52 protein-coding genes and 2 pseudogenes (2 of these 54 cut by a window edge) are annotated in these 57,671 nt (G+C 61.1%); 14 read left to right on the plus strand and 40 right to left on the minus strand.

The genetic code is table 11. The features are described 5' to 3' along the window. Positions 1–790: the 3' portion of an ATP-binding protein gene (locus tag AC515T_RS18895; RefSeq protein ID WP_496529576.1), read on the plus strand. 2,015 nt of this gene lie to the left of the window's left edge; 790 of the gene's 2,805 nt are visible here — the last part of the coding sequence; the start codon falls outside the window, past its left edge; its stop codon occupies positions 788–790. Here AC515T_RS18895 and AC515T_RS18900 read toward each other — a convergent pair. Continuing rightward, positions 737–2,227 (minus strand): ATP-binding protein, encoded by a 1,491-nt coding sequence (locus AC515T_RS18900; protein WP_496529577.1) that lies wholly within the window; start codon positions 2,225–2,227, stop codon positions 737–739. The two genes, AC515T_RS18895 and AC515T_RS18900, sit on opposite strands and share 54 nt — an antisense overlap. A 183-nt stretch (positions 2,228–2,410) precedes the next feature. Next, on the minus strand, positions 2,411–3,361 hold the full coding sequence (locus AC515T_RS18905) for a GlxA family transcriptional regulator (protein ID WP_496529578.1): 951 nt from the start codon (positions 3,359–3,361) through the stop codon (positions 2,411–2,413). Positions 3,362–3,685: 324 nt separating this feature from the next. Between AC515T_RS18905 and AC515T_RS18910 the strand changes: the two genes are divergently transcribed. Then, positions 3,686–4,408, plus strand: coding sequence for a pirin family protein (locus tag AC515T_RS18910; RefSeq protein WP_496529579.1), 723 nt, complete (start codon positions 3,686–3,688; stop codon positions 4,406–4,408). Between the two features lie 190 nt (positions 4,409–4,598). Here the strand turns inward: AC515T_RS18910 and AC515T_RS18915 are convergent. Further along, positions 4,599–5,475 (minus strand): annotated as a pseudogene (locus AC515T_RS18915) (LysR family transcriptional regulator). Positions 5,476–5,585: 110 nt separating this feature from the next. Between AC515T_RS18915 and AC515T_RS18920 the strand changes: the two are divergent. Next, entirely contained in the window at positions 5,586–6,779 is a 1,194-nt protein-coding gene (locus AC515T_RS18920; protein ID WP_496529580.1) for a YbfB/YjiJ family MFS transporter, read from the plus strand. A 301-nt stretch (positions 6,780–7,080) separates the two neighbouring features. Continuing rightward, positions 7,081–7,494: a hypothetical protein gene (locus AC515T_RS18925; protein ID WP_496529581.1), complete on the plus strand. Its 414-nt coding sequence runs from the start codon at positions 7,081–7,083 to the stop codon at positions 7,492–7,494. An 87-nt stretch (positions 7,495–7,581) separates the two neighbouring features. Here AC515T_RS18925 and AC515T_RS18930 read toward each other — a convergent pair whose 3' ends face one another. Beyond that, positions 7,582–8,625: a GlxA family transcriptional regulator gene (locus AC515T_RS18930; RefSeq protein WP_496529582.1), complete on the minus strand. Its 1,044-nt coding sequence runs from the start codon at positions 8,623–8,625 to the stop codon at positions 7,582–7,584. A 293-nt stretch (positions 8,626–8,918) separates the two neighbouring features. Between AC515T_RS18930 and AC515T_RS18935 the strand changes: the two are divergent. Together AC515T_RS18935 and AC515T_RS18940 are read left to right on the plus strand one after the other, a co-directional pair. Further along, positions 8,919–10,001: pseudogene (locus tag AC515T_RS18935) on the plus strand (HAMP domain-containing protein); the annotation flags it as partial. Between the two features lie 93 nt (positions 10,002–10,094). Next, the gene (locus AC515T_RS18940) at positions 10,095–10,862 is read left to right on the plus strand and encodes a methyl-accepting chemotaxis protein (protein WP_496533162.1); all 768 of its coding nucleotides are present in this window, start codon (positions 10,095–10,097) and stop codon (positions 10,860–10,862) included. A 36-nt stretch (positions 10,863–10,898) separates the two neighbouring features. Here AC515T_RS18940 and AC515T_RS18945 read toward each other — a convergent pair whose 3' ends face one another. The 12 genes from AC515T_RS18945 to AC515T_RS19000 form a co-directional block, all read right to left on the minus strand. Beyond that, positions 10,899–11,681 carry a phosphate/phosphite/phosphonate ABC transporter substrate-binding protein gene (locus AC515T_RS18945; protein WP_496529583.1) on the minus strand — a complete coding sequence of 261 codons (783 nt, stop codon included), beginning with the start codon at positions 11,679–11,681 and terminating at the stop codon, positions 10,899–10,901. 42 nt (positions 11,682–11,723) lie between these two features. Continuing rightward, positions 11,724–13,052, minus strand: a complete 1,329-nt coding sequence (locus tag AC515T_RS18950; protein ID WP_496529584.1) for an LLM class flavin-dependent oxidoreductase — start codon at positions 13,050–13,052, stop codon at positions 11,724–11,726. 36 nt (positions 13,053–13,088) lie between these two features. After that, entirely contained in the window at positions 13,089–13,994 is a 906-nt protein-coding gene (locus AC515T_RS18955; protein ID WP_496529585.1) for an ABC transporter substrate-binding protein, read from the minus strand. 48 nt (positions 13,995–14,042) lie between these two features. Continuing rightward, entirely contained in the window at positions 14,043–14,726 is a 684-nt protein-coding gene (locus AC515T_RS18960) for an ABC transporter permease (protein ID WP_496529586.1), read from the minus strand. Beyond that, the gene (locus AC515T_RS18965) at positions 14,726–15,355 is read right to left on the minus strand and encodes an ABC transporter permease (RefSeq protein WP_496529587.1); all 630 of its coding nucleotides are present in this window, start codon (positions 15,353–15,355) and stop codon (positions 14,726–14,728) included. Before AC515T_RS18965 ends, AC515T_RS18960 begins: the two co-directional genes overlap by 1 nt. Beyond that, complete coding sequence (locus AC515T_RS18970; protein ID WP_496529588.1) at positions 15,352–15,807, minus strand: hypothetical protein; 456 nt, start codon at positions 15,805–15,807, stop codon at positions 15,352–15,354. Before AC515T_RS18970 ends, AC515T_RS18965 begins: the two co-directional genes overlap by 4 nt. Further along, entirely contained in the window at positions 15,797–16,330 is a 534-nt protein-coding gene (locus AC515T_RS18975) for an ATP-binding cassette domain-containing protein (protein WP_496529589.1), read from the minus strand. The genes AC515T_RS18970 and AC515T_RS18975 overlap by 11 nt, the downstream gene beginning before the upstream one ends. A gap of 29 nt (positions 16,331–16,359) precedes the next feature. After that, positions 16,360–17,304, minus strand: a complete 945-nt coding sequence (locus AC515T_RS18980; RefSeq protein WP_496529590.1) for a fatty acid desaturase — start codon at positions 17,302–17,304, stop codon at positions 16,360–16,362. A gap of 477 nt (positions 17,305–17,781) precedes the next feature. Then, positions 17,782–18,645, minus strand: a complete 864-nt coding sequence (locus tag AC515T_RS18985; RefSeq protein WP_496529591.1) for a DMT family transporter — start codon at positions 18,643–18,645, stop codon at positions 17,782–17,784. Positions 18,646–18,653: 8 nt separating this feature from the next. Beyond that, complete coding sequence (locus AC515T_RS18990) at positions 18,654–18,920, minus strand: ribbon-helix-helix protein, CopG family (RefSeq protein ID WP_496529592.1); 267 nt, start codon at positions 18,918–18,920, stop codon at positions 18,654–18,656. Next, the gene (locus AC515T_RS18995) at positions 18,911–19,579 is read right to left on the minus strand and encodes a dimethylsulfonioproprionate lyase family protein (protein WP_496529593.1); all 669 of its coding nucleotides are present in this window, start codon (positions 19,577–19,579) and stop codon (positions 18,911–18,913) included. The genes AC515T_RS18990 and AC515T_RS18995 overlap by 10 nt, the downstream gene beginning before the upstream one ends. 133 nt (positions 19,580–19,712) lie before the next feature. Beyond that, positions 19,713–20,612, minus strand: a complete 900-nt coding sequence (locus tag AC515T_RS19000) for a glycine betaine ABC transporter substrate-binding protein (RefSeq protein ID WP_496529594.1) — start codon at positions 20,610–20,612, stop codon at positions 19,713–19,715. Between the two features lie 372 nt (positions 20,613–20,984). On the opposite strand from AC515T_RS19000, the gene AC515T_RS19005 reads away from it, so the two are divergent. Further along, on the plus strand, positions 20,985–23,021 hold the full coding sequence (locus AC515T_RS19005; RefSeq protein WP_496529595.1) for an oxidoreductase: 2,037 nt from the start codon (positions 20,985–20,987) through the stop codon (positions 23,019–23,021). Positions 23,022–23,248: 227 nt separating this feature from the next. On the opposite strand, the gene AC515T_RS19010 is transcribed toward AC515T_RS19005, so the two are convergent. The 8 genes from AC515T_RS19010 to AC515T_RS19045 all read right to left on the minus strand — a co-directional run bounded on the left by AC515T_RS19010 (position 23,249) and on the right by AC515T_RS19045 (position 33,945). Beyond that, positions 23,249–23,530: a hypothetical protein gene (locus AC515T_RS19010; protein ID WP_496529596.1), complete on the minus strand. Its 282-nt coding sequence runs from the start codon at positions 23,528–23,530 to the stop codon at positions 23,249–23,251. Between the two features lie 96 nt (positions 23,531–23,626). Then, positions 23,627–25,738, minus strand: a complete 2,112-nt coding sequence (locus AC515T_RS19015) for a hybrid sensor histidine kinase/response regulator (protein ID WP_496529597.1) — start codon at positions 25,736–25,738, stop codon at positions 23,627–23,629. A gap of 229 nt (positions 25,739–25,967) precedes the next feature. After that, entirely contained in the window at positions 25,968–29,066 is a 3,099-nt protein-coding gene (locus tag AC515T_RS19020; protein WP_496529598.1) for an error-prone DNA polymerase, read from the minus strand. After that, complete coding sequence (locus tag AC515T_RS19025) at positions 29,042–30,463, minus strand: Y-family DNA polymerase (protein ID WP_496529599.1); 1,422 nt, start codon at positions 30,461–30,463, stop codon at positions 29,042–29,044. The genes AC515T_RS19020 and AC515T_RS19025 overlap by 25 nt, the downstream gene beginning before the upstream one ends. A gap of 7 nt (positions 30,464–30,470) precedes the next feature. Continuing rightward, complete coding sequence (gene imuA, locus AC515T_RS19030) at positions 30,471–31,103, minus strand: translesion DNA synthesis-associated protein ImuA (RefSeq protein ID WP_496529600.1); 633 nt, start codon at positions 31,101–31,103, stop codon at positions 30,471–30,473. Next, on the minus strand, positions 31,103–31,720 hold the full coding sequence (gene lexA / locus AC515T_RS19035; protein ID WP_013692700.1) for a transcriptional repressor LexA: 618 nt from the start codon (positions 31,718–31,720) through the stop codon (positions 31,103–31,105). The genes imuA and lexA overlap by 1 nt, the downstream gene beginning before the upstream one ends. Positions 31,721–31,845: 125 nt before the next feature. Beyond that, positions 31,846–32,817 (minus strand): Gfo/Idh/MocA family protein, encoded by a 972-nt coding sequence (locus tag AC515T_RS19040; protein WP_496529601.1) that lies wholly within the window; start codon positions 32,815–32,817, stop codon positions 31,846–31,848. A 90-nt stretch (positions 32,818–32,907) separates the two neighbouring features. Beyond that, complete coding sequence (locus AC515T_RS19045; protein ID WP_496529602.1) at positions 32,908–33,945, minus strand: AraC family transcriptional regulator; 1,038 nt, start codon at positions 33,943–33,945, stop codon at positions 32,908–32,910. A 207-nt stretch (positions 33,946–34,152) separates the two neighbouring features. Between AC515T_RS19045 and AC515T_RS19050 the strand changes: the two genes are divergently transcribed. Further along, positions 34,153–35,097 (plus strand): SphA family protein, encoded by a 945-nt coding sequence (locus AC515T_RS19050; protein WP_496529603.1) that lies wholly within the window; start codon positions 34,153–34,155, stop codon positions 35,095–35,097. 86 nt (positions 35,098–35,183) lie between these two features. Here AC515T_RS19050 and AC515T_RS19055 read toward each other — a convergent pair whose 3' ends face one another. The 3 genes from AC515T_RS19055 to AC515T_RS19065 form a co-directional block, all read right to left on the minus strand. Then, positions 35,184–36,482, minus strand: a complete 1,299-nt coding sequence (locus tag AC515T_RS19055; protein WP_496533163.1) for a D-arabinono-1,4-lactone oxidase — start codon at positions 36,480–36,482, stop codon at positions 35,184–35,186. Between the two features lie 115 nt (positions 36,483–36,597). After that, positions 36,598–36,969 (minus strand): c-type cytochrome, encoded by a 372-nt coding sequence (locus AC515T_RS19060; protein WP_496529604.1) that lies wholly within the window; start codon positions 36,967–36,969, stop codon positions 36,598–36,600. Positions 36,970–37,299: 330 nt separating this feature from the next. Next, positions 37,300–38,184 carry a LysR family transcriptional regulator gene (locus AC515T_RS19065; protein WP_053123328.1) on the minus strand — a complete coding sequence of 295 codons (885 nt, stop codon included), beginning with the start codon at positions 38,182–38,184 and terminating at the stop codon, positions 37,300–37,302. A 130-nt stretch (positions 38,185–38,314) separates the two neighbouring features. Between AC515T_RS19065 and AC515T_RS19070 the strand changes: the two genes are divergently transcribed. Together AC515T_RS19070 and AC515T_RS19075 are read left to right on the plus strand one after the other, a co-directional pair. After that, complete coding sequence (locus AC515T_RS19070) at positions 38,315–39,958, plus strand: GMC family oxidoreductase (protein ID WP_496529605.1); 1,644 nt, start codon at positions 38,315–38,317, stop codon at positions 39,956–39,958. Positions 39,959–40,163: 205 nt separating this feature from the next. Next, positions 40,164–41,786 (plus strand): MFS transporter, encoded by a 1,623-nt coding sequence (locus tag AC515T_RS19075; protein ID WP_305467655.1) that lies wholly within the window; start codon positions 40,164–40,166, stop codon positions 41,784–41,786. 42 nt (positions 41,787–41,828) lie between these two features. Here the strand turns inward: AC515T_RS19075 and AC515T_RS19080 are convergent, their stop codons facing one another. The 4 genes from AC515T_RS19080 to AC515T_RS19095 all read right to left on the minus strand — a co-directional run bounded on the left by AC515T_RS19080 (position 41,829) and on the right by AC515T_RS19095 (position 46,388). After that, entirely contained in the window at positions 41,829–44,306 is a 2,478-nt protein-coding gene (locus AC515T_RS19080; RefSeq protein WP_496529606.1) for a TonB-dependent siderophore receptor, read from the minus strand. A gap of 96 nt (positions 44,307–44,402) precedes the next feature. Beyond that, on the minus strand, positions 44,403–45,359 hold the full coding sequence (locus tag AC515T_RS19085) for a FecR domain-containing protein (RefSeq protein ID WP_496529607.1): 957 nt from the start codon (positions 45,357–45,359) through the stop codon (positions 44,403–44,405). Then, complete coding sequence (locus AC515T_RS19090; RefSeq protein ID WP_496529608.1) at positions 45,356–45,877, minus strand: sigma-70 family RNA polymerase sigma factor; 522 nt, start codon at positions 45,875–45,877, stop codon at positions 45,356–45,358. Before AC515T_RS19090 ends, AC515T_RS19085 begins: the two co-directional genes overlap by 4 nt. A gap of 103 nt (positions 45,878–45,980) precedes the next feature. Further along, positions 45,981–46,388 (minus strand): response regulator, encoded by a 408-nt coding sequence (locus tag AC515T_RS19095; RefSeq protein WP_122568470.1) that lies wholly within the window; start codon positions 46,386–46,388, stop codon positions 45,981–45,983. A 241-nt stretch (positions 46,389–46,629) separates the two neighbouring features. Between AC515T_RS19095 and AC515T_RS19100 the strand changes: the two genes are divergently transcribed. Together AC515T_RS19100 and AC515T_RS19105 are read left to right on the plus strand one after the other, a co-directional pair. Beyond that, positions 46,630–48,576 carry a DNA topoisomerase III gene (locus AC515T_RS19100; RefSeq protein ID WP_496529609.1) on the plus strand — a complete coding sequence of 649 codons (1,947 nt, stop codon included), beginning with the start codon at positions 46,630–46,632 and terminating at the stop codon, positions 48,574–48,576. A 673-nt stretch (positions 48,577–49,249) separates the two neighbouring features. Beyond that, positions 49,250–49,579, plus strand: coding sequence for a hypothetical protein (locus AC515T_RS19105; RefSeq protein WP_060741484.1), 330 nt, complete (start codon positions 49,250–49,252; stop codon positions 49,577–49,579). Positions 49,580–49,642: 63 nt separating this feature from the next. On the opposite strand, the gene glsB is transcribed toward AC515T_RS19105, so the two are convergent. Beyond that, complete coding sequence (glsB, locus tag AC515T_RS19110; protein WP_496529610.1) at positions 49,643–50,551, minus strand: glutaminase B; 909 nt, start codon at positions 50,549–50,551, stop codon at positions 49,643–49,645. Between the two features lie 324 nt (positions 50,552–50,875). Here glsB and AC515T_RS19115 point away from each other — a divergent pair, with 324 nt between their 5' ends. Continuing rightward, positions 50,876–51,070, plus strand: coding sequence for a hypothetical protein (locus AC515T_RS19115; RefSeq protein ID WP_496529611.1), 195 nt, complete (start codon positions 50,876–50,878; stop codon positions 51,068–51,070). 9 nt (positions 51,071–51,079) lie between these two features. On the opposite strand, the gene AC515T_RS19120 is transcribed toward AC515T_RS19115, so the two are convergent. The 7 genes from AC515T_RS19120 to AC515T_RS19150 all read right to left on the minus strand — a co-directional run bounded on the left by AC515T_RS19120 (position 51,080) and on the right by AC515T_RS19150 (position 56,379). Beyond that, positions 51,080–52,099: a hypothetical protein gene (locus AC515T_RS19120; RefSeq protein WP_496529612.1), complete on the minus strand. Its 1,020-nt coding sequence runs from the start codon at positions 52,097–52,099 to the stop codon at positions 51,080–51,082. Between the two features lie 127 nt (positions 52,100–52,226). Further along, positions 52,227–53,156 (minus strand): ZIP family metal transporter, encoded by a 930-nt coding sequence (locus AC515T_RS19125; protein WP_496529613.1) that lies wholly within the window; start codon positions 53,154–53,156, stop codon positions 52,227–52,229. 75 nt (positions 53,157–53,231) lie between these two features. Beyond that, positions 53,232–54,113 (minus strand): manganese catalase family protein, encoded by an 882-nt coding sequence (locus tag AC515T_RS19130; protein ID WP_496529614.1) that lies wholly within the window; start codon positions 54,111–54,113, stop codon positions 53,232–53,234. 255 nt (positions 54,114–54,368) lie between these two features. Beyond that, complete coding sequence (locus AC515T_RS19135) at positions 54,369–54,746, minus strand: con-10 family general stress protein (RefSeq protein ID WP_116831970.1); 378 nt, start codon at positions 54,744–54,746, stop codon at positions 54,369–54,371. A gap of 518 nt (positions 54,747–55,264) precedes the next feature. After that, on the minus strand, positions 55,265–55,513 hold the full coding sequence (locus AC515T_RS19140; protein ID WP_496529615.1) for a metallothionein: 249 nt from the start codon (positions 55,511–55,513) through the stop codon (positions 55,265–55,267). A 35-nt stretch (positions 55,514–55,548) separates the two neighbouring features. Continuing rightward, the gene (locus AC515T_RS19145) at positions 55,549–55,806 is read right to left on the minus strand and encodes a hypothetical protein (protein WP_496529616.1); all 258 of its coding nucleotides are present in this window, start codon (positions 55,804–55,806) and stop codon (positions 55,549–55,551) included. 63 nt (positions 55,807–55,869) lie between these two features. Then, positions 55,870–56,379 carry a ferritin-like domain-containing protein gene (locus AC515T_RS19150; RefSeq protein WP_496529617.1) on the minus strand — a complete coding sequence of 170 codons (510 nt, stop codon included), beginning with the start codon at positions 56,377–56,379 and terminating at the stop codon, positions 55,870–55,872. Between the two features lie 182 nt (positions 56,380–56,561). Between AC515T_RS19150 and AC515T_RS19155 the strand changes: the two genes are divergently transcribed. Then, positions 56,562–57,389, plus strand: coding sequence for an NAD-dependent protein deacetylase (locus tag AC515T_RS19155; RefSeq protein WP_496529618.1), 828 nt, complete (start codon positions 56,562–56,564; stop codon positions 57,387–57,389). A gap of 116 nt (positions 57,390–57,505) precedes the next feature. Here the strand turns inward: AC515T_RS19155 and AC515T_RS19160 are convergent, their stop codons facing one another. Then, positions 57,506–57,671: the final stretch of a LysR family transcriptional regulator gene (locus AC515T_RS19160; RefSeq protein ID WP_496529619.1), read on the minus strand. The gene runs 737 nt beyond the window's last position; only the last 166 of its 903 coding nucleotides appear in the window; the start codon falls outside the window, past its right edge — the gene reads right to left on this strand; the stop codon is at positions 57,506–57,508.

Genomic DNA, 57,671 nt, shown 5'->3' on the forward strand with positions numbered 1-57,671 from the left:
CGAGGCCGAACAGGTAATCCAGCGCCTGGCCCAGAGCGGCCACCTCAGCCGCTTCAGCCACGGCTTCGGCGTGCAATACGACCAGAGCGTGGCCGCGCTGACGATTCTGGCGCGCATCCTCTGGCTGCAAGGTTTTGCCGAGAAAGCCCGGCGCACCGCCAACCTGGCGTTGCAGATCGCCTTACAGATCAACCACGGCATTTCGATCTGCTACACCTTGGCGATAACCGGTTGCGTGATCGCCCACTACATCGGCGATTACCCGACCACCCGGAAAAGGCTCGACCTGTTGAAGCAGCAGGCCAAGAAACATTCGGTGATGCTGTTCCATGACTGGGCCTGCCATTACGACAGCGCACTCGATGGTCTGCCTCTGGAGACGAGCCCGACAAACGGGCTGATCCAGGACATCGCCGTCACCCTGCGCCCTGACTTTGTCAGCCCGACACAACTGGAACGGGCCCGCAGTGGCGCCGCGGGCTGGTGTTCGGCGGAGATCCTGCGGGCCGGCGCCGAAACCTGGCTGGCCCGGAACGACCCCTCCCTGGAAGACGCCGCGGAAGCGCAACTGCTGGCCGCCCTGAACGTCGCCCGTCGTCAGCATGCCCTGGCTTGGGAACTGCGCAGCGCCACGTCCCTGGCCCGCTTGTGGCAACGTCGCGGGCAAATGCAAGCCGCGCAGGAGCTGCTCGGACCGGTCTACCGACGCTTCAGCGAGGGGTTCGACACCCCCGACTTAATGGAGGCCGACGCGCTGCTCCAGAGCTTGACTCGCCGGCTGGGGCCTTGAATGGCGCGTGCCCCAGGCGCCTTGCAGCACGTAACGCCGATGGAACACGGGCCACTGACCACTGCGCCGCAATTTATCCATGGCATAGGCGCGCGTGGTGTGCAGCAGTCTAAAACGTCCTCCTTCGGCCAGCGGTTCGACCATCAGCAATGACACACTCGCCAGCCGCGACAGCAACGAGGGCAATTGCTCGACACTCAGTTCAGCGCAACTGATCACGGCCAGCGCCGCCCTGAGCGTAAACGGCCCCTCGAACACCGCCAGGCGCTGGAACACGGTTTGTTCGTCAGCGCTCAAACGCTCGACACTCGAATCCAGCACGGCCTCCAGGCTTCGATGCCGGGCCACCGCCGTACGCCGTCCATGGCTCAAGAGTGACAAGCCGTAATCCAATTGTTCGAGGACCCCGGCCAGCCCCAAGGCATCGACCTGGGCCGCCGCCAGCTCCAACGCCAGCGGCAAGCCGTCCAGGCGCTGGCAGATCTGTGCCAGGATCAGCCAGTCGCGGCCATGGGGCTGGAAACCCTGTTGCCGGGCGCCCACCCGCTCGATCAGCAACTGCACCGCCGGGCACGCGACGACCTGGTGCTCGGGCTCCAGGGGCGAGGCCACGGCCAAGCCCGGCAGCGGCACGATTTTTTCGCCCGGCAGGGCCAGGGGCTCGCGGCTGCTGCACAACAGCGACACCCCCGGCGCTGCCGTAGCCAGTGCCTGGGCCAATTCCCGACAGGCATCGAGCACATGCTCGCAACCGTCGAGCACCAGCAACAGGCGGCAGGACTCAAGGCACTGGCCCAAAGAACCGGACGCCAGGCCCAGCGTGCTGGCCACCCGCGCCGTCACCTGTGAGGGATCGCTGACGGCCGCCAGGTCAACGAACCAGGCCCCATCGTCAAAGTGCTCGAGCAGCAACTCCGCCACCCGCAACACCACGGTGGTCTTGCCAACCCCGCCGGGGCCACTCACGGTGGTCAGGGCTTGACGGGGCACTTGCGCCAACAGCCGTCCCAGGACTCTGTCGCGGCCGACCACCGGGCTCAAGCGCGTGGGCAGGTTGTGGCGCTCGGCCCTGGGCCTGAAAGGCGAATCAACGCCTCCTTGCACCACCAGGGGCATCGCCAGGCAATAGCCTTGTCGCGGATGGTTGAGGATATAACGAGCGCCGTCCCGCCCGTCGCCGAAGGCCCGCCGCAGCGCCGCGATGTGCACCCGCAGGTTGATGGCTTCCACGACGCTGTCAGGCCAGACGTGGGCGATGAGGGTTTGCTTGCTGACGTATTGACCGGCGTGCTCCACCAGTACCTGCAGAACATCCAGGGCCCGGCCACCCAGCGCGAGGGGTTGGCCGTCACGGGTGACCAGCCGCTGCTGGCGGTAGAAGGCGAACGGACCGAAGCTCACCGCCGGCTCACTATCGGGTTTGACGAAACTGTTCATGGGCGATCCAGCGCCGGATAACCGGTGCGGGCGTCAGCGTGCGGGTCACCGAACACGTTTGCCCTGGCTCCTGCGCATCCTTTCCAAAGGGTTCGCCGTTATCTTGGCAGGCGCAGGCTTCAGGACAATGCTGGCACTGGGAGCGCCACGGACATCACGGTGCCCTGGACGGACACCGACGCCTCAACTGAACTGCTGACGATATTGCACCGGGGTCAAGCCGAGCTTTTCACCGAACAAAAAGCGCATGTGCCGCACACTGCCGAAGCCGCTGCGAAACGCCACGGTCTTGAGCGGCAGGTCGGTGGTTTCCAGCAGATGACGCGCCCGGTCGATGCGCGCGCCCTGCAGGAACTCCATAGGCGTCATCTTCACTTCACGGGCAAAGACCCGGGCGAAATGCCGCGCGCTCATGGCGGCCAAGGCGGCCATGCGCTCAATGGTGAAAGGCTCTTCCAGATGCTCCATCACGTGGTTCTGCACCCGGGTAATGGCCGATTCCTGCGTCGACACCGCCGCCACCGAGGGGCTGAACTGCGCCTGGCCGCCCTGGCGCTTCATCACCACCAGCAGCACCTTGGCCACGTCCAACGCGACTTTGCGGCCATGGTCCTGGGCGACGATGGCCAGGGCCAGGTCGATCCCGGCGGTGACGCCGCCCGAGGTAATCAAACGCCGGTCTTGCAGGAAGATTTTGTCGGTTTCCACCAGGGCCTTGGGGAAACGTTGTATCAGCCGTTCGGTGTAATGCCAGTGGGTGGTGACGCGATAACCGTCGAGCAAGCCCGCCTCACCGAGCACGAAAGCGCCGGTGCAGATGGAACCGTAGCGCGTTGCCCGTTGCGCCGCGGCCCGCAGCCAGGTGTGCAGCCCCGGATGCCGGTCGTTATAGGCCCCCGGCCCGCCCGGCACCAGCAACACGTCATAGGCTGCCCAGGCCTGGTCGATATGGATATCGGCCTGCACCGCCACGCCGTTGGACGCTCGCAATGGCCCGCGCTCGGTTCCCAGGGTCAGCAGTTGATAACGCAGGTCCGCTTCGAGGTAACGGTTGGCGATGGAAAACACTTCGAGAGGCCCGGCCATGTCGAGCAGCAAAAAATCCGGGAACAGCACCATTGCAACGGTTTTCATTAAAAAGACGCCAAAAAAATCCAGAAACTGTAAATGCCCCCTGTGGGAGCGAGCTTGCTCGCGATAGCGTTGGACCAGCCAGCATCAAGGTAACTGGCATACCTCTATCGCGAGCAAGCTCGCTCCCACAGGTTTTGTGTAGCGTAAACGCCTCAACATTATGGCGAAGCAAAGCGACTGCTGGTGACATTTGAGCATTGTCCACCCAAAACGGACAGTCTTTCGTTTTTCACCTGCTTATTGAACATCTGGATAACCATTAACCTTCTTCTGAACCCGGCGAACGGCCCCAGCCGCCGCCCATAGACATCAGGAGAATTCATCATGCTGACCCTTCGCAAAGCTTCGGACCGCGGCATTGCCCGTCACGGCTGGCTGACCTCGTTCCACACCTTCTCGTTCGCCAGTTACCGTGACCTCAACGAACAGGGCTTCTCCGACCTGCTGGTCATCAACGACGACCGGGTCGCCGCGGCCAAGGGGTTCGGCCAGCATCCCCACCGGGACATGGAGATCTTTTCCTATGTGCTCGAAGGGGCGCTGGAACACAAGGACACCCTGGGCACGGGCTCGGTCATTCGCCCCGGTGACGTGCAGTTGATGAGCGCCGGCAGCGGTGTGGCCCACAGCGAGTTCAACCACAGTGCGGACGAGCCGGTGCACTTCCTGCAGATCTGGATCGTGCCCAACGTCAGCGGCGCCACGCCACGCTATCAACAGGAGCATTTCAGCCGTGAGCAGAAACAGGGTCGCCTGCAATTGATCATCTCCCCGGATGGCGCCGACGGCTCGCTCCAGGTGCGCCAGGATGCACGGGTCTACGCCGGGCTGTTCGATGGCGAGCAAAACGCCACCCTGACCCTCGCACCGGATCGTTATGCTTACGTGCACGTGGCCCGAGGCGCTGTCGAGCTCAACGGCGTGCAACTGCAGGAAGGCGATGGCGTGCGGGTGCGCGAGGAGCAGGTCCTGACCTTGAGTCACGGCCAGGATGCCGAGGTGCTGGTGTTCGATCTGCGGCCGCAGGAACTGCCACAGATGCCATGAAACACCCTTTAACCCCTAGGGGCTATGAAGACCTGTGGGAGCGAGCTTGCTCGCGATGGCGTCAGGTCAGCCGATAAGCATGTAGCTGACCCTCCGCTATCGCGAGCAAGCTCGCTCCCACAATGGGTTTTTAATAGTGGGTCTTTCACAACGGCGCCTCCACATTGAATGGGTGGCCGCCCCCGACACTTCACTCATTCTCCAGCGCAAACACCTCGACAATCTCATCAATCACCGCCCGCACCCGCGCGGTATGACGCAGGTCCGCATGGGTGACCAGCCAGACCTCGTAAGGCAGCGGCCGCGTGCGCTCCGGCCAGATCCTCAGCAACCCGTCACGCTCCCCCATGTACAGCGGGATTTCCCCGACACCGATGCCCGCGGCAATCGACCGGCGCACCAACAGGCTCGAACTCAGGCTGGCCACGATCCGCCCGCGATTGATCGGCTCCGAGACCAGGGTGAAAATCCTTGCTGCCCTGCCAGTACGGCTGATAAACCACCAGGTCATGCCCGTCGAACTCGCTGCCGGGCGACGGTACGCCACGGGCATCGACATAGGCTTGGGACGCAAACAATCCGACCGGCCAACGGGCGATTCGCCGAGCGATCAGGTCGGGGTTGTCGGGCCGGGTGTTACGCACGGCGATGTCCGTTTCGCGCTTGACCAGGCTGAGGATCTGCGTGGACGCATCCAGTTGCACGCGCACGTCGGGGTGGCGCCCATGCAGGCTGGCAATGGCCGGAATCAGGAAGTCGATGGCCAATGAGTCGGTGGTGGCGACCCGGACATTGCCGATCAGGCGATCATCCAGGCCCTGTATCCGGCGCTCCAGCTCCAGCGCCGAATGCTCCATCTTCTCCACCGCCTCGAGCGCCGCCTCGCCGACGGCCGTCAATGCGTAGCCGTCGGAGGTTCGCAGGAACAACGCGGCATCCAGGGACCTCTCCAGCGCCGTGACGCGCCGCCCCACCGTCGCCTGATCCACCCCCAGTACCCGCGCTGCACCGCGCAAGGTCGACGCTCGGCAGACGGCCAGAAACACCCGCGCATCATCCCAATTCATTCGCCCTCCACTGATGCATACATGCATCACTATGACGCTAAATCGCTGCACAAACGCAGCAACGATAGCCGATATGCTGGGCGCAATAAACCTTTCACAGGATCGCTGTCATGACCCCTTCATCCGCTGCGCTCGACTCACCTCCCACAGGCATCTGGCTGCCCATCTTCGCCGGCCTTTGCGCCAGCCTCGTCAGCATCGGCCTGGCACGTTTCGCCTATACGCCACTGATCCCGGCATTGATCGAGGCTCGTTGGTTTTCTGCCAACGACGTGGTCTACCTGGGGGCGGCGAACCTGGTCGGTTATCTGATCGGCGCCCTGCTCGGCCGTCCCATGGCCCACCGACTGGGCAACAGGAACGCGTTGCGGCTAATGATGCTCGTGGTGACCGGCGCATTTTTCGCCTGTGCCTTCCCGGTGTCGGTGACCTGGTATTTCGCCTGGCGGCTGCTGTCGGGGATCGCCGGCGGCGCGATCATGGTGCTGGTGGCGGCGACTGTATTGCCCCATGTACCGGCGGCACGCAGAGGTTTGGCCAGTGGCGCGATTTTCCTGGGCATCGGCCTTGGCATCGCCGGTTCAGGAACGATTGTGCCGCCGCTGTTGAGCCTGGGCCTGTCATCCACCTGGCTGGGGCTTGGCGCCCTGTCGCTGGCATTGACCGGGTTGAGCTGGTTTGGCTGGCCCCGGGACACGGTGCAGGTGACAACCAGCGCTGCGCCCGACGAGCCCATGCCCCCCGCGGTTCTCCAGTTGTTCGCCCAGTATGCGTTCATGGCCGCCGGGCTCGTGCCTGCGATGGTCTTTTTGGTCGACTACGTGGCGCGCGGCCTCGGTGCCGGGGCGCATGTCGGGGCCATGGTCTGGGTGATGTATGGCCTCGGAGCGATTATCGGGCCGGTGAGCTATGGTTTTCTCGCTGATCACCTCGGCGCGCGCAAGAGCATTCGACTGGTCCTGGCCGTGCAAGCGATTGCCCTCGGCTTGCTGGCGATTTCACACACCTTCATGACACTGGCCCTGCTGGCCGTGATCATCGGCTCATTTCCACCGGGCATCGTGCCCTTGGCGCTGGCCCGGGTGCATGAACTGGTGCCCAACCATCATCGCCAACAACTGGCCTGGAGCCGGGCCACTGTTTCGTTCGCCACCTTCCAGGCGGTGGCCGGGTTTGCCTACTCGGCCCTGTTCAATGCCAGTGGCGGACACCACGCGTCGCTTTTCCTGATCTCCGCCGGAGCGATTCTTTTTGCGTTGATGCTCGATTTTATTTCGTGGCGGAAAAACGCCCGAAAGTCCTGAAGTCATGATTCTCGAAGCACCTCAGACGAAAAACATCTAAAAAAAGTCAGGCGATCGGGCGATTTCAAGCTTTGATCTAATGGAGCTGCGGCGCGTCTCGAAGTGAGGCTCACAGTCATCTGAATGCGTTTGTCTGTTGCCGCGTGCAAGGGGAACCTATAAAGTTCCCGAAATGATTCATTTTATGACAAACGGTCATTGATGGCGCTCCGGCGCAAATTGACCTAACGCCTGAGCCTAGGCAAAATGATTTCACTTTGCCACCGATTCTCTCCTGACTTGCTTATTCACGGAAGAAAGCATGAAAACCGTCCTATGCCTTGCTTTACTCTCGATTGCGTGCAGTGCAACTGCGGACGTCCAGAACATTAAATATATGTATGATGATTCGGATGCCGTGTACTCCATCATCTCGTCTGTCGACAGCGGTTCAGCCATCCAGGCCACCGTACGGAGATCGGGGGCTTACTTCACCAACTACACGAAACTGGAACTCGACTGCGCCAGCCGCAATGTACGGCACATGGGGATGTACAACAGCCTCGCAGCGCTGGAAAAAGCCCAGTTCGACCAGATGCAAGAGCGAATCATCGACGGCTCGATAGCCGATGAAGTAGGTAAGGTGCTGTGCAAGAACACGACCTTGACCGCTTCGCAAGCAACTCCGCAAACCGAAGACCTGCCCACCGAAACAAAAACCGGCGATAAAAGCTGATTTGTGTCCGTGTCGCGGGAGCTTGCTCCCGCTGAGCTGCGCAGCCCTCCCGGCTCCAAAAACTCACTTCCTGATCCGGCAGCGGCTTTAGCGCAAGGCTTGTTTGCGCTCTGATTTCGAACGGTAGCTGCCAGGCGGCACACCAAAGAAATCCCGGAAACGACGCTGGAAGTGCGGCGAACTGACAAAGCCTGTCGCCACGGCGATTTCGGTCACGGACCGATTGGTTTGCTGGATGAGTTGGCGGGCCCGCGTCAGGCGCAGCTCCAGGTAATAGCGCGTGGGGGTCGCGCCGAGAAAACTGCAGAACCTTCGTTCCAACTGGCGCTTGGAAATCTTCACGCACGCCGCCAGCTCATCGATGGTCAAGGGTTCCTCTACGTTCTGCCACATCAGCTCCAACGCCAACTTGAGGCTTTCCGGCAGCGTCGGGTCGGTCTCGACGAAAACCGGCGGCAAGTCCGTCGCATCGTCGCCTGACTCATCACAACGCAGAATTTCCTCGATGGCCCCCACCAGCGCCGCTCCACCCGTCTGGCGAATCAACTGGAGCATCATGCGCAACGAACTGTTGGCGCCCGCGCAACTGACCCGCTCCCGATCAACCACATAGGCCCGACTGGACACCTTCACATGGGGAAACACCTCCGCCATCATGGCGCGGCTTTCCGGATGGACAGCGCATTCGAAGCCATCCAGCAGATTGGCATCGGCAACAAAAAAGGCACCGTTCCACAATCCGCCCAGGATCGCCCCGGACGCCGCATTGGCGCGCAGCTTGCGGCGCAGCAAGGGGTGGCCTTGCAGTTTCACGCGAAAGCCCCCGGCGACGATCAACACGTCCTGGTTTTCCGGCATCTGCGCCAGTTCGATGTCCGTCGAGATGACAATGCCCAGGTCGCTCGTCACCTGCCCGCCAGATACCCCCACCGTCAGCACCTCGTAGAGGGGCCTGTCGCTCATCAGGTTGGCGGTCACCAGCGCATCCACCGCACCGGTGAAGGACATCATCGAGAAGTTGTCCATCAATACAAACGCGACGCGGATCGGCGCCTGGCTGGCGGGCGCCGCGCCGAGCGGGCGATAAGCCATGTTCTTGTTTTTGAGTACGCTCTCGAATGCGCTTGGCATAGGGCCTCGTTAATACATTAAAGACGATGAGGATTTGCTGCACGTGGGTGCCCTGAACCCCTGGGCGAAGGCGCAGGGCAAACCACGCTATCTTCCAGACTAGTCAAGCCGGCTGCTATCGCGCCTGCGCCGTCTACCGATCGTCCCGCGCCAAAATGGCAAGCCTCAAGTGCCTACGACTTTGGTCGATACACTGGCAGTAGGCATGGGCGCTTTTCCCTTCCAGAGACTCGCAACGCCAACCACTGCTGTTTCCGCCGCTCCAACACTTAAAATATTCCGCGGGAGAAGTCATGAATATCAAACAGAAGCTGACATGGGCGTTCGCGGCCATCGCCTGCCTTCCGGTTATCCTGGTGGCGGTGCTTGTCGTGCTGAACCTGCGCGACGCCGCAAAAGCCAACTTCCTGGACAGCAGCGGCCGTGAAATCCGCCAGATCGACAACGGCATGAAGCAGTTCTTCGACGGTATCAGCCAGAACGTCGAATTCTTCGCCAAGGACCCTCGGATCGTCGCAGCCAAGGATCTGAAAAACTACTCGGGTGCCGACGCCGCACAAATTCCTCTTCCTGAGAGCAACAAACAGCTTTTGGAGATCTTCGACAGATTCGCCAAGAGCCATCCGACCACCGCCTATCTTTCCGTAGGCCTGGCCGACGGCGGCTATGCCAGTTGGCCGGACGACCCGAAAATCTCCAACTACGACCCACGGGTGCGTCCATGGTACAAGGCCGCCATCGCCGCGCCGGGCACCACCGTGCGCACAGACGCGTATTACTGGGCGCCAGATGATGTGTCACTGATCGGCATCGTGCATACGGTTTCAGACGCCGCCGGCAAACTGGTGGGTGTGGTCGGCCTGGACGTGTCGCTCAAACAACTGACCGAACTGGTCAAGAACATCAAGCTGGGCGAGAGCGGCTACCTGATGCTGGTGGAAGCCAACGGCAACGTCCTGGTGGACGCCGCCGATGCCAAGCACAACTTCAAACCGCTGGCCGACCTGGGCCCCAACTATGCCGAGCTGGCCAAAAGCAGCGATGGCGTGACCCAAATCGAGATCGACGGCGTGCCCTACATGGCCAACGTGGTCAGTTCCAAAGGGTTGGGCTGGCGCTTCATCGGCCTGATCAAGCGCGATGAAGTGATGGCCGAGGCCTCGAGTCTGACTTGGCTGATCGCCGCCATCGCCGCCGCGCTGGCCGTGGTCTTCGCCGTGGTCGGCGCCAGTTTCGCCAGCGTCATCGTGCGGCCGATCCGCGGTGTTGCCAACGGCCTGCAGGAAATCGCCGAAGGTGAAGGCGACCTCACCCGCAAACTCTCGGTGCAAGGCAAGGACGAAACGGCCACCCTGGCGGGCTGGTTCAACCAGTTCCTGGGCATGATCGCGCAACTGATGCAGCGCATCGGCAGCGCCTCTTCCGACCTGCAAACCGCCGCGGCCGATACCAGCCACGTGGCCCAGAACATGAACGATGCAGCCGGGCGCCAGCGTCAGGCCGTGGAGTTGGTGAGCACCGCGTTCAACGAAATGGTCGCCACCGCCAACGAAGTGGCCCGCTCGTGCAGCCAGGCCGCCTCCAGTGCGGACGAAGGTTATCGCGACGTACACGACGGCCAGCATCACATCGGCGAAGCCACGGGCAGCGTGCTGAAACTGAGCGAGGACCTGCAGAAGTCGACCCAGACCATGCAAGCGTTGGAGCAGGACAGCAAGAACATCAACACCATCCTCGACACCATTCGCTCGATTGCCGAACAGACCAACCTGCTGGCTCTCAACGCCGCTATCGAAGCCGCGCGCGCCGGCGATCAGGGTCGTGGGTTCGCCGTGGTAGCCGACGAAGTCCGGGCTCTGGCCCGCCGCACCGCCGATTCTACCGGTGAGATCGACAGCCTGCTGGGCAACCTCGCGCGGCGCACCCAGGAAGTCACCCAGCAGATGCAAAGCAGCCTGCAGGTGTCGCAAACCAGCGTGGAACGCATCCAACAGGCCCGCGACAGTTTCGACAAGATCCGCATCTCGGTGGACTCGATCCGCGACCAGAACACCCAGATCGCCACGGCCGCAGAGGAACAGCACCAGGTGGCCGAAGACATCAACCGGCACATCGCGCAGATCCATACCGACGCACAATTGGTCGAGGAATTCGCCCATTCGGCGCAGACCGGTTCGGGGCGCTTGACCGATATTTCCGGGCAGCTCAAAGGACTGGTGGGGCGGTTCAAGTTCTAGATGATTTGGGGTGATGAGCCAGGGACGGCTCGCCGCTCAGGACGCCACGAACGAAAAGCCGCAACGGGTCGCACTGCGCTCATATTCCAGAACACACGCATAGTCAGCCTCACTGGCCGGCAGCACTTCCCTGATAGCCAGCGTTCGAGAAACCTCAGGCAGTTGGCTCAAGGCTTCATTCATTGCGTTCCTGATTGAATCTGCATCCGCGGCCGTTCGACGCATCGAGGTTATGTAAGGCAGACAGGGACTGCGCGCACTTCGCGCCAGGATCCTCAGGCCTTCGATCTCGTCACTGTTATCTCTCGCAAGATAGTCGTAGGTGACGCTGTCGATAGAAGCCAAATCACCGTCGCGATCTTTCAGCCTTCGCATGCTCTCTCTGTGCGATCCGGTGAAGGTTAGTCTTGAGAAAAAACCACGGTCACTGATCCCGGCAAGCGTATGGCGCAATAGATTCATTCCTGAATTGGAATCCTGGGCGTTGATCAGCCCATGACTGCCCTGGAAACCCGCCAGATCCGTCACGGCCGAATCAGCTCTACAAAGCAGCAAACTGCAATGGTCACCGCCCGAGCTATGGGCAAGCTCATAACTCGGGCGCCCGATCAGCCTCACCTTTCCCCGCAGCGAAGTGACTAACGGATAGCCACAGGTCTGGGACAACAAGAGGTCTGGAGAAAGCCAATGGGACGTTGGATCAACCATTTGCTCTTGCTCGCGGTGCTCGCCCAAAATCGCCAGGACGCGTTGGAGCCAGGCTTCCTGTGCCTGTAAAACCCTGGCGGGAGCGAGGTACATGGAGAAATCGCTGGTCATATGAAATCCAATTAAAGGACTGTTATTGAGGCTTGGCGCTGATCACAGCAGGAAGCTGTTAGCCGGCTTTTTCAAGCCCAAGCGATCCCTGAGCGTCCCGGGTTCATATTCCTTGCGGAAAACCCCTTTGGCTTGCAGCAAAGGCACCACGCCACCCGTGAATGTTTCGAAGTCGGTCGGCAAGAACGGAAACATGAGGTTGTAGCCATCGACAGCGTTCGACTCGTATAACGCTGAAAGCCTATCGGCTATATGCTCCGCCGTTCCGATCAGTAGCCAGGTACTGGAACTCTTGACCAACCGGCGCCCTATTTCGCGGATAGACAAGGAAGGATCGTACTTCTTGAGCAGGGCCAGCTCAGTTCGAATGCCATCAAATTCAGACTCATCCGGCAACGCTGGCAATGGGCCGTCCGGCGATAGCCCTGTCAAGTCGAGACGGGTGTAGCTGGAGACCAGATCAATCGCCACGGCATCGATAATGAGGCTGTCCTCCAGTTGCTGACGTCGCTCCTCCTCAGTCTCATCCTTTAGAACCACCGGAAGCACACCGGTAATGATTTTCAGATCACTGGAATGCCTGCCCTTCAACTCGAGTCGGCGATTCAAATCGGCCCTATACGCCAGTCCTTCTTCGACCGTATTGATGAAACAGAAATGCACGTCCGCGTGGGCCGCGGCCAGGTTCCTGCCCGCTTCGGAAGACCCCGCCTGGGCAAGAACGGGATGCCCTTGAGGTGGACGCGGCACATTAAGCGGGCCACGCACGCTGAAATGTGCCCCTTTGTGATTGATCGGGTGAATTTTCGATGGATCGGCAAAATCGCCGGTGCCCTTGTCAAACTCAAGCGCGCCGTCCTCCCAGGAATCCCAAAGCTGTTTGACGACACGAATGAACTCATCGGCCCGCAGATAACGATCGCCGTGTTTCGTCACGCCTGACAATCCGAAATTCGAAGCCTCCTCTTCCAGCCAGGAAGTCACGATATTCCAGCTGGCTCGCCCTGCGCTGAGGTAGTCCAGCGATGCAAAATACCGCGAGAGGTTGAAGGGTTCGTTATAGGACGTTGAAGCGGTGCCCATCAGCCCGATGTGTTCGGTCACTGCAGCCAGTGCGGACAAGAGCGTAATGGGTTCAAGCCGGGCATTGGCATAGTGCCTCAACCCGCTGGCCACGGAATCCCAGACCGCCACGTGATCGGCGACAAAAACTGCGTCAAACTTCGCCGCCTCGGCCGCCTGCACCAGTTTTACGTAGTAACCCAACGTCAGTATTTCCCCGGTCGGCGACAGCCGGTGGCGCCAGGAAAAACGATGGTCCCCTTGGGGGTTAAAAAAGAACAAATTCAAAATCATACTTTTATTGGACATGACGCCTCCGCGACCTTACCGACATCGCATTCATTTTCAGTGGGTCGTCTTGACGGTATTTTCGGCGACCCATTGCGCCGCGACTTTTGCTGGATCCTTGTGATCGATATCAACAAGACGATTGAGCTGCTTGAGGTCGTCATCGGTCAGTTTTGCGGAAACTTCGTTGAGCACCTTGGTGACTTCCGGGGTGAGCAACGCCTTGCGTCCCAGTGGCGTGATGTTTTGCAGGGGTTGTTGATGCTTGTCGTCCTCGAGCACAACCCAAGGTTCTTTCGCCAGGATGCCTTGCGTGGAGACGACCGTGGCGACGTCGATAGCGCCTGAATTCAACGCCAGCCGTGACAAGGGCCCGCCCATGTCCAGGGATTTGACGCTCTTGAAATTGATGCCGTAGACCGCCTTCAACCCAGGCAGGCCCAATGCAGAAGTGACGACTTCCGGTGGCCCACCCAACGTCAAATCAGCTGAGACAGGCGCCAGGTCGGACAAGGTGTGCAAGTTGTACTTTTCCGCGGTTTTTTTAGTGACGGCCCAAGCGGTAATAGAGCCCGCGGCGGAAGGCTCAAGCAACTGCAGGTCCGCTGGTAACTTCTGTTGCAAGGCGCTGACGATCTCCTTTTGGCTGGTCAGGGCGGTCTTGTCGTCATAAAAGCTCAGCAGTGATCCTATGTATTCGGGTACAACGTCGACATCCCCATTTTCCAAGGCCTTGGCGATGATCTGGCGATTCCCCAGATTTAACCGGGTCTTGACCTCAATCCCTTCATTTTTCAGGGCTGACGCATAAATGTTTGCGAGAATGGTCTGCTCGGAAAAATTGGCGCCTCCTATGGTGATGGATTGAGCACTGGCAAACGTGCTCCCCACCAGCAGACCTAATCCCAGCAACAGTGAAACCGAGTGCGTTGACCGAGCCTTGAAACGTTGTTTATTTTTCATTTGGTTTGCACCTCTGCAGAATTAATACGCACTTTCAAATACCCCTGATCACGTCACGTTCAGCTCAACATCGCCTGCTCGCCACTTTCGAACCATGAAGGTTTCAATCATTGAACATACCCACTCGCTGACAATCGCAAGTGCCGACACCACCAATGCACCGCCAATAATTTGCGGTGTATCGTTGCGACCCAGTCCGTCGATGAGAAATCTGCCCAGCCCACCGAATCCCGCGTAGGCGGCGATAGTTGCCGTTGCAATAAGTTGCACCAAAGCCGATCTGAAACCCGAAAAAATCAGCGGAAAGGCCAAAGGCAGCTCAAGCTGAATAAATGTCTGCCCTCTACGCATCCCCATGGATGTGGCCGCACTTTTCAACGACGAATCCACCTGATCGATGCCGACATAGGTGTTGGTTAATATCGGCGGTATGCTCATGACAACCAACGCGATAATGACCGTGCTGGTTTCATAGCCAATCACCATGATTGCCAGTATCACAATGCCGAGAGAAGGCAATGCGCGGCCAAGATTGAACACCCCTATCGCCAGGTTTGCACCTTTGCGGTAGTTGGCCATGAGTACGCCGAGCGGCAGCGCTATCGCACAAGCAATAGCAATGCTTAAAGACACATAATAGATATGCTCTGCCAGCCGAGTCAGTATCCCGTTTTCACCCAACCAATTTTCAGGAAGAGAAAACCAACGGTAGACACCTGCGATCATGTTCATTAGCGCACCCAAGGGACCAACCATTGATTGATTGAATAAAACAGAAAATCAAAACACAGCGCCAACCCCACCGTCAGAACCAAGCTGACCACCACAGGCGTAGTGAAACTTTGAGCCAACCCGGTAATGAACAACTGCCCCAGCCCACCTTGACCAATTAACGCAGTAACAGTCACCAACCCGACCAAAGTAACTGATGTCGTTCGCAGCCCAGCCAATAACGAAGGTAGCGCCAGTGGAAGTTCAACACCCAGGAATCTCTGCATGCGCGTATACCCCAGCGCACGGGCTTCCTCCAGGACGTCCGGGGGATTACTGGCAAGCCCCGCCAAGGTGTTCTGTAAAATAATCAGCAAGGAATACAGACTCAGCCCAATAACCGATGTGGCCTTGGACAAACCGGTAAAAGGCATTATCAAAATAAACAGTGCCAGGGAAGGAAGGGTGAACAATATCCCGCTGACATAAATCATGGGCCGAGCCAAGACAGGCTTCCACAGTGTCAAGAGCACCATGGCGCCCGCCACCAGCGTGCCTATACAAAGGCCCAGTGTGACCAACTGAATGTGATCCAATAACAACTGAACAATCGCTTGCCAATTATCGACAATCCACGCCCCATCCATCATTGCAGGCTTCCAGGTCGGGATCCGCTCAAGGCGTTATAAAGAGACTCAATCGAGATGCGACCTTCGTAACCTCCCGCCTCATCCACCCGCACTACAACTCCGTTTGGGGCACTGAGGATTTTCACCAATGCGTGATGCAATGAGTCATTTATCGTAACGGTTGCCAGTTCTGGAGCGGGTACCGTTGATTCACTGTCCATTTCCGCCGGAAGATCGGCGACTTTCATCAGCGTCAGTCTTTTCAATAAAGGGTCTTTCCCAATAAACCCCTTCACGAATTCGCTAGCAGGATGGGCCAGGATATTGTGAGGAGTGTCGAACTGAACAAGCCTCCCTTCCCCCTCAAATATCGCAATCCGGTCGCCGACCTTGATCGCCTCCTCCATGTCATGCGTGACCAGAATGATGGTCTTGTGCAAACGCCGCTGGAGCCCCACCAGCTCATCCTGCAAATCGCTCGCGTATCACTGGATCCAGCGCGGCAAAGGGCTCATCCATCAAGACAACGGGCGGGTCGGAGGCCAGCGCCCGCGCCAGCGCGACACGGCTTTGCTGCCCGCCCGATAACTGGTTGGGGTATCGATCGAGAAATTCCGGCTGAAGTCCGACCAGGGAAATGAGCTCGCTCACGCGCTGGCGGATTTCAGGCTTGCCCCAGCCCAAGAGCCGCGGTACAGCGCCGATATTTTCTGCAACGGTTTGATGAGGAAATAAGGCAGAACTCTGCATCATGAAACCAATGCCACGGCGTAACGTAACGACGTCAAGCTCATCGGTCGCGACCCCATTTACACAGATGCGGCCACTGTCCTGGGTATCCAGCCTATTGATCATTCGCAAAATGGTGGTTTTGCCGCAACCGCTTGGCCCGACAAATACGCAGATCTCACCCTCCCGGACATGAAGCGTCAAATCGCTCACGGCCATTCGCGGGCTGCCTTTATGAGTTTTCTTGATGGCTTCAAAACGTATCATTTTCCGACGCCCAGATTAGCTTTCATTTTTTATTGCTCGGCAGGATGGCGCGGACAATCCACTGGATTGAGCAGATGCCTATGCAATAACTGGAAGTAGCCATGAATGACATAGCCATTGTTTCGAGCAATCCATTGCTCCCGCCTGGCCCTATACACCTGGGGCAAGTAAAACCAGGGCAGACCGGGAAGATCGTGATGAACCAAGTGAAGGTTGAGGTTCAGAAAGAGCCAACTCAAAGGCCCTGACGATTCATTGATCACCGTGCGGTGTTCGGGAAGCGCTGAGGGCCGATGCTCGTAAAACGACCTGATCATTGCAATGGATAACGCTGGAAGCGAAACAAAGAAGATGTACTGGATCGCACTGATCGCGCTGTATTGCTCAACCAACCCCAGCAACACAGCGACACTTAACAGGTGAGCGGCCCACATCCGCCAATGGCTTCGCCCCGTATGAAACAGGCCCTTTATCTCGGCGCCGACAAGTGAAATAACTGCCAACGGAGCGCCGATGATCAAGCGCCCGCCCAAGGTCTTATTTACCCATAGCAACACTCTCATATAACCAGGTGACTGCAGCCAAAAGGCACGTGTGACATAACGACTTTCTGGATCTTGACCAGGCACAGTCAGCACCTCGTCGTTGTGATGTGCCAAGTGCGTGTCCCGATAGATGTCGTAGGGATACCACACGGCAAACGGCAGGAACCCCAGGGCTTTATTTATGACAGGCCAACGGGTTGGGTGACCGTGAATAAGCTCATGCTGAATCGACATCCAGAGCACGACCAGTGGAACCAGCAAGGCAATGGTGAACACTTCACCCAGTGCCTCCCCATAAAAAACAACAAAAGCCCAGGCCAGATAGAAGCCGACCAACAAAAGCCAGGTTGGCCATTGCGTTTGATTGGTTAATGTCGTGCTCAGCTTAACGATTTCAGCTCGATGAGCTTCATCCAAATAGTTTGGCATTGTTGTAAATCGCGATAGATATTGCTCTGAACAGCGTCCAATCGCTCACGCTTCAAGTTGCAACCCCTGGAATCGGGTATTACCTGAAGAGGGCTGGTTGGACTAACGGTATGAAGTGCCCAACAGCGGTGATTCACATGGCGTAGAGGAGAAACGCCAAACCTTCGCTGATTGCACTGCAGGCTTCACTGTTGGCCTGACACGGGAGAGGTTTGCCGGTCACGAATGGAACGGCATTGGAGGCACGAGGACTAAGGCGGATATTGCCGGAGTAAGAAATCACTGCATGGGCCCCGTCATACGACAAAGCCTCAAGACTGATTTGGAAGATTCGGGCGCCGGACATAGTCGTACCATAAGAATAGGATTGAACATATCCGGCGGTCCGGTAGCGTCAACTTAGCATGCCAACTAATTCGATCAAGGAATATATTCTATTATGCTTATTCCTCAATCGAATAATATCGAACAGGATCCCTACCCTTTCGCCTTGATCGCATACAGGCCACCGGCAATCACCATGCAGGCCCCCACGACGGTCCATGTGTCAGGAAGCTCGCCAAACACGAACAGGCCGATCAACGTGGCAAACACCAGAAGCGTGTAGTTGAACGGCTGGAGCGTGGCCGCTGTGGCGTATCTGAGCGCCTGAAGCAGTAGAAGCTGGGCCACCATGCCCAGGGTTGAAAGTACCCCGATCAAGATCCATTGCCTCGGGCTCGGGGAAACCCATCCTGGCAGGCCTGATAACGTGATGGCCATCGCGCCGAAGAATCCCATGTAAAGCATGTTGGTGGCGAACGAATCGGCTTGGCTGATCCGACGTGTCAATACGCTGAAGACAGCGAACCCCAGGGCCGACACCAGAGGGATCAGAGCGGCAAGCTCGAAAACACCGGTGCCTGGTCGAAGGATCACCGCCGTGCCCATGAACCCTATGGCGGCGGCAATCCATCGACGAACCCCAACGTATTCACCCAGGAATGCCCCAGCCAACGCCAGAGTCATCAGCGGAAACACTGCATACAGGGCGTGCATTTCAGCCATCCCCAGGTAACGCAGCCCCAATCCAAACAAGGCGCTTTCACCTACTCCGATCAGCGCACGGACGATCTGGAGAAAAGGGTGGTGGCTTCGACAGGCCAGCCACAGGTGTCCGCGGTAAAGGCTATAACCGATAGCAAATGCAAGGAATACCCAATAGCGCAGCATGACCAGCTGTGCGACCGGAAGATCCTTGACCAGCACCTTGGTGATTCCGTCCTGGCTTGCAAAGAGCAGCATGGAAAGAAGACACAAGACGATACCTAGTTCAGGCCGCGGGACATTCTGATCACGCACAGTGCGCATTACCCTTGGCCGACATCGGGGTTGTAATCTTTAAACCGGCCGTTATCTTTGCGCCGTCGTGCAATGCTATGGCGCACAGCATCTCTTTCCAGCGCCTCGACCGCCACAAGCACTTCAACACCGGCCCCTGCTTCTACTTTTTCAATGAAATTCAAAATCGCCTTTTTCATGAACCAGTGCGAGGTGCGATCCAACTTTGCCGCCGCCGATTTCAGCCTGGCGCGCGTTTCCTCATCCAATTTAATCCCCAGTGTTGTTACCGACATAGCGCTGCCTCTGAATGAATCAAGCCCCATAACGCCAGAAGTGGAACATCCATCGACTTCATTGCATGGACACAGGACGGCGGGTTGAAAACGACACCCCCTGCCCCGGGGCTCCACCACCCCACATCCTCCCGGTACCATTCCCCCGGCGACAGAACGAGATAGAACTCGGCAGGCGGGTGTTGGTGATAGGGGTAGCAGGTCTCGGGCATCATGAGCGCCAATCCCAAGGTCAAGGTGGAACATTCAAATAGCCCTCCGGGACCTGCGACCATCCCGTGACGATGCCGCTCCACGAAAGCGCTGTCCTGGCCAGCGCTGGCTTGGCGGTTTACCCAGGTGAGATGGGGCAAGAGCGCGCTTAATGCATCCAGTATCGACACCAGATGCTGGTGAGTTCTAGGGACCGCATTGAGTGCCAGGGACAAACTGGGGCACAGGGAATCTGGTAACGCACGTGGCGCTTCCAAAGTTTGTTTCAAAGTCCACTGGGCAGTATCCAGGACACTCGCATGCCCCTGTATCGAATCCGGCGCGCCACTGCGAACCCGACTCAACAGAACCGCATGAAGTGAACGCTGAAGTGACTGCCCGCTGGCAATCACATCCTGTCTCAACGATAAGTGCTCGGTACTGTTTATCATCGGTTTCGAATCCATCCTGAGCCGGACTGCATTAGCTTAGGCAGCCCAAACCTGGGCCGTCGTTTGAGGGTAATGCTTTACGCCCATCGATACAGCCGGAACCCTTGACGCCTGGCCAAGGGCACCGGACAGCAACACAGCTGTTGGATTACTGGGACGGTGTCGCGGAAGCGGTCTGGCTGCCGAACATCGCCTCGAAACGAGGCTTGTTGGCAGCGTAGTACTCTGCAACGACCTTGTCTGCCGAGCTGTCGCGGGCGGTGGCCATCAATGTCTCAAGGTCGGCTTTAGGAATCTTGAAGTTGGCGAAGAACCGGGCGACGTCGGGATGTTCGGCGCTGAAGCCTTTGCGGGCAACCGCGTGAATTTGCTCGGCGCCGCCGAAAATCTGCTTCGGATCATCCAGGTAACGCAATGGCCACTTGGCAAACATCCAGTGTGGGCTCCAGGCGTTGATCAACGACCATTTGTCACGCTTGAGGTTGCGATCCAACTCGCTCAGCATTCCAGACTCTGAAGAAGCGACCATCTTGTAACCATCGAGTTTATATTCCTTGATGGCCTTCTCCGTGAGTTTGTATTGGCCGTTACCCACCTCCGAAGTCAGGATCTTGCCGCCGAGTTTCTCCCGCACTTCTGGCTTATTAAGATCTTCGACGCTGGCAATCTCGCTGATTGGGATAGACGTGGGCACCGCCATGCCAATCCGGCCCTCATACAGCACACCGAGGTCTTCGAGTTTGTCTTTGTATTTGTCATAGAACGACTTGTGAGTGCTCGGCAACCAGACCATCGGGATCAGGTCGATATTGCCGTTGGCCAGGGCCTGGAACTGAATGCCGATATCGGCGAGCACCAGTTTTACAGGTTGCTTCAGGTGATCGCGCAGTGCCGTGTCTGCCAGCTTTACAGCGATTTCCGTATCCGACCAATTCACCCATCCAATACGGATAGGCGGGGGTTCCTCGGCCTGGGCTATCAGGCTACCGGCGGCCATCGCCAAACCTGCAAGCCAGCCGATAAAAGCTTTACTGGATAACGTCATCATGGTGCATCTCCGCGTACTGTATTAATAGTTATTGGCAGGGCAGCAGAAGAATTAACGTCCCTCGTAAAAGCAAAACACATCGTGCTCTCAAGGGTTTTTATGTGAGGCATGGACAGCTTTTAGTCATGCGATTTATTCAGGTCGGCCGGCCCTCCTCCGCCGTTTTGGCGAAGCGCTATGTGTCCATGGATCGATGCCTTGGATGACCGACCGCACGAACCGATCACCCCTGTTTCGGCTGGATGTTAATCCTGGTTTTTCCACCACGCAAGAAAAATGTACACCTGTGTCCCAATCGTTGACACACATGAACATTAGACCTACCGTTATGTCAAAACCAAGCCTGATGTTCTGTTTCCGGAGCGCAACACCATGTCCAGCGATCCTCTTCTGCAGCCCTATAAGATCAAACACCTGACCCTCAAGAACCGGATCATGACCACCTCCCATGAGCCCGCGTATCCCGTCGACGGCATGCCGAAGGATCTGTACCGGGCTTATCACGTTGAACGGGCGAAAGCCGGTGTGGCGCTGACCATGACGGCGGGTTCCGCCGCCGTTTCCCGGGACAGCCCGCCGGTGTTCAACAACGTGCTGGCGTACAAGGACGAAGTGGTCAAATGGATGAAGGACCTGACCGACGAGTGCCACGAACACGGCACGGCGGTGATGATCCAACTGACCCACCTGGGGCGGCGCACGCGCTGGGACAAGGCCGACTGGCTGCCGGTCGTATCGCCCTCTCATCGCCGTGAAGCGTCCCACCGGGCCTTCCCGAAGAAGCTGGAAGACTGGGACATCGACCGGATCATCAAGGATTACGTGGACGCCGCCGAACGCATGAAGGCCGCCGGTCTCGATGGCTTGGAACTGCAGGCCTACGGGCACCTCATGGATCAGTTCTGGTCGCCACTGACCAACGAGCTCGACGGGCCCTACGGTGGTTCGCTGGAAAACCGGATGCGCTTCACTTTTGATGTGTTACGCGGCATCCGCCAGCGTTGTGGCGAAGACTTCCTGCTCGGGGTGCGCTACACCGGCGATGAAGACCTGCCCGGCGGTTTCGGTGCCAGCGACGGCCTCCAGATCTCCCACCTGCTCAAGGACAGTGGGCTGGTGGACTTCCTCAACGTCGTGCGCGGGCACATCGATACCGATGCAGGCCTCACCGACGTGATTCCGATCCAGGGCATGCGCAACTCGCCGCACCTGGATTTTGCCGGCGAGATCCGCTCGGCCACCGGCTTCCCGACGTTCCATGCGGCCAAGATCCCGGACGTCGCCACGGCGCGGCACGCCATCGCCTCGGGCAAGGTGGACATGATCGGCATGACCCGGGCGCACATGACCGACCCGCACATCGTGCGCAAGATCATCGAGAAGCGTGAAGAAGAGATCCGCCCCTGCGTCGGCGCCAACTATTGCCTGGACCGTATCTACCAGGGCGGCGCCGCGTATTGCATCCACAACGCCGCCACCGGCCGCGAAACCACCATGCCCCACGAAATCCCCAAGGCGTCGGTCAAGCGCAAAGTGGTGGTGATCGGCACCGGCCCGGCGGGCCTGGAAGCGGCGCGGGTGGCCGGCGAACGTGGCCACGACGTCACGGTATTCGAAGTGGCGGATCAGCCCGGTGGACAAATCCGCTTGACTGCGCAGAGCGAACGGCGGCGCGAGATGATCAGCATCATCGATTGGCGCATGGCGCAATGCGAACGGCTGGGGGTGAAGTTCCAGTTCAACACCTGGGCCGAAGCCGAGACCGTGATGGCCGAGGCGCCGGACGTGGTGATCGTCGCCACGGGCGGCTTGCCACATACCGAGGTGCTCAAGCACGGCAATGAACTGGTGGTGTCGACCTGGGACATCATTTCCGGCGACGTCAAGCCCGGCCAGAACGTGCTGATCTTCGACGACGCGGGCGACCACGCGGCGCTACAAGCGGCCGAGTTCATCGCCAACAGCGGTGCGAAACTGGAGATCGTCACGCCGGACCGGTCGTTTGCGCCGGAGGTGATGGCGATGAACCTGGTGCCGTACATGCGCAGCCTGCAAGACCTGAACGTCACCTTCACGGTCACCTATCGGGTCGATTCCGTAGAGAAGCGCGACGGTCAATTGGTGGCCAACTTCGGCAGCGACTACGGTCAGGTGCACAAGCAGCGCGTGGTCGATCAGGTGGTGGTCAACCACGGCACCCTGCCCCTGGACGATCTGTACTTCGAGCTGCGCCCGCATTCGAGCAACAACGGCGCGGTGGAGCAGCACAACCTGATCGCCGGGAAAACCCAGAATATCGTGACCAACCCGGAGGGCCGTTTCCAGTTGTTCCGGATCGGCGACGCGGTGTCGGCGCGTAATACCCACGCGGCCATCTACGATGCGCTGCGACTGGTCAAGGACATCTGAAGGCATGCCCCTGATCCTTAGGGTCAGGGCCACTTTCCACTTAACAGGTGATGCTGCTCACTTGAGGAATTCGGTAAAACCCCTGTGGCGAGGGAGCTTGCTCCCACAGGGATCTTGGAAGTTCATGAGCTTTGCATTCAGCGCAGGACCATTGTGGGAGCGAGCTTGCTCGCGATGGCGGCACAATCAACATTGATTCAAGCTACCCCACCGCTTTGGCAAACAGGCTAGCCCCCATCGGTATCGATATCAGCATCCGTGTCTTCACCGGATTTCGGCCGGTCCGGGTCAGGCTTGAAGCCGGGGCTGAAGGTGTTGTCATTGTCCTGGTGGTGCTGCTTCTGATCGACCTCAGTGGCGGCGCTGTCAGCCTGGTCCGCTCCGGCGGGACTGACCGGTTCGGCGCTCGACGGCTTGCCCGGGACCTGGGGGTCGATGGCCGGATCGTTACGCGGGGATGGCGTCTGTGCCTGGCCTTGTTGCTGAGTGTTTGCGGGATCGTCGTTCATGGGCACCTCGTTCATGGCAGGGCCGGATGGATGACCGGTCGTGAACATTCGAAGGTGCCGCAACGGCTTCGGTTCCATTTGTTTAAGACACCGCGATCAACCGCCCAACACACTCCTCACCATCCGGGCGAGTGCGTCCGGGCCGTAGGGTTTGCTCAACAAATGGGTGTCGGGGCTCAATTGATGGTTGCGGGAGATGATGTCCCGGGTGTGGCCCGAGGTGAACAACACGGGGACCGGCGGGCTCTGCACCTTGGCCCAGGCGGCCAGGTCGGAACTCTTGATCAGGCCAGGCATGACCACGTCGGTGAAGATCAGGTCGACCGGGGTGCCCTCCAGCAGCAGCTTCATCGCCTCATCGCCGTTGGCGGCGGTGAGAGTCCGATAGCCGGACTGTTCCAGCAGTTCCACCGACGCGCTGCGCACCTCGTCGTTGTCCTCCACCACCAAAATCGTCTCTTGCCGGCCGGACTGAAGCGCGTCGTGTTGCTCGGTGTCTCCCGCTTCGGGCGCAAGGCTTCGAGGGAAATACATCCGCACCCGCGTGCCTTGGCCCAGGTCACTGGAGATCTCGATATGGCCGCCACTCTGCTTGACGAACCCGAACACCATGCTCAATCCAAGCCCGGTGCCCTGGCCATCGGTCTTGGTGGTGAAAAACGGTTCGAACACCTGCTGCAGGACATCGGGCGGCATGCCGGCACCGCGATCGATCACCGACAGCCGGACATAATCGCCGGCCACGATCCCCTTGCCGGCGCAGAACGCTTCATCGAGCGCGATGTTCTCGCCAATCAGATGGATGATGCCCTCGCCCCCCACGGCATCGCGCGCATTGATCGCCAGGTTCAACAGGGCATTTTCCAGCTGATTGCGATCGACGTGGATGCGCCAAGGCTCCTGGGGCAGGCTCACTTCAATCAGCATGGTTTCGCCCAAGGCCCGTTGCAGCAGTTCACCCATGCCCTCGTAGATGCGCCGAGGGTTGTAGACCGCCGGTGACAATGGCTGGCGCCGGGCAAAAGCCAGCAACTGCGATGACAACTTGGCCCCCCGCTCCACAGCCTCGATGGAGGCACTGACCCGCCGTTGCACATTGGCGTTGTCCCGCTCGTGGCGGGCCAGCAAGTGCAGGTTGCCGGCGATCACCTGCAGCAAATTGTTGAAGTCATGGGCCACGCCACCGGTGAGGCCGCCAATGGCCTCGAGCTTCTGCGACTGACGCAACTGCTCTTCCGCTGCCAACCGCGCCTGCACCTCGTTGGCGACCCGTTGTTCCAGGTCGCGAGTGAATTTGAGCAGCGAAGCTTCAGCCGTCTTGCGCTCGTTGATATCAATCAGCACCCCCGGAAACCGCAGCGGCTTGCCCATCCCATCGAACTCGCATCGACCGCTGGCCAGCACCCACCGGTAGTCACCGCCCAGGCGGCGAACCCGATACTCGGCGCTGTAAGGCGTGCCTGTGCGCACGGTCAGTTCGACCCGCTGGTTGACCTCTTCAAGGTCGTCCGGGTGGATGCCCTGACGGGCAATCTCGATCGGCAGTGCGTCCAGCGAACAGTCGGGCGGGTAGTTGAAGGTACGGGCGAAACGCTCATCGCCCGACAGCGTATCGGTCTGGATGTCCCAGACGAACGACCCCAGCAAGGGTCCGGCCGAGAGCGCCAGTTGAATGCGCTCATTGACCGCGCGGTAACTGCGTTCGGCCTCTTGCCGGGCGCGCTCGGTCAATACGTGCTCGGTGGTTTCCACCACAATCGCCAGCACACCCGCCGGGGACTGGTCATCATCGGGCACCGGGCTGTAGTAGAGGTCCATCCACACGTCTTCAGGCTTGCCATCGCGCAGCAGGACCAGCTCTTTGCTGCGGTAGGACAAGGTGCCGCCGGCCAGGCAGACGTCCAGGACATGGCGATTGAATTCGGCGACCTCCGGCCAGCCCAACTCCACCGCGCACCCCAGCAGGTAGGGATGGCGACCGCCAGCGAACTCGGCATAGGCATCGTTGTAAATCATGAAGCCCTGGCGGCCCCACAACATCACCATCGGCAGGGGCGAAGCCAGCAATAATTGGACAGCGCTACGCAAGCTGGCGGACCAGTGCTCAATGGCGCCCAACTCGGTGCGACTCCAATCGAACGCCCGGATACGCCCGGCCATCTCACCGCCCCAGCCAGGGCAGCCGTGATTCTGGGATAGAAACTCCATGGTCGACTCTGAACCTCAAAATGCCTGCAGGGAATCGACAGACACAAATCCCTTGCGATCAGAGCTTCGAGCGCCGGGTTGGCGTTTGGTTTCATGGTGAGTTCATGACGACGACCTGTCTGGACTGGGGACATGCTTTCTGTGGCAAAAGGAATGACCTGTGGCGAGGGGATTTATCCCCTCGCCACAGGTGTTAACCATGTCCAAAATCCCGACAGGGTTTGCGGATTCAGCGGAAATCGCGGCTCTGCACCTGGATACCCGCCAGCAATTCAGTCAGGTCGCTCAAGCGCCCGGCGATCAAGTGGCGGACCTCGCCGACGCTTTCCCAGCGCCCGTCGACCTTGAGCAGTTGCGAGCCCACCAGGGTCTTGCGCTGGCGCTCGGCCAGGTCGCGCCAGACCACCACGTTGAGATTGCCGAATTCATCTTCCAGGGTGACGAAGGTCACGCCGCTGGCCGTGCCTGGGCGTTGGCGGCCGGTGACCAGCCCGGCGACGCTGACGTTGCGGCCATGCTCCACGTCCTGCAATTCCCGGGAGCTGCGGCAGCGCCGGGCGCGCAGTTCGAGACGCAGCAGGGCCAGCGGATGAGGCCCCAGTGTCGTACCCAGCGTGGCGTAATCGGCAAACAGGTTTTCTCCCAGCGTGGGTTCGGGCAGGGCTACGGGCGGTTCTTCCTGGCTGGGCAAACCGGCGAACAAGCCCAATTGCTTCTGCACCCCGGCCACTTCCCAGCGGGCCCGATGGCGATCCCCCGCCAGGCCCTGCAAGGCCCCCGCGTCGGCCAGTTGCGCCTGGGCCCGGGCATCGAGTTGCGCGCGTTCGCCCAGGTCGGCCACGTCGCTGAAGGGCCGATGCCGGCGCGCCGCTTCGATACGGCGGGCATCCTCTTCGCGAAAGCCCTTGACCAGGCGCAACCCCAGGCGGATCGCCGGTTGCCGGCCTTCCATGGGCTCGAGGCTGCAATCCCAATCGCTGGCACGCACGTCCACCGGGTGGATCGACAGTTGATGCCGGCGGGCATCCTGGAGGATCTGGTCCGGGCTGTAGAACCCCATGGGCCAACTGTTGATCAAGGCACAGGCGAACGCCGCCGGTTCGTGGCATTTGAGCCAACTGCTGGCGTAGGTCAGCAAGGCGAAACTGGCAGCGTGGGATTCGGGAAAACCGTAATTGCCGAAGCCTTTGATCTGTTCGAAGATTTGCGCGGCGAATTCAGCGGTGTAGCCGTTGTTCTCCATCCCCTGCGCCAGGCGCTCCCGATGGGGCTCCAACCCGCCGTGACGTTTCCAGGCGGCCATGGAGCGCCGCAATTGGTCGGCTTCACCCGGGGTGTAGTCGGCCGCGACGATGGCGATCTGCATGACCTGTTCCTGGAACAAGGGAACACCCAGGGTGCGGTTGAGCACCTCCTTCAATGCTTCAGAGGGATAAGTCACCGCCTCTTCATTGTTTCTGCGCCGCAGGTACGGGTGCACCATTCCACCCTGGATCGGCCCAGGCCGCACGATCGCCACTTCGATGACCAGGTCGTAGAACGTCTGGGGTCTCAGGCGAGGCAACATCGACATCTGCGCCCGGGACTCGATCTGGAAGACGCCGATGGTGTCGGCGCGGCTGATCATTTCGTAGGTCGCCCGATCGTCCTGGGGCAACGACGCCAGGGCATAGCGCTGCCCCCGGTACTGCTCGATCAAGTCGAAACACCGGCGAATCGCACTGAGCATGCCCAACGCCAGAATGTCCACCTTGAGCAAGCCCACCGCATCCAGGTCGTCCTTGTCCCACTGGATGATGGTGCGCTCGGCCATGGCGGCGTTTTCCACCGGCACCAGGGTGTCCAGGGGCTGTTCGGAAATCACGAAGCCGCCAGGGTGTTGGGACAGGTGGCGGGGAAAACCGATCAACTGCTGGGTCAGGCTCAATACTCGGCGCAACACCGGGCTGTCCGGGTCGAAGCCGCCTTCACGCAAGCGCTCCACCGGCGGCGCCTCGTCGCTCCAGCGGCCACAGCAATCGGCCAGGGCGTTGACCTGATCCGGTGGCAGGCCCAGGGCCTTGGCCACATCGCGCACCGCCCCGGCGCCGTGGTAGCTGCTGACCACTGCCGTCAAAGCCGCACGATGACGACCGTAGCGCTGGAACACATACTGCAGCACTTCCTCCCGACGGTCATGTTCAAAATCGACATCGATGTCCGGCGGCTCGTTGCGCTCCCGGGACAGAAAGCGTTCGAACAACAGGCTGGTGAGGCTGGGGTCGATTTCGGTGATGCCCAAGGCGTAGCACACCGCCGAGTTGGCCGCCGAACCGCGCCCCTGGCAAAGAATATTACGGCCACGGGCAAAGCTGACGATGTCCTGCACGGTGAGGAAGTAGCTGTCATAGCCCAACTCGGCGATCAGGCTCAGCTCCTTGTCGATCTGCACCCGCACCTTGTCCGGCACACCTTTGTCCCAGCGCCCGCGCATGCCACGCTCGGTCAGTTCCCGCAGCCAGGACGCCGGATCATGCCCCTCGGGCACCAGTTCGCGGGGGTATTGGTAGCGCAGTTGGCCGAGGTCGAAGGTGCAGCGTCGGGCGATGTCCAGAGTTTCATCGAGCAAGGCCCGCGGGTAGAGCTCGGCCAGGTCCTTGCGACTGCGCAAGTGGCGCTCGCCGTTGGGGTGCAAACGCTGGCCGGCCTCGGCCACCGTGACGTGGTGGCGGATGGCGGTCATGGTGTCCTGCAAGGCGCGCCGGCCACGCACGTGCATGTGCACATCGCCGCTGGCCACGGCCGGAAGGCCCAAGCGCTCGGCCAGCGCCAGGCAGTCCGCCAACTGGCGGCGGTCGTCCTGCCCGCAATGCAACTGGACCGTCAGCCACAGGCGTCCGGCAAAGATCGGCTGGAGCCAACGCCCATGGGCCTCGGCGTCCTTGCCCTCGGCTATCCACAACGCCAGCAGCCCCGGCAAGGGCTGGTCGAAATCCTCTCGCACGATGCGGTAGTGGCCCTTCTCGCTGCGACGCCGGGCGCGGGTGATCAACCGGCACAAGGTTTGATAACCGTCCAGGTTCTCCACCAGCAACACCAGTTTCGGACCGTTCTCGACCTGGATTTCGCTGCCGACGATCAGTTGCAGCGCCAGCTCCCTGGCCGCCTGCCAGGCCCGGACGATCCCGGCCAGGGTGCATTCGTCGGTGATCGCCAGGGCCTGATAGCCCTGCTGCTTGGCGCGACGGCACAACTCCAGGGCACTGGAGGCGCCGCGCTGGAAACTGAAGTTCGACAGGCAATGCAGCTCGGCATACTCAACGCTCATGCGAACCAACCCTGCAGCCACAACGGCCCGCCCTCGCCCACCGGTCGATAGGCCCAGCCCCGTTGCCCGCTGCGGGTTTCGATCAGGTAATAGTCGCGGCGCACATCCGCGCCGTCCCACCAACCGGTCTCGATGCGCTCGGGGCCCATGAGGATCTGTGCCTGGCCTTGCGCCAATGCCTGGGGCTCACCCAGCAACCAACCGGGACGCCGCACGCCGTCGCGCACCGGACACGTCTGGGATCGGGGTTGGGACGTCATCTGCCAGGCACACTCAGGCCGATGGTCGTCGCGAAACCCCAGGCCCTGCACGGCGTCATCCCCCAGCCGGGCCCGCAGGCGTTCGCGCAATTGCTCCCAGGGCAATGACTGTTGCGGGCGTTCATCGAACAGCTCCAGGCGCTGGGGCACGAAACTCGGCAGGTCTTCGGCACACAAGCGAAAGCCCCGCACCGGAGCCTCGACCTGCACCTGTTCCAATCGACCACGGGCCAGTTCGAAGAGCATCGCCGGGTCCCGCTCGGCGCTGAGCAGACCGACCTTGATCATGGTATCCGGCAACCCGGCGTGCTCCAGGTGCAGGTCGAAGCGCTGCACGCCGCTGTCGCGACCGCACAGGAAGGCCGCCAAGTCACCGGTCAAGCGGCGCAACGGGAACAACAGCGCCTGATGGGATTGCACGTCATAGTTGAGTTCGATGCGCACATCGAAACGGTCCGGTGGCAGGTAGAACGACAGCGCCAGGGTGCGACTGCCCGTCAACGCGTCGAGGTGCTTGAGCACCTGGGCCTCGAAGCGCCGTGCCAGGGTCTGCCGGGGCAAGGCCTGGACCTGGCTCAGGCGGCGCAGGCCCATGCGCGACAGCGCCGTGGCGACGTCGGCCTCCAGGCCGATTCGCTCCACGGGCATGTGTCCCAGGTACTGTTGCAAGGTCTCGGCATCGGGCACCACCAGGGCGTCATAGGCATTGGCCAATACCCGCGCCGCCACCGGGTTGGGAGCGGCGACGATGCGATGACGAAAGCCCAGTTCGGTCAACTCGGCCCGCAAGCGCGCCTCGAACACCGGCCAGGGTCCGAACAGGCCCAGGCTCGACTCAATCTCGAACAGTAGCGTACGTGGGTAATGCACACTGACCTGGGAGCTGAAGCGGTAGGCCCAGGCTGCCAGGAACTGTTGCCAGTGTTCTATCTGCGCCGCGTCGTATTCGGCGGTGGCAAAGCCTTTGCTCAAGGCCTGGGCGGCGGTCATGGTCTGGCCGGGACGCAAGCCCAGGGCCCGGGCCGGCGCGTTCACCGCCTGCAGCACCCGACGCTGGGCCGGGCCGGTCAGCAAGGCCAGGGGCTGGTCGGGATCGGGGCGCTGACGCAGCGCGGCGTCCAGCGCCAATTGCGGGAAGAGAATGCAGACCCAGCGCATCGCAACCTCAATGCCCGGTTTGTGGGGCGAGCGTGGCAAAGGCAATCGGCGCCGAACGGGCCAGCCCGCCCCGGCACTTGAGCACGCGCAATTGTGCAGGCCGGGTATCGATGGCGATGCGCAAGGCCGCCGGCGACGGGTTGATGGCCTCCTGGATCGGGCGCCAGGCGAAGGCCAGGGTCTGGCCGGTTTCCGCCGCCACTTGCAAGCGCCGCAAGGCCCGGTCGTCCGCCTGGCGGGGCCAACTCAGCACCGCACCACAACTGCCCGAACGCAGGCATTGTTCGGTGGCCCACAGGGCATCGCGTTCATCGGCGCGGATCACCGATAGCTGGCGCAGGTCGATGCCAGCGTTCTGCCAGGCCTGGGGATAAGGCACGAACGGCGGCGCCACCAGCACGATCCGCTCCCCCGCCGCCGACAGCCGCGCCAAGGTTGGCCACACCAATTGCAACTCACCCACGCCCGGCGCGGCGATGAGCAGTTCCGTCAATGCCGCTTCCGGCCAGCCACCACTGGGCAATGCCGCGTCCAATGCTTCATGGCCGGTGGGTTGCGGACTGGCGGCCGGCGGCGCAGGCCGGCCCTTCCAGACCTGGCCGCCGTTGAACAGCGTGTCCAGCGCAACGACAGCGCCCATCAACCTTGCCTCACCAAGCCACAGAACACCCCTTCTATCGCCAGGTCCTGGTCAGCCTCGACGATGATCGGCTGATAGGCCGGGTTACGCGGCAGCAAACGCACCCGCTCGCCGATGCGCTCGAAGCGCTTGATGGTGACTTCACCGTCCAGGCGCGCCACGACGATCTGGCCGTTGGCAGCCTGGGGTGTGCGCTGCACGCCCACCAGGTCACCGTCGAGAATGCCGTCCTCGATCATCGAATCGCCCTGGACCCGCAGCAGGTAGTCCGGCGCCTTGGTGAAAATCGCCGGGTCCAGCATCAAGCGGCTGTGGACCTCGGCGTCGGCGCCAATCGGCAGGCCAGCCGCCACTCGCCCCAGCACCGGCACGTCCAGCAGTTCAGGCCGTGGCGGCTGGTTCAGCAGCCGGATACCCCGGGCCTGGTGCGGATTGACTTCGATAAAACCGGCCTCGGTCAACGCCAGCACATGCTTGCGCGCCACGCTACGGGAAGCAAAACCGAACGCCTCGCTGATTTCAGCGAGGCTGGGAGGCTGACCCTGATCGGCGATGCGTTCGCGGATAAAAGTCAGGATGGCGGTGCGGCGGGGCGTGAGAGTCGTCATGGAGTACATTTGTACTCTTCCGGGATTTTTCTGACAAGCGCCGCCAGTCAGTTCACCGCTCGCCTGCACACGTCATCGTGGCCAGAGATTGCTCACAATAGACTGAATGCACTGACGTCATCGCGAGGCTCACGTCAGCCGCGCTGGAGAATGCGGTCCATCACCCAATCGGTCTTCAAGGCCTCTTCGGCCACGGCCGGATGCTGCGACTCACCACGGATATGGGCATTCATGCCGAGTACATGATGCCACTGGATATGCTCAGGATGATGAGGGATGTCGAGGCTGACGGAGGTGTCCGTACACAGTTGCAGTGGCGCCTCATCGAACACCGAGAAGCTGATCCGCCCTTGACTGCCGATCACTTCCACACGGTCCTCACGTCGGTCAGCGACGAAGTTCCAACAGCCCATGCCTGTGGCTCCGCAGGCAAAACGCCAATTGGCCACGACCGCATCTTCTGCCTGATACAAGCCGTTCTGGCGAGCGGCGAAGCCGGCCACCTCGACAATGTCCCCCAACAAGAACTGGAACAGGTCAAGGCCATGGCAGGCCAGGTCCGTGAAATAACCTCCGCCTGCAATCGCCGGATCGGTACGCCAATTGGTCGCGCCGTTGATATCCGCCGATGACGCGGGCTTGGTCAGCGTCCAGGTCAAATGCCGGATGTCACCGATGCATCCTTGCTCGATCCATTGCCGCACTTTGCGAAAACGCGGCAGTGAGCGCCGGTAATACGACACAAACAGATGCACCCCGGCGGCGTTGAATACGCGCTGCATTTCCCGGCTCTGCGCGACATTGAGGGACATGGGTTTCTCAACGCAGCAATGTTTGCCTGCGGCGGCCACCAGCAGGCTATAGCTGAAATGACTGTCGGGCGGCGTCGCAATGTAAACCGCATCGACTTCGGGATCATCGATCAGTGCCTGCGCGTCGGTGTAGAACCTGGCGATGCCGTGGCGTTCAGCATAATCGGACACGGCCTCCACACGTCGCCCCATCACCGCTACCAGCGCTGAGCCGGGCGCCTTGTAGAAGGCCGGCCCACTCTTGCGTTCCGTCACGCTGCCACACCCGATCATGCCCCAACGTACCGTTTTCATCGTTTGACTCATGGAATCAAGGCCACCGGCTCCGCAAGGAAGCCCCTAAAAAAGGCAGGAGTTTAATCAGACCCAGCCTGAATGTCGTGGCTACAACGCTTGCCCCTCGTTGCGAAACGCGCTCGGGCTCATGCCGGTCCAGCGCCGGAACGCCCGACGGAAACTGCGCACATCGCTGTAGCCGACTTCTTCGGTGATGCGCTCGATGGACAGTTCGGGGTTGGCCAGCAGGTTCAGGGTGCGACCGCGGCGCACTTGTTCGAGCAAGGTCTCGAAGGTCAGGCTGTGTTCGGTCAGGCGCCGACGCAGGGTGCGGCTGCTCATGTTGAGGTCGCTGGCGATTTTCTCGATGTGGCTGCCCCGGGTCAGGTCCCGGGCAATCGCCCGCTCCACGGTCTGGATCAGGTCGATCTTCTGGTGAACCTCGGTGGCCTCCTGCTCCAGCAAGGTCAATGCCTGGCGCAGGGCCAGCGGGTGGTGATTGGGCAGGCGCCTATCCAGCCAGCGCACATCGATCAGCATGCGATTGTGCCGGCAACCGAAGCGCACTTCAGGTCCCAATATCCGCTGGTATTCCTGGGCATAGGACGGCGCGGCGTGCATGAACTCCACGGCCAGGGGCTTGAAATCGGGGCCCGCCAGCGCCCGGCCGTAGACCATCAGGCTGGCGAAGAACTCTTCCACCGCAAACACCTGGATCTCGGCGAAAGGCAGGCGGCAAGTGGCCTCGACCATGATCCGGTCAGTGGCTTCTTCGACCCGGGTCACGGCGATGCCGCCGGTGGTGTGCTGGTAACGAACCCCCAGGGCGAAGGCATCGCGCAGGGTTTCGCACAACGACAAGACGTGGCCCAGCAGGCCGAGGGTGCCGAGCACGTTGCGGTCACCCACCCACAACCCCAGGCCTTGGTCGGGCAATAGCTTGAGTGCCCGTTGAATCATGATCACAGCCTGACGGTAGGAAATGCGCTGGGCAGGATCTTGCAGGTCATCGAGGCCGAACCCCAGGCCGCGACACAGGCTGGCGGCATCGAAGCCCTTGTCCGCCACCACCTCGGCCAGGGTTTGCAGCAGGAATGGCGACACCAGCGCCAATTCATAAGTGGGGTCGATGACTTTCATCTGCATGGGGCGGATTCCGGGGCACGTTAGGTGGCGCTTTTTGTAACCGGTTATTTCATAAAGTTAGCATGAGCCGCTGGATAGAGGGGCATAAAAATCTGGCCGCCCAAGTCCCCTGTCTGGCCGCCAATACCCTGCCCTGTCAGCGGCGAACGGCTTATTTGTATGACTCGGACCTCCGGTGCATTTCCAACAATAATAATGAGCTTCCCCATGAACCCGATCCGCACGACATTCGCCTTGCAATTGACCCTCGGCCTGGCCTGCGGCTATGCCCTGCCCGCCCTGGCTACCGAATCGGGGGTGGACAACATCGGCCCCGGCACCGACGGCTTTTTCGTGTTGCCGCTGGAAGTCGACAGCCTTCCGGAGCACATGGTCGCGTTCAACCTCTACTACAACCATTACAAAGCCCGGAAATTCAACATCAGTTCGTTGGGCGGCGAGCTGCCGGATGTCGAAATCGAATCCACGGCAGTGGTCCCGCGTATCGATTACCTGAGCCCGTTGCGGGTGGCCGGTGGGCGCGCGGGGATCTACATTGCCCAGCCCTGGATCAAGCAGGAAGTTTCGGTGTTCGGCTTGCATGACACCCGCGAGGGCATGGGCGACACCACCATTTCGCCCATCGTGCTCTGGGACATGGGCAAGAACCTGACCCTGGCCGCGGCGGTGGAAATCACCGTACCGACCGGCGAATACAGCACCGATCGACTGGCCAACACCAGCAACAATTTCTACACCTACAAGCCGCTGTTTTCCTTCACCTGGTTGCCCACGGAAGACACCGAAGTGTCGATGAAAAGCACCTACAGCTTCAACCGCAAGAACAAGGACACCGACTACCGTTCGGGGCAGATTTTCCACTTCGATTATTCCGCCAGCTACCGCGTGACCGACAACCTGAGACTGGGGCTCAACGGCTACTACCTCAAGCAGACCACCGACGATAAACAGTACGGTCGCACCGTGCAATTCGCCGGGCAGGACGTGGACGATGGCGTACGCGGTCAGGTCTTCGCCATAGGTCCGGCGCTGCATTTCACCTTCCTCAAGTACGCCAGCGCCGAGATCCGCTGGGCCAAGGAATTCGATGTGGAAAACCGCCCCGAAGGCGAGATGCTCTGGGCCAAGATCAGTATTCCGTTTGCGTTCTAGAGTGTTTCACAGCACCACAGGTTTTGTGTCTGACAGGAATGAATCCACTGTAGATTAACCAGCCCTCGCCCCAGAGAGCTGAAGCCTCAGCTCACCCCCAGAATCGATGAAAGGTGCCCATTGAGGAACTTGCCGCCAGGGTCCAGCGCCTGGCGCACCTGGGTGAATTCAGTCCAGCGCGGGTACAGCGCCTGGAGGGCCTTGGCGTTCAGGGAATGCAGTTTCCCCCAGTGCGGACGGCCCTGGTATTTCCAGAAGATCGGCTCGATGGCGGCGAAGAAATTGTGGTGATCCATCTGGTAATGCTGGTGCACGGAGATCGAGCAACTGTCCCGGCCTTCGAACATGCTCAAGGCAATGTCGTCGGCCTTCACGTAGCGGTATTCGATGGGAAACCAGGTGCGCAGGTCCTTGTCGCGGATCAGTGCGAGGACCTCCCGCAGGCACGCCGGGCCGTATTCGGCGGGCACCGAATACTCCATCTCGTTGAAACGCACGGTGCGGGCGTTGGCGTAGATGTCATGGGAATCACCGACCCGGTCATCGAAATCGGCCACCAGCCGCAGGCTGTTGAGCAGCGCTCGCCGGAGCGCGGGAAAATCGCTGCCGTACTTGTCGAGGTTTTCGATCAGGGACACGAATTCGTTGCCGCCCTCCTCCTCGGGGCTGATTGGCGGCGTGGTCGGATCCGAGGTCTCGTTCAGGGTAATCGACAGCGCATAGTCGGAATGGGTGACGACTTGCATTTCCCAGTGCTGGTTGTCCCGGGTGTTGGCGTCTACGTCCTCGAGCAACTCCTCGGTTTTCGCCACCCACTGGTGCTCGCGCAAGCGATAGGCGGCGCGGTTCTGCAGGCGCACGCGGGTCACCAGCCCCAGCGCGCCAAGGGACACCCGGCCGGCCTTGAACACGTCGGGATGACGCTGGGCATCGCAATCGAGCACCTCGCCACTGGCCGTCACCAGTTGCAGGCCGACCACCTGGGACGCGTACGAGCCAAACGCCTTCCCGGTGCCGTGGGTCGAGGTGGCGATGGCCCCGGCCAGGGTCTGGTAATCCACGTCGGCCATGTTCGGCAGGGCCTGACCGATGGCCTTGAGCGCCGGCCCCATGCGGGACATGGGCGTGCCGCCGCCGAACGCGGCTTGCAGGCTGGCCTCGTCGTGATCCAGCAGGCCACTGAAAAAACTCAGCGACAACAAGGTGCCATCGGTGGGCACCAGGGCGCTGAAGGAATGACCGGAACCCACCGGGCGAATCCGCCCTTCGGCGCGGCGCACCACCTGCACCAGTTCGTCGAGGTCCTTGGGGGCCAGGCGCGCCGCCGGCAGGCAACTCTGCGCACCGGACCAGTTGCGCCACGGGATCAACCGCGGCGCACGCATCAGCTCGGCCAGGGCGCCCTGGCTGCCCAGCGCCGTGAAGGCGGTGACAACGCCGGCCTGTTGCAGCAACCGACGCCGTGAGTAGTCCATCGTCATGCCGTAGTACCCGTATGCATTATTGGAAGTGTTGACCGGACATGAAGGCGATCAGGGCCAGGAACTGCTCTTCGGAACAGTGCATGCACAGGCCCATCGGCGGCATGCCGTTGTAGCCGTTGATCGCGTGGTCCAGCAGTGTCTCGGCGCCCTGGGCAACCCGCGGGGCCCAGGCGTTCGTGTCGCCGGTCAACGGTGCCCCGGCGTCGGGGTTGGCGTGGCAGAGCTTGCAGCTGCTGTCGTAGACCTGGGCCAGTGCCGCATCGCTGGGCATGGCCGTGAACACCGTGGGCATGGGCGGCTTGGCTTCTTCGCCGCAGCCGGCGAGCAAGGTGCCGAGCAGGAGGATGAAGGCTGGATTGAGCCAGGTTGAAGGTATCGTTGCCGGCATAGGGACCTCTTGGCGGCGCTTTTCTTGTTGTGGGTCAACACTAAGGCACGCCAGCACGCCGGCTTGAGGTCATTGGGGGCCAGAAAAGGGGGCTTGGGCGGCCAGGGCACCGTGGCGAGGGAGCTTGCTCCCACTGGGGTGCGAAGCAGCCCTGAGCCTGTCGCCCGGAAAACGGCGGGCCGAAATTGAGCGACCAGCACCGCCCCCTGTGGGAGCGAGCTTGCTCGCGATAGCGGTCTGTCTGTCACCTAGGTGTTGAATGTGCCGACGTCATCGCGAGCAAGCTCGCTCCCACAGTTTTTGTTTTGGGGCTGCTGCGCACCCGCAGACTCAGGGCAACAGCAACCCCTGCTCGCGCTCGCACAACTGCACCACGTAATCCCACAACACCCGCAGGCGTACGGATTTGTGCAGTTCGCGGCGGGTACTGATCCAGTAGCTGCGGCGGATGGTTTCGTCCGGCAGCAACGGCACCAGCGTCGGGTCGCCGCTGGCCATGTAGCACGGCAACACGGCGATCCCCAGGCCCGAGCGCGCGGCCTGTTGCTGGGCGATGACGCTGGTGCTGTGGAACACCACCCGGGGGTTGCGGCAAAAGCTGTTGAGGAACATCAGTTCCTGGCTGAACAGCAGGTCGTCGACATAACCGATCCAGGCGTGACGGGCCAGGTCCTCGCGGCTGCGCAAGGCTGGCGAGCGGTCCAGGTAGGCCTGGCTGGCGTACAGCGCCAGGCTGTAGTCGGTGAGTTTGCGCGTCACCAGCAGGTCGGCCGCCGGGCGTTCGAGGTGGATGCTGATTTCCGCCTCACGGTTGAGGATGCTGACGAATCGCGGCACCGCCACCAGCTCCACCTCCAGCCCCGGATAACGCTGGAACAACCCGTCCATGCGACTGGCTAGGAACATGATGCCCAGCCCTTCGGTCACCCCCAGGCGGATCTTGCCCAGGGGCGCGCTGGACTGGGTAATGTCCTCCTGGGCCAGCAACGCCACGTTCTCCATGGCTTCGGCGTGCTTGAGCAACGTCTCGCCAGCCGGGGTCAGTTCATAGCCCTGGGCATGCTGGACGAACAACGCGGTGCCCAGGCTTTTCTCGATGGCCTCGATGTGCCTGGCCACTGTGGCGTGGGTGGTGTTCAGGCGCCGTGCAGCCGTCAACAAACGCCCGCTGCGTTGCAGTTCCAGGAAATAGCGCAGGTCATTCCAGTCGAACATGAGGCGATCCTTGAACGCGCCAGAAGGCATGGCTGTTTATAAACGCACAGCGGCTGCGCAAAAACTAACATTCTTTTGACGAAAACTAACAACTAGGATGGATCCCACAACAACAAGAATGAGGTCGCGAATGCAACCTGTCGTCGATGAATACGATTACGTGATCGTGGGCGCCGGCCCTGCCGGGTGCTTGCTGGCCAATCGACTGTCGGCCAACCCGCAACACCGGGTGCTGCTGCTCGAAGCCGGCGGGCGCGACAATTATCCGTGGATTCACATCCCGGTCGGCTACCTGTTCTGCATCGGCAACCCGCGCACCGACTGGTGCTTCAAGACCGAAGCGCAACCGGGCCTGCAAGGCCGCGCCCTGAGCTACCCGCGCGGCAAGGTCCTGGGCGGTTGTTCCTCCATCAACGGCATGATCTACATGCGCGGCCAGGCTGCGGACTACGACGGCTGGGCCGCCGAGGGCAATCCCGGCTGGGCCTGGGAGGACGTGCTGCCGCTGTTTCGCCAGAGCGAAAACCACTTTGCCGGCGCATCCGAATTCCACGGCGCTGGCGGCGAATGGCGGGTCGAACGCCAGCGCCTGTCATGGCCGATTCTCGATGCCTTCCGCAGCGCCGCCGAGCAGAGCGGCATCCCCAACGTCGACGATTTCAACAGCGGCGACAATGAAGGCTGCGGCTACTTCCAGGTCAACCAGAAAGCCGGGGTGCGCTGGAACGCGGCCAAGGCGTTCCTCAAGCCGGTTCGCCAGCGCGCCAACCTCACGGTGTTGACCGACGTCGAGGTCGACCGGGTGTTGCTGCGTGACGACCGGGCCTACGCCGTCAGCGCGCGCTGGCAAGGCAAGGGCATGACCTTCAAGGCCCGCAAGGAGATCGTTCTGTGCGCCGGGGCCGTCGGCTCGCCGGGGATCCTGCAACGTTCCGGGATCGGCCCACGCAGCCTGCTGCAACGCCTGGGCATCGGCGTAACCCACGAACTGCCCGGTGTCGGCGGCAACTTGCAGGACCACCTGCAACTGCGGCTGATCTACCAATTGGAAAACGCCCGCACCCTGAACCAGATCGCCGGCACCCTGTGGGGCAAGATGGGCATGGGCCTGCGCTACCTGTACGACCGCAGCGGCCCGCTGTCCATGGCCCCCAGCCAACTCGGCGCGTTCGCCCGTTCGGGCCCGGAGCAGGCCTCGGCCAACCTCGAATACCACGTGCAGCCGTTGTCCCTGGAACGCTTCGGCGAACCGCTGCACAGCTTCCCGGCCTTCACCGCGTCGGTCTGCGACCTGCGCCCGCAAAGCCGTGGCCGGGTGGACATTCGTTCGGCCGACCCGCACGAAGCGCCGCTGATCCAACCCAATTACTTGAGCCACCCCGAAGACTTGCGGGTCGCCGCCGACGCCATCCGCCTGACCCGACGCATCGTCGCGGCCCCGGCCCTGAGCGCGTTCAAACCGGTGGAATACCTGCCGGGCCCCAGCCTGCAAACCGAAGAGGAACTGCACCAGGCCGCCGCCCGGATCGGCACGACGATTTTCCACCCGGTGGGCACGTGTCGCATGGGCCAGGATCGCGACGCGGTGGTGGACGCGCAACTGCGCGTCCACGGCATCAAGGGCCTGCGCATCGCCGATGCCTCGATCATGCCGCGCATCACCTCGGGCAACACTTGCTCGCCGACGCTGATGATTGCCGAGAAGGCGGCGCGGATGATGCTTGAGGCGGACACAAGAATCACCACGCCCCAAAAGGAGCCTGCCACGGTCTGAAAAACAACAGAGCCCCCCTGTGGGAGCGGGCTTGCTCGCGATGACGGCGGCACATTCAACACCTAGGTGACAGACAGACCGCTATCGCGAGCAAGCTCGCTCCCACAGGGGGGGTGAGTCGATTCAAGGAAAGTGTGTCAAATCAGGAGACGCCACCCGGCGTCGCAGTGGAACAACAAAAACAATCACTGTGAGGGATACCGCTATGTCTGAACATGTTCAGCCCCTGGAAGCCACGCGCAGCGCCGGCACCAGCCAGGAAACCCAGAAAGTCATCTTCGCCTCGTCCCTGGGGACGGTGTTCGAGTGGTACGACTTTTTCCTCTATGGCGCCCTGGCGGCGGTGATCAGCAAGCAGTTCTTCGCCGGGGTCAACGACACCACCGCGTTCATCTTCGCCCTGATGGCCTTCGCCGCCGGCTTCATCGTGCGGCCGTTCGGGGCACTGGTGTTCGGTCGGTTGGGGGACATGATCGGGCGCAAGTACACGTTCCTGGCCACCATCATCCTCATGGGCCTGGCGACCTTCTGCGTCGGCCTGCTGCCCAACTACGCCAGCATCGGCATCGCCGCACCGATCATCCTGGTGGTGTTGCGCATGCTCCAGGGCCTGGCCCTGGGTGGTGAATACGGGGGTGCGGCGACCTACGTCGCCGAGCACGCGCCAATGGGCAAGCGCGGTTTCCATACCAGCTGGATTCAGTCCACCGCCACCCTCGGATTGCTGCTGTCGCTGCTGGTGGTGCTGGGCTGTCGCTACTTCACCGGCGATCAGTTCGAAGTCTGGGGCTGGCGCATTCCGTTCCTGCTGTCGATCCTGCTGCTGGGCATCTCCACCTGGATTCGCCTGAGCCTGCATGAGTCGCCGGCCTTCCTGAAAATGAAAGAGGAAGGCAAGTGCTGCAAGGCGCCGATCCGCGAATCCTTCGGCAAATGGGAAAACCTCAAGGTGGTGCTGATCGCCCTGTTCAGCATCAACGCCGGGCAAGCGGTGACCTTCTACGCCGCGCAGTTCTATGTGCTGTTTTTCCTCACCCAGTTCCTGAAGATGGACCCGGCCCTGGCCAACAGCCTGCTGATCGTCAGCGTGGTGATCGGCGCGCCGTTCTTCATCTTTTTCGGCTGGCTGTCGGACAAGGTCGGGCGCAAACCGGTGCTGATGATTGGCCTGCTGCTGGCCACCGCCCTGTACTTTCCGATCTTCAAGACCCTGGCCCACTACGCCAACCCGGCCATCGACCAGGCAAGCCGCCAGGCGCCGATCACCGTGGTCGCCGACCCGGCCACCTGCACCTTCCAGTTCGACCCGGTGGGCAAGGCGCGTTTCGACAGCCCATGCGACAAGGTCAAGACTTTCCTGGTCAAGCAAGGCCTGCCCTACAGCAGCGTCGCGGCTCCGGCCGGCAGCACGGTACAGATCAGCGTCGGTGACGTGAAACTCGAAGGGTACGACGAAGCCGCCCTGCGCGGTGCGGTAACCCTGGCCGGCTACCCGCAGCAGGCCGATGCGCAGCAGATCAACCGGCCGATGATCGTGGCCTTGATCGTGGCGCTGATCATCATCTCGGCGATGTGCTACGGACCGCTGGCGGCGTTGATGGTCGAACTGTTCCCGACCCGGATCCGCTACACCTCCATGTCCCTGCCCTACCACATCGGCAACGGTTGGTTCGGCGGTTTCCTGCCCACCGTGTCGTTCGCCCTGGTGGTCTACACCGGGGATATTTTCTACGGGCTGTGGTACCCGGTGGTGATCACCGGGGTGAGCCTGGTGGTGGGCATGATCTGCCTGCGGGAAACCCGGAACGTGGACCTGGATACCAACTGAGGGCAACACCGTGGCGAGGGCCTTGGCACCCTCGCCACCGCTTCAGAAGTGCGCCTTCACGGTCATGGTGAAGTTGCGCGGCTCACCGTAATAGTTACCGAAGCTCTCGGTGCCAATGGTGGTGTAGTAGCGCTTGTCGAACAGGTTGTTGCCATTGAGGGCCAACGACCAGGTGTCATCGATGCGGTAGCCGACCCGGCCGTTCCACACGGCATAACCGGCCTGGGTGATCTTCTCGCCGGTCGCCGGCGATACCCGGAAGTTGTCGCTTTGGGCATTGACCCCGGCGCCGACGCTGAACCGCTCCAACGCCCCACCCAAGGCATAATCGCCCCACAGGCGCAGCACATGGCGCGGCACGTAGCTGTTGAACGAGCCGCCGTTGAGGCTGGTGTCAATGTCGTTGAGGGTCTTGGTCTGGGTGTAGGTGTAGCCGGCCAGCAGTTGCAGGCGCTCGATGATTTCACCGCTGATCTCGGCTTCGAAACCCTGGGCGCGCACCTTGCCGGCGTTCTCGTAGCAGTAACCGTCCGAGGACGCACAACTGGAGTTGTAGTCAGTCTGGGCCTGGTCTTTCTGCAGCGTGCGGAACAGGTTGAAGGCGCTGTTCAGGCGTCCCTCGAACCACTCGCCCTTGATCCCCAGCTCATAGCTCTCGCCCACCAGGGGCTTGAGTACCGAGCCGCTTGCGGAGCGATAGTTGCCCTGGGGCGTGAAGATATCCGAATAGCTGGCATAAGCCGTCAGGTGCTCATTGAGGTCGAACAACACGGCGGCAAACGGCGTGACTTGTCCCGTCTCCGTGCTCTTGGCGTGCTCCGTACCGCCGGTGAGGAACACCGAGTCGGTCTTGGAGCTGTACGAGCTCACCCGGCTGCCGACGACAAACGTCAACGGGTCCGCCAGTTTCAGCCGCAGGGTCGAATACATCCCTTGCTGCTCGGTCACGGTCTTGACCGGACCACCGCGCGTCGAGTTGTCGATGAAGTAACTGTCGTCCGGTTCGGGAATATGTCGATCCGGCTCGAACACATTCTGCTTCTGTGGCAACAGCGCTACCGAGAAAAAGTCATCCTTGTCCGAACGACTGGCGTTGAAACCGACGATCAACTCGTGTTGCTGCCCCAGGACGTCGAACTTGCCGTCCAGGTAGGCGTCGAGGCCGTAATCGACCTGGTCATAGTCATACATGCTACCCAGCATGTTGGTGGTCGAGGTGCCTGGCGCCACCGAGCCCGATGCAAACGCGTATTTGATGTCCTGGGTATTTTTCGTATAGACACTGGCGACCTTCACGGCCCAGTCGTCGTTGAGCTGATGCTTGAGATCACCGAACACCGTGGTCCGCTGGCTGCGCCAGGTGTTCCACGAGGGGTCCAGGCAGGTGGAGCGGCTGAGTTTCAGATCGCTGCCGTCCCGGTAACGAGGAAGCCCGCCCCAGCAGGGGCTGGCATCGACGTCTTCATAGGCAACGCCCAGGCCGAGCGTCGTGTCAGGCGACAGATCGAAGTCCAGGGCACCGTAGTAGATCTGGTCCTTGCGCCGGGCATCGTCGTAAAAATAATGCCGGCTCTGCTCGGCGATCACCGCCCTGCCCCGCACGGTGCCGGCGTCATTCAACGGGCCACCAGTATCAACCTGCCCACGGTAGTTGTCCCAGGTGCCGCCCGACAGGCTCAGCTCGGTCTGCGCCGTGGCCTGGCCGCGTTTACGCACGAAGTTGACGCCACCGGACGTGCCGCCCGCCCCCTTCATCATCCCGGCGGCGCCGCGCAGCACTTCGACGCGGTCGTAATAGGCCATGTCGCTGCTGAAACTGTCGGCCTGGACATAGCTGTTGCCCATGTCCAGCGGAACGCCATCGTATTGATACTGGCCAGACATGCGGAAACCGCGGGAATAGAAATACTTGCCGCCCATGGTCGAGTCGTAGACGGTAATGCCGGGGGTCTTTTCCATGACTTGCTCGATGGTATTGAGGTTCTGGTCATCGAGCATCTTGCGGGTGATCACCGTCACCGATTGCGGCGTTTCGCGCAGGGAGTGCTCACCCTTGCCAATCGTGACCGCCCCCGTCGTGTAGGAGTGGCTGTCCTCGGTGGTCGCCCCGAGCCGCTGTGCCTCGATGGTGGTGGCATCCAACTCCAATGCCGAACCGCTGACCGGCACGGAGCGCAGCACGTACGTGCCGTTGGCCTGGAGGGCGGCTTGCAGACCGCTACCACCCAGAATGCGCGCAAAGCCGTCGCCCACGCCGAAAGAACCGCTCAGGCCGGGTGATCGCAAACCTTCGAGTTGCCGGGCATCAAACGAAATGGCGACACCGGCGGCGCTGGAGAAACGGGTCAGCACATCCACCAGGCTACCGGCGCCGATATCGTAGACCTGCACCGCACGCTGCTGCGCCGCAGCCGCTGGCACCGGGCCGGCGTTCACGACCGTGGCACCGGCAGTCGTGACCGCCAGCAAACCGATTTTCACTGCAAACACCAGACGGCCTGGCGCGCTCACCCACGTCATACTTCCCCTCCCCCAAACGGTCGATAAAAACTCACTGAGGAAGAGCCGAACGATGAGGATGAAAAGTGCAGGGGCTGGTTTTTTTATTACGCTGCATTACCGCCGATCGCCACCGGCGACCTGGACCCAGAATCGGCTGTAACGAGTCACTCGCAACGAAAAGCCGCTTTCCAGCGCGGCCAGGGCGAGATCGGTGTTATCGACGGGAAACACACCGGACACCTTCAAGTCGCCAATCGCCGGATCCCAACGCAGCACACCGGGACGGTAGCGCGACAGTTCATCCAGCAGCGCCGCCAGGGGACGGTCAATGGCGATGATGCTCCCCTTCTGCCAGGCACCGACCGACCCATCGTTGCCACGCAGCGCCCCCAACGACTGTTCATTGAAATCCAGGCGCTGGCCAGCTTCGACCCGCATCCTTGATCCACTTGCCAGCAGACTCACCTCGACCGCTTTCTCAAGCACCGCCACTTCGCCGCCCCGCGCCTGGCTACGGACGATGAATCGCGTGCCCAGCGCCAGTACCTCGGCCGACCCCGTGACCACCTTGAACGGACGTCGCAGGGGATCGGCCGCCGTCGTCACGAGCACCTCTCCGCGCAACAGTTCCAGGCGCCGCTGCTGCCCATCGAAACGAACATTGATCGAGGTGTCGGTGTTGAGCAGGACCGTGCTGCCATCGGCCAGTTGGAATTCACGACGCTCGCCCACCGCGGTGCGGTAATCGCAAAACAGATTCTGGGTGGCTTGGCTACGCCAGCCCAGCCAGCCCAGGCCGCCGGCGGTCAGCAGCAAGGCGCTGCGCAACACCTGGCGCCGGGAGCGCGGGTGGGTGTCGCTCAAGGTCGGTGCCGCCAGGGCGCCCGGCACACTCGCCATCTGCTCGGCCACCGCGGCCATGCGCTGCCAGGCCTGACTGTGCAACGGATCGGCGGCCAGCCAGACACGCCAATCGGCGCGGTCCGCGTCGGTGGTGATGCCGGAATGAAGCCGGGCATACCAATGCGCCGCCACACGGATGGCTTTCAACTCTTCGGGCGGCAGGTTCATGAAAGCTGCAATTGAATCTGCATCAGGCAGCAATGCTCCATGGCCTTGGCCATGTGGTTATTGACCGTGCGGACGCTGACGCCCAGGCGCTCGGCAATCTGCGGGTACGTCAGACCCTCGAACTGCGACAGGATGAACGCCTGCCGGACACGCGGCCCCAACCCCAGGAGCAGACGGTCGATCTCCATCAGGGCCTGGAGCAAAATCGCCTGCTCTTCCAGCGACGGGTGCTGCTCTTGCGGCATGGCGGCCAACGCTTCGAGGTAGGATTGCTCCAGCGAGCGACGGCGAAACAGGTCGATCAACAGCCCTTTGGCGATCATCGACAGGTACGGTCGCGGCTCGCGGATATCCAGCGCGGTGCGCGCCTTGATGACCCGTACGAACGTATCCTGGGTCAGGTCGGCGGCATCGAACGTGTTGCCCAAGCGCTTGCGCAACCAGCCCTGGAGCCAACTGTGATGATCACTGTACAGAACGTCGACAGCACTGCGTAAGGACAGATCGTGGGCGGGCATGGCAATGGAATAATTCGCGACTGATAATGACTCGCATTGTCATGGAGCCCATCGCCGCTTGCAACCCAAACGTGCCCGGCCGCCTCCATCCCCTGGCATCACTTTAGTGGATGGCGTGATTTTTCACCGTGCTCTCTACCAGATCCAGCATCTGTCCCAGGGCCCAGGGCTTGGCGATGAACGACGCGTGGTGCTTGATCCCGGCGCTTTCCGGCGTCTCGAAGCCGGACATGATCAGCAGTGGGATCTGCGGCCAGCGGTCTCCGGTCAGGTTGGCCAGGTCCGCACCGTCGATCTTGCCGGGCATGGTGATGTCGGTGAGCAACAGATCGACGAAATGGGCGCTCTTTTCGAGGAACTCCAAAGCATCATCAGCGTTTTTCTGAGGCTCCACGACAAATCCTTCTTCCTCAAGGATTTCACAGAGAAACTCCAGGATAGTTGGATCATCTTCCACCACGAGAATCAAACGTGTAGTCGCCTGGCCGTTGCCATTTGGCATCGAATTCATGAAAGTGACTCTCCTTGACCTCATAAACCTTCTTTGCGGTTTCAACCGCCTTGAAGTTATGAGCCACACCCCTGCGAGAAATTCATTCTGCGTGCCGACAGGCCGCCGAATGTCACGCCAGACACCCCTTGGCAACGCAGCGCAACGCTTTTATCTGTATATCCATACAGATAAAACTTGCCCTGGCGCCCATCCATGACCATGCTACAGCTCCATGAAATCTGCTCAGGAAAAGGGCGCTATGCAGCTGTACCTGTGTGAAAAGCCGTCCCAGGCCAAGGACATCGCCGCCGTGCTCGGTGCCACGCGCCGTGGCGACGGTTGCTGGCTGGGCCCTGGCGTCACGGTCACCTGGTGCATCGGTCATCTGCTGGAAACCGCCCCACCCGACGCCTACGACGCGCGCTACAAGCGCTGGGTCCTGGCCGACCTGCCCATCGTGCCGGCGCAATGGAAAATGACCGTCAAGCCGAAAACCGCCAGCCAGTACAAGGCGGTCAAGCGCCTGTTGGGGGAAGCGAAGGAATTGGTGATCGCCACCGATGCCGACCGTGAAGGCGAAATGATCGCCCGGGAGCTGGTGGAACATTGTCGCTATCGCGGACCGATCCGGCGGCTATGGCTGTCGGCCCTGGACGAAGCGTCGATCCGCAAGGCCCTGGCCGCCCTCAAGCCGGGCATCGAAACCTTCAACCTGTATCACTCGGCCTTGGGGCGCTCCCGGGCCGACTGGCTGATCGGCATGAACATGAGTCGCCTGTTCACGTTGCTGGGGCGCCAGTCCGGCTATCAGGGCGTGTTGCCGGTAGGCCGCGTGCAGACACCGACGCTGCGACTGGTGGTGGACCGCGACCGCAGCATCGCCAACTTCGTGCCGGTCGCCTATTGGGCCATCGACGTGCAACTGAGCCACGAAGGCACGACGTTCACCGCCCAGTGGCGCGCCGCCCCGGAGGCCTGCGACGACCAGGAACGCTGCCTGAACCAGGCCCTGGCCCGAGAGGCCGCCCAGGCCATGAGCAACGCCGCCACCGCCCGGACGCTGAAAGTGCGTACCGAGCGCCTGCGCGAAGCGGCGCCGTTACCCTTCGACCTGGGCACGCTGCAGGAAGTCTGCTCGAAGAAACTCGGCCTCGGCGCCCAGGAAACCCTGGACATCGCCCAGTCACTCTACGAGACCTACAAGCTCATCACCTACCCGCGCAGCGATTGCGGTTTCCTGCCCTTGAGCCAGCACAGCGAAGCAACGGCCATCCTGGCCGCCCTCGCCCAGGCCGACCCGAGCCTGGCACCACTACGCGAGCATTTACAGCCACAGCGCAAATCCCGGGCCTGGAACGACGCCAAGGTCAGTGCTCACCACGGCATCATTCCCACCGCCGCCGCCAGGAACCTCGATAAACTCGCCGGCAAGCCGCGTGCGGTCTACACGCTGATTCGCGCGCGCTACCTGGCGCAGTTCCTGCCCAACCACGAATACGACCGGACCCAGGCCGACTTCGACTGTGCCGGCCAGGCGCTGCGTGCCGTGGGCAAGCAGATCGTCGAACCCGGTTGGAAGCGCGCCCTGCCCGAAGCACTGGCGCCAGCAAAGGGCCGTGAAGCGCCAGCACCGCAAACCTTGCCGGCACTGGCCGAAGGTCGCGATTGCGCGGTGGACGAGGTGAACCCCAAGGACCTGTGGACCCAGCCGCCCAAGCCCTTCACCGAAGGCGACCTGATCAAGGCGATGAAGAACGTCGCCAAACTGGTGGAAGACCCGCTGCTCAAGCAGAAGCTCAAGGACACCACCGGCATCGGCACCGAAGCGACCCGGGCCTCGATCATCCAGGGGCTGCTCGACCGCGGTTACCTGGTGAAAAACGGCAAGGCCCTGTCCGCCACCCCGGCGGCCTTCAGCCTGATCGACGCCGTGCCCCGGGCCATCGCCGACCCGGGCACCACCGCCATCTGGGAGCAGGCCTTGGACATGGTGCAAAGCGGGGAAATGAGCCTGGAAGAATTCGTGACCCGGCAAGCCGCCTGGATGAGCAAGCACGTCGCTCGCTGCCAGGGCATGAGCCTGACCATCAGCGGCCCGGCCAGCCCCGCCGGGCGTGGCGCAACACCGTGGAAAAACAAGCGCAAGCCGGCCAAGCGCAAGACCGGCGGCACACCGCGCAAGGCCACTAAAGCCAAGGCAACCTGAGGAAGCAGAACCCAGTGATGCTCCTTTGTGGCGAGGGAGCTTGCTCCCGCTGGGCTGCGCAGCAGCCCCAAGGGCTTATAGGCACACCCGGGTTGAAACCCGAAGGCCTGGTTTCAAGGGCCGCTTCGCGCCCCAGCGGGAGCAAGCTCCCTCGCCACAGGTGATTTACTCGCGGCCGTTTTTCATACCCAAACCATTTTGTCCGACAATATGTAGTGACCAAAAATAATCACTACAAAACCGTTGACGCCTCCGATTTGCCCTTGCATGATGCAGACGTCTCCCCGATCGGGAGTACAGGCAACTGTTTGAGCAAGCTCGTCTGACCGCCGAGCTGTTTTATGGATAAGGGACTGCCCACAAGGCAGATTGAAGGTGCTGACCTGGCATGACCGTCCGGTGACAAGGACGAGAAACGTCGGCGAAGATCCTCATGATGCGCGTGGTCGACCCTCGAAAGTTGACACTGCCTGAGATTCTTCGCTGTTTCTCTTCGTTGTAGCGCATTTGCGTAGCAGCCCTTCGATAACACTACACAACCGATGCACGACCCCGTCGAAGACTGGCGGACGAACGCTGACGGCCTGGTTTCGGTAGCAGGCAGGCACTTACCGAGTAGCGAAGTTTTTGCGAACCACCAGACAGATCAACCAAATGGTCAAGGGGCTTACACATGAATCTGAATAATCAACCATCTATTGATGAACTGGCTCGCATGTTCGCCGCACACAAGGACACACTCGACAGCCATATCCTGTGGATCAGCAAGACTGGCCAGGTCCACATGGACTGCCTGTCGCCCTACACCCAAGAAGACGAGTTCGAAAAGAACACGCAAGAACTGTGTGCCCGGCTGAAGATGTACCGCCGTGGCCAGGGCTACGTTGGCAAGAAGGCCGCGGCTGACAAAGACTTCATGGGCCGCGTGCTGCAAACGCTGACCCAGGCCTGGCAGTCGATGCAGAACACGTCCGAGGTCCGGGTCATCGACCGCCTCTGCTGATATCCCCTCACAAAAGGGCCCGCTCCTGGATCAGGAGCGGGGCCTTTTTTGTGAGACCGGAAACTAGAACACCGACCAGCCGATGCGCTGGCTCATCATTTCCAGCGCCGCCATGCCGGCCAGGGAGTTGCCGGCGACGTTGAGTTCGGGCGACCAGACGCAGACGGTGAACCTTCCTGGCACCACGGCGACAATCCCGCCGCCGACACCGCTCTTGCCCGGGAGGCCGACGCGATAAGCGAAGTTGCCGGCCTCATCGTACAAGCCGCTGGTGGCCATGATGGAATTGACCTGCTGGGTCTGCCGGGCGCTGAGGATCTGTTCGCCGCTGTGCTTGCAGAACCCATCGTTGGCCAGGAAGCAGAATGCCCGCGCCAGATCGATACAGCTCATCCGCAAGGCACAGTGGCTGAAATAACTGCGCAGCACCGCCTCCACGTCGTTATGGAAATTGCCGAACGATTGCATCAGGTACGCCATCGCCGCATTGCGGGCGCGGTGCTGGTATTCCGATTCGGCGACCTTGCCGTCCACCATCACCTGTGGATTGCCCGACAGGCGGCGCACGAAATCGCGCATCGACAGCGCCGGCGCGGCGAAACGCGACTGGTTGATATCGCAGATCACCAAGGCGCCGGCATTGATGAACGGATTGCGCGGCCGGCCGCGCTCGAACTCAAGTTGTACCAGGGAGTTGAAGGGCTGGCCGGATGGTTCATGGCCCAGGCGTTCCCAGATCGCTTCGCCGGAATGCCCGATGGCCTGCACCAGGCTGAACACCTTGGAAATACTCTGCACCGAAAACGCTGTTTCGGCGTCGCCGGCACAATACAACTCGCCATCATTGCCATACACGGCAATACCCAACTGGTTGGGCGCCACGGTGCCCAAGGCAGGAATGTAATCGGCGACCTTGCCCTGACCGATCAGGGGGCGAACCGCATCGAGGATCTCGTTCAACAGTGCTTGCATATGCGCGGGGTCCAGTCATTCCCCGTTCGAGTGCGGGGATACAGACGCTAGACGCTGGTGGGCGGGGTCAGAGCACACTGACTTGCCAGGAAAAAACGTGGCGAGGGAGCTTGCTCCCGCTGGGCTGTGAAACAGCCCCATCGATGGTCACCGCAACCTCACGGACCGAGTGGTTGGATCAAGGGGCCGCTACGCGGCCCAGCGGGAGCAAGCTCCCTCGCCACAAGAGCCGGGTACGACGTAATAGATGCAAGCGTTTTCATGGGCGCTGGTCATCGAATCGAGCGGTCTATAGTTCAAAAGATCAATCGGCAGGAGCAGACGATGCGTCAGATCATGCAAAAAGAACCCTGGTGGGCCTCGCCGCCCAAGCCCGGGCAGGATGAAAGCGAGCTGGAATGGGGCTGGCTGGTGATCTACAGCGAAGGCGAGCCACGTTTCGAATTCATCAAGGAACGCCCATCGGACGAGCAGATCCACCATCGCAAGGGCTGTCGCGTCACCCTCGGATCAGAATGAACCGGCCCGTCACGGCTTGATGTCCGGCAGTGCCACCGCTCGATTGGCCAGGTCCGCCTCCACCAGGCTGCCCCCTATTTCTTCGTCCAGGTAGTACACCGGGGCCATCACCCCGCTGAGGGGATGCTTGAGTGACTTGAACCACGCCTCGTCGAACGCAGCGCTCAGGCTTTGGCGGATCTGCGCCTCCATTTCCGGCCGCTCGCCCTCGTGGATGATCGCGCGAATGCCCGCCACGCCCACCGAGATCAACGCCCCCGCCGCCTTCCCGGCCACGGCCGCCGCCGCACCGGTTGCCCCGCGCGTGGCAAATTGGGCCTCGATTTTTTCGCTGGTGCGTTGCGCCACCGTGGCGATCACCGCCTCCGAGGGTCCGGCACCTGTGGTTGCAGCCTTGTTGACATGATCGATCAGGGCCGCATAGGCCGGCAGGGTGTTCAAAGGTTCGGTGTGGACCATCTCGTACAACGAAGCGTCACGCGCCGCTGGCGGACCCAGGCGAATGGCCGGGATGCCGTGCAGGCGCCGGTTCATCAGTTCGTTCGGGATGCGATGCCGCAGGGCGATGACCTGGACCTGCTGATTGAGCTGGCGCAGGTAGTAGTCCGTCGCGTTGGCCCTGATCGCCTCGGGATCGATTTCCATCGCCACCGGTTCGAGCACCTGTTCGCGATATTGTTCTTGCAGGTAAGCCGCCAGGCGTCTGGCCGAAGAGTCCGCCTCGCCCTCGGCGCTGGCGGCGTACCAACTGACCTTCACCGCAAGCCATTCCTGGGTCCAGTAGCTGCTGAACCAGGGGATGAATTCAACCTCGGTGCGCTCATAGACCAACACGCGCCAATGCTCCATCGACCCGCGGGCGTAGAGCGCCGCCTGTTCGAGGGCGCTTTTCGATGCCGCAATGATCTGCTGGTCCACCTGCCGCCACGTGTCCTGGGCAATCACCACCGTGGCGACCGATTGACCGCGCTGGGGCGTGGCGCACCCCGCCAGAACGAGCACAACGGCCAACATCAACGAACGCAGCACAGTCGCGCCACCCCGGATTCATGTCATCCACCGGGTTGAGTATAGGTCGCGAGAAACAGGGATCCGGGTTAAACACACAAAACCAATGTGGGAGCAGGATCTAATCCAGCAGGTAGTTGGCAGGCCTTCAACCCAACGCCGTATCGAGAAACATCATCACCGCAAACCCCATCATCAAGCCCAAGGTGGCCGGGGTTTCATGGCCGTTGCGATGGGTCTCGGGAATCACCTCGTGGGAGACCACGAAGATCATCGCCCCCGCCGCCAGCCCCAGGCTGATGGGGTACGCGACGGCTACGCCCGACGACATGCCCAGGCCGATCACCGCCCCCAGTGGCTCCATCAGCCCCGAACCGACCGCGATGAGCGCGGCACGCAAGGTGCTGATACCGGTGACGCGCAGCGCCATGGCGATGGCCAGGCCCTCGGGGATGTCCTGGATGGCAATGGCGGTGGTCAGGGGCAAACCGACCTTGAAATCGCCGTCGGCAAAACTGACGCCGATGGCCATGCCTTCCGGCAAGTTGTGCAACGTGATGGCAAGCACGAACAGCCAGACGCGATTGATGCGCTCGGCTTGCGGGCCGCGCCGACCACTCAACTCGTGTTCATGGGGGACGAAACGGTCGAGGCCGATCATCAGGGCGACGCCCAAGCCCAGGCCAACCACCACAACAAACGCGGCGAGCAACTGGTTGCCACAGATGACCTGTGCCGCTTCGATGCCCGGCAGGATCAATGAGAAGGAGCTGGCGGCGAGCATCATGCCGGCGGCAAAACCCAGCATGATGTCCTGGGTTCGCGAGGATATATCCCGCAGCACCACCGCCATCAACGCCCCCAGGGCGGTGGCGGCAAACCCCGATGTACCGCCCAGCACGGCATAGCCGAGGTTTTGACGATCGGCGCCGACCAAGGCGTTGTAGCCGCTGTAGAGCAACAACGCGGCCACCAACGCCAGCCCGAGCCAGAACGTGACCCCCAACAACAAGTTCTCTTGCACGGGGTTCAGCCAGGTGCGCCAGGGCGATCTAATCCGGGAGGTGGGCTGGTCCATCGAATGTCCTTAGGGGTCTTGACCGTGGTATGGCTCGAAATATCAGGCGAGGGAGTCACCTCCCTCGCCATCTGTTTACAGTTTGTCACCTTGTATCCCCGAACCCAAGTCGGCGCCCGTGGTGGGATTGCTTTCAGGGTCGGACATCGTCCGTGCCTTCATGTCCATCAGCAATGCTTCATCTTTTTTGCTCAATTGCACACTGGCCAGGCCATCGCCACCGTCGACCGCCGGCGTCGGGTTCTCGACGAACTCCCAATCGTCGCCCTGGTTCCATGGGCCGCGCACGCTAGGTTCACCTTGGGACATGTTGAAGTACACGTTGGCGAACTCCGGCATGCCTGGCAGCTTACCTTGGGGGAAGTTGGGCTGGATGGCATGCAAGGCTTTTTCGAACGACAACTGATGCGCGATTTCACGGGTCATCAAAAAGCCCAGCGCTTCTTTTACGCCTGGATCATCAGTGAGGTTCATCAGCCGTTCATAGATGATTTTCGCCCGGGCCTCGGCGGCGATGTTAGAGCGCATATCCGCCGTGGGTTCACCGATGGTGTCGACATAGGCGGCAGTCCAGGGCACACCAGCGGAGTTGGTCAACGGCGAGCCGGCGCCATACAAGAGGCTGGTGATGTGAGAGTCGTTACCGGCACCATTGATGTCCCGGTACAGCTGGCCCTCCTTCTCCACGCCTTCAGCCATCTTGCCCTTGGCGCCCTTGTTCAACATCACGATGATCGAACCGATCACTTCCAGATGGCTGAGCTCTTCGGTGGCGATGTCCATCAGCAAATCCTTGCGGCCGGGGTCATCCTCGGACAAGGCCTGGGTGAAATAACGCGATGCCGCCGCCAGCTCCCCCTGCGCCCCACCGAACTGCTCAAGCAGCAGGTTGGCGAGACCAGGATTAGGCTCAGCGACACGCACGGTGTACTGCAATCGTTTGTTATGTAGAAACATGATTGAACTCCTCGTTCAGGTACACGGCATGAGAACACTGCCGGCGGCAGGCCCATAAAAGTCTGAAGAAGTTAAACGAATAAAATTTAGTTTTTATTCAAAACAGAGGACGAGTGGCCTATTACAACTCAAGCGCACTCGCTTATTTTCAAACAATAAAAACCATCAACGGAGTCGGGCATGAATACCCGACTTTATATCACCGCCGAAACAGGTCCCTGCCCAATGACACGGGACCTGCCAGACGGCGAAACATTACGAATTACGACCGCCACCGCGACTGTTTTCACCACCTTTCCTGCCGGCTTCGGAGGCTTTTTCCCGGTCGTTGGCAAAGTTGCCGCCCGAGGCCTGACCACCTTTGCGGCCGGCTTCCGAAGCCCGCTCAGGGTCATTGGCAAAGTTCCCCCCCGACGCTTGCCCGCCTTTGCGACCGGCTTCTGCGGCGCGTTGCGGGTCGTTGGCAAAATTGCCGCCCGACGCCTGGCCACCCTTGCGTCCGGCCTCAGACGCGCGCTCAGGATTATTGGCAAAATTGCCACCCGAAGCTTGGCCGCCCTTTTTCCCGGCTTCCGATGCCTTCTCACGATCGTTAGCGAAATTGCCAGGGTTGTTATTACCTGTGTTAGCCATTTCATTCACCTCGTTTAGTTGATACCCACGAATCTTGCTGACTCGTCTTATTCGGAAAACATGACGCCGCCAAGGTTTTAGGGAAACGCGTCAAACGGCGACGAATGGTCAGTGCTTCTATTTAAACCCGTGCCCTTGAGAGTTATTGCAACAGGCTATTAAACAAGCGGCGACCGATTAAGCGCCTTAACACTAAAACTTCATCCAACGAAAAACCTGTGGGCGCGAGCTTGCTCACGATAGCGGTGCATCAGGCGATAGCAGATGGTGAATAATTGATCGCTATCGCGAGCAAGCTCGCTCCCACATGAATCTATGAAAAAACAGTGCGTGTCTTTCCACGCTGTCCGCCAAAGGCCGGGCCACGCCGGCACCCCATTGCACCGGTCTCGTCACCCTGGCCTCGCGCCGTTTCAGGAAGCCAAAACTCGCGGGCTGCCGGTGTTGTCCTGCACCACCGCACTGACCGGCTTGCGGCGTCCGGATACCCTGTCGCCGATACCCGGATTCAAGAATGCTCAGGGTGAAATCGGATCGCTCGCCGGAAACGTTTCCTCCAGCGCGTCGTCCAGTTGGCTGTTGGTGACATTCCGATCCCCCACCTTGCCGCTGCGCTCGCAATGGCAATCGGGTGACGGACAAGGTTCACCGTTGGGATGTTGTTCGGCGCACGCCTGGCTGCAATACGCCTCGCCGTCGTGGTTGAACATCCGTTGCGGATCCACCTCACATTGGCAATCGGGGCAACCGCACTTTACTTTGCTCATGCTCTTTCTCCCGAGGTAACGGGTTGAAGGCGCCGTCAAAACTGGACATCGAGGTTCGCCGTTGCTACACCGTGGTTGGCCACATACACATCGGCAGTCCAGCCCTTGGTCAGGTTTTGATAGGACTGGGTACCCAAGGCCGTACCGCTGTCCCACGCCAGGATGTCGCCAATATCGATGTCATTGGCTGAACTCAGCTTCAGCACCGTATGGCGATCCTCTTGCTTCACATACACACCCACCATTGAACTCTGTCGATTGATGGCCCGTACTTCACCCTGGGTCCGCTTCATACGTTTCCTCTCTCGGCAGTTTTCAGGAGCGGTCGCACCACCAGGCCGGCCGCTCTTTGCTGCTCAGCGCTTGGCTTCGGTATGCGGGGCCGCCGAACGTTCCAGGAACGCTGCGGTAATCTGCGGCAGGTGGTCGCGCAACCAATCGGCCATGGCGATTTCCTGTGGCAGGATCTGTTCGCAAGCCCGTTGCGTCTCCACATCACCGGCCATTTTCGCGGCCTCGATCAACACGGTGTAGGAAGCGATCTCCAGGTTCTCGAACACGTAGCCACTCATGGCGCCCTTGACCACTTCGTCGCTCATCGTCATCCCGCCCACCGCTTGACCGAAGGCCATGAGTTTGCCGGCCAGGTCCTTGAGCGTCGACGTACTGCCGCCCAGGCGTTGGATGCATTGTTCCACCAGCTTCTGCTGGCCGAGCGTCTCTTCGAGGTGCTGTTCGATGCGGGTCTTGAGCGCCGGGTAATGCTCGAGACGCGCAGCCTGGGCCTTGAGCATTTTTTCCGCTTGCTGTTCCATGGCATGGGCATCGTTGAGCCAATCCAACAGGTTCTCTTTAGGCGTTGCCATTTCCTTCTCCTTAGCCCTGGTCGCGACTGCAGCGCAGCGCGACGGTTCTGAAGTACCGCACATAGAAGTGGATATCGCGGCGCAGGGGAAAGTTTGAACAAACCAGTACCCAGGGCGACGAAAGGCGTCAGCTCGATCCAGGTGCTAACCTCAACGGCTCATGGCCAGCGCAGACACCACCCATGCCCGAAGACCTTCACCAAGCCCCTATCGATCAGTTGCTGGCGTACACGACCGGACGCCGCTTCCTGGTGCTCACCGGTGCCGGCATCAGCACCCCTTCGGGCATCCCCGATTACCGCGACAGCGACGGGGTCCGTCGGGGTCGACAACCGATGATGTACCAGGAGTTCCTCGCCCAGCCCGAGGCACGACGGCGCTATTGGGCCAGGGCGATGCTGGGCTGGCCACGGGTCAGACAGGCCAGGCCGAACGTGGCTCACGAAGCCTTGGCCGAGTTGCAGGCGCAGCGACGCATCACCGGCCTGATTACCCAGAATGTCGACACCCTGCATGACCAGGCCGGCAGCCAGGACGTCATCGAACTGCACGGCAGCCTGCATCGCGTACTGTGCCTGGATTGCGGCCAGCGCAGCGAGCGACAGCAGATTCAACGGCTGATGGAAACCGAAAACCCTTACCTGGCCGGTGTCGATGCGGTACAGGCACCCGATGGCGACACCCTGCTCGACCCGGCGTTCGAGGCGCGCTTCCAGGTGCCTCATTGCCCCCATTGTGGCGGCGAGCGATTGAAACCCGACGTGGTGTTTTTCGGCGAGAACGTCGCCCCCCTCACCGCGGCCCGCGCCCTGCAAGCCGTCGAGCACGCGGACGGCCTGCTGGTGGTGGGCTCGTCGCTGATGGCGTATTCGGCGTTTCGCCTGTGCCGGGCCATCAAGGACCAGGGCAAGCCGCTGCTGGCGATCAACCGAGGCAAGACCCGGGCCGATGAGCTGCTGGACCTCAAGTTGGAAGAGCCCTGTGAGAAACTGTTACCGCTATTGATCTGACACCACGCAATCCCCCTGTGGGAGCGGGCTTGCTCGCGAAGGCGGTGTGTCAGTCAATATCCATGCTGGCTGATCCGACGCCTTCGCGAGCAAGCCCGCTCCCACAGGAATTGTGGCTACTTCGCTGTCAACTGCGCCCCTATATCCTGATCCCTGAGCGTATCGAACAACGCCTGCGCCGCCGCCGACAGTTCATGCCCCGGCTTGGTCAGCACCCCGATGGCTCGCTCGATCACCGGATCGCTCAGGGTGATGCAGCGGGCACCCAGCTCATGCATCTGC

This window comes from Pseudomonas sp. FSO-7, from assembly GCF_059579345.1.

Bases quoted from the DNA above. Each gene is read 5' to 3' on its own strand.
- AC515T_RS19065 (WP_053123328.1), bottom strand. From the start codon at position 38,184: ATGTTCGACTGGAATGACCTGCGCTATTTCCTGGAACTGCAACGCAGC.
- AC515T_RS19055 (WP_496533163.1), bottom strand. From the start codon at position 36,482: ATGCGTGCGCCGCGGTTGATCCCGTGGCGCAACTGGTCCGGTGCGCAG.
- AC515T_RS19075 (WP_305467655.1), top strand. From the start codon at position 40,164: ATGTCTGAACATGTTCAGCCCCTGGAAGCCACGCGCAGCGCCGGCACC.
- AC515T_RS19000 (WP_496529594.1), bottom strand. From the start codon at position 20,612: ATGATGACGTTATCCAGTAAAGCTTTTATCGGCTGGCTTGCAGGTTTG.
- AC515T_RS18905 (WP_496529578.1), bottom strand. From the start codon at position 3,361: ATGAAAACCGTTGCAATGGTGCTGTTCCCGGATTTTTTGCTGCTCGAC.
- AC515T_RS18925 (WP_496529581.1), top strand. From the start codon at position 7,081: ATGAAAACCGTCCTATGCCTTGCTTTACTCTCGATTGCGTGCAGTGCA.
- AC515T_RS19095 (WP_122568470.1), bottom strand. From the start codon at position 46,388: ATGAATTCGATGCCAAATGGCAACGGCCAGGCGACTACACGTTTGATT.
- AC515T_RS19090 (WP_496529608.1), bottom strand. From the start codon at position 45,877: ATGCCCGCCCACGATCTGTCCTTACGCAGTGCTGTCGACGTTCTGTAC.
- AC515T_RS19150 (WP_496529617.1), bottom strand. From the start codon at position 56,379: ATGGCAACGCCTAAAGAGAACCTGTTGGATTGGCTCAACGATGCCCAT.
- AC515T_RS19140 (WP_496529615.1), bottom strand. From the start codon at position 55,513: ATGAGCAAAGTAAAGTGCGGTTGCCCCGATTGCCAATGTGAGGTGGAT.
- AC515T_RS18945 (WP_496529583.1), bottom strand. From the start codon at position 11,681: ATGACCAGCGATTTCTCCATGTACCTCGCTCCCGCCAGGGTTTTACAG.
- AC515T_RS18980 (WP_496529590.1), bottom strand. From the start codon at position 17,304: ATGCCAAACTATTTGGATGAAGCTCATCGAGCTGAAATCGTTAAGCTG.
- AC515T_RS18950 (WP_496529584.1), bottom strand. From the start codon at position 13,052: ATGTCCAATAAAAGTATGATTTTGAATTTGTTCTTTTTTAACCCCCAA.
- AC515T_RS19045 (WP_496529602.1), bottom strand. From the start codon at position 33,945: ATGCAGATGAAAGTCATCGACCCCACTTATGAATTGGCGCTGGTGTCG.
- AC515T_RS19085 (WP_496529607.1), bottom strand. From the start codon at position 45,359: ATGAACCTGCCGCCCGAAGAGTTGAAAGCCATCCGTGTGGCGGCGCAT.
- AC515T_RS19040 (WP_496529601.1), bottom strand. From the start codon at position 32,817: ATGAAAACGGTACGTTGGGGCATGATCGGGTGTGGCAGCGTGACGGAA.
- AC515T_RS19130 (WP_496529614.1), bottom strand. From the start codon at position 54,113: ATGTTTCTACATAACAAACGATTGCAGTACACCGTGCGTGTCGCTGAG.
- AC515T_RS18940 (WP_496533162.1), top strand. From the start codon at position 10,095: ATGAACGATGCAGCCGGGCGCCAGCGTCAGGCCGTGGAGTTGGTGAGC.
- AC515T_RS19010 (WP_496529596.1), bottom strand. From the start codon at position 23,530: ATGAACGACGATCCCGCAAACACTCAGCAACAAGGCCAGGCACAGACG.
- AC515T_RS18955 (WP_496529585.1), bottom strand. From the start codon at position 13,994: ATGAAAAATAAACAACGTTTCAAGGCTCGGTCAACGCACTCGGTTTCA.
- AC515T_RS19005 (WP_496529595.1), top strand. From the start codon at position 20,985: ATGTCCAGCGATCCTCTTCTGCAGCCCTATAAGATCAAACACCTGACC.
- AC515T_RS19050 (WP_496529603.1), top strand. From the start codon at position 34,153: ATGAACCCGATCCGCACGACATTCGCCTTGCAATTGACCCTCGGCCTG.
- AC515T_RS19080 (WP_496529606.1), bottom strand. From the start codon at position 44,306: ATGACGTGGGTGAGCGCGCCAGGCCGTCTGGTGTTTGCAGTGAAAATC.
- AC515T_RS18975 (WP_496529589.1), bottom strand. From the start codon at position 16,330: ATGATACGTTTTGAAGCCATCAAGAAAACTCATAAAGGCAGCCCGCGA.
- AC515T_RS19025 (WP_496529599.1), bottom strand. From the start codon at position 30,463: ATGCGCTGGGTCTGCATTCTCTTCCCGCAATTGGCGCTGGACGCCGCG.
- AC515T_RS19155 (WP_496529618.1), top strand. From the start codon at position 56,562: ATGCCCGAAGACCTTCACCAAGCCCCTATCGATCAGTTGCTGGCGTAC.
- AC515T_RS18910 (WP_496529579.1), top strand. From the start codon at position 3,686: ATGCTGACCCTTCGCAAAGCTTCGGACCGCGGCATTGCCCGTCACGGC.
- AC515T_RS18920 (WP_496529580.1), top strand. From the start codon at position 5,586: ATGACCCCTTCATCCGCTGCGCTCGACTCACCTCCCACAGGCATCTGG.
- AC515T_RS18965 (WP_496529587.1), bottom strand. From the start codon at position 15,355: ATGATGGATGGGGCGTGGATTGTCGATAATTGGCAAGCGATTGTTCAG.
- AC515T_RS18960 (WP_496529586.1), bottom strand. From the start codon at position 14,726: ATGAACATGATCGCAGGTGTCTACCGTTGGTTTTCTCTTCCTGAAAAT.
- AC515T_RS19125 (WP_496529613.1), bottom strand. From the start codon at position 53,156: ATGGACCAGCCCACCTCCCGGATTAGATCGCCCTGGCGCACCTGGCTG.
- glsB (WP_496529610.1), bottom strand. From the start codon at position 50,551: ATGCAAGCACTGTTGAACGAGATCCTCGATGCGGTTCGCCCCCTGATC.
- AC515T_RS19145 (WP_496529616.1), bottom strand. From the start codon at position 55,806: ATGAAGCGGACCCAGGGTGAAGTACGGGCCATCAATCGACAGAGTTCA.
- lexA (WP_013692700.1), bottom strand. From the start codon at position 31,720: ATGTACTCCATGACGACTCTCACGCCCCGCCGCACCGCCATCCTGACT.
- AC515T_RS19135 (WP_116831970.1), bottom strand. From the start codon at position 54,746: ATGGCTAACACAGGTAATAACAACCCTGGCAATTTCGCTAACGATCGT.
- AC515T_RS18990 (WP_496529592.1), bottom strand. From the start codon at position 18,920: ATGTCGGTAACAACACTGGGGATTAAATTGGATGAGGAAACGCGCGCC.
- AC515T_RS18995 (WP_496529593.1), bottom strand. From the start codon at position 19,579: ATGGATTCGAAACCGATGATAAACAGTACCGAGCACTTATCGTTGAGA.
- AC515T_RS19100 (WP_496529609.1), top strand. From the start codon at position 46,630: ATGCAGCTGTACCTGTGTGAAAAGCCGTCCCAGGCCAAGGACATCGCC.
- AC515T_RS19115 (WP_496529611.1), top strand. From the start codon at position 50,876: ATGCGTCAGATCATGCAAAAAGAACCCTGGTGGGCCTCGCCGCCCAAG.
- imuA (WP_496529600.1), bottom strand. From the start codon at position 31,103: ATGGGCGCTGTCGTTGCGCTGGACACGCTGTTCAACGGCGGCCAGGTC.
- AC515T_RS19060 (WP_496529604.1), bottom strand. From the start codon at position 36,969: ATGCCGGCAACGATACCTTCAACCTGGCTCAATCCAGCCTTCATCCTC.
- AC515T_RS19105 (WP_060741484.1), top strand. From the start codon at position 49,250: ATGAATCTGAATAATCAACCATCTATTGATGAACTGGCTCGCATGTTC.
- AC515T_RS18900 (WP_496529577.1), bottom strand. From the start codon at position 2,227: ATGAACAGTTTCGTCAAACCCGATAGTGAGCCGGCGGTGAGCTTCGGT.
- AC515T_RS19015 (WP_496529597.1), bottom strand. From the start codon at position 25,738: ATGGAGTTTCTATCCCAGAATCACGGCTGCCCTGGCTGGGGCGGTGAG.
- AC515T_RS19070 (WP_496529605.1), top strand. From the start codon at position 38,315: ATGCAACCTGTCGTCGATGAATACGATTACGTGATCGTGGGCGCCGGC.
- AC515T_RS18930 (WP_496529582.1), bottom strand. From the start codon at position 8,625: ATGCCAAGCGCATTCGAGAGCGTACTCAAAAACAAGAACATGGCTTAT.